Genomic DNA, 56160 nt, shown 5'->3' on the forward strand with positions numbered 1-56160 from the left:
ATGAAAAAGTCAATCCTATTTGTAAGCCTGCTTTCCCTGGGCCTGAGCCTGGCTTCCTGCGAGAAGTTTCTGGAAGAGGAGCCGTATTCCTTCCTGGCCAGTGAAAATTTCTATAAAACCGAAGGCGATGCCGTGGCCGGCCTCAACGGCGTGTTCAACGCCCTGCTGCCCCAAACCTACTTCGGCCGCACTGGCTGGCAAATCACCGAGCTACCCGCCGAGCTGATCCGCGTCGGCTCCAGCACCGACGAGCGGGCCCAGCTCTCGCGCTTCACCTTTACGCCCACCAACACCGAAATCAACAGCTGGTGGACCAACACCTACCGCATGATCAACCGGGCCAACGACGTCATCGAGAAGGTGCCGGGCATTGGCATGGACGAAATCCGCAAAAACAACATCATCGGCAATGCCCGCTTCTTGCGCGCTATGGGCTACTTCGACCTGGTGCGCTGCTTCGGCGACGTGCCGCTGGTGCTGGCCACGGTGAAAGGTCCCGACGACGACCTGCGCCCCACCCGCACCCCGCTGGCCCAGGTGTATGAGCAGATTATTGCCGACCTGAAGTTTGCCGAAGCCAATTGCTTTACCGAAGACAAGATTCCGGCCGGCGAGAAAGGTCGGGTAAGCAGCGGCGCCGCTACGGCCCTGCTGGCCAAGGTGTACGTGACGCGCGCCACCACCGCTGCGGCTCAGGGCAGCGACAACCAAAGCGGCCTGGATGCCTGCAACCGGGTTATCGACTCCAAGAAGTACCAGCTGCTGCCCGTGTACGGCGACGTATTCAACCCCGACAAGGAAAACGGCCCCGAGCATATCTTCTCCATTCAGTTCGATTTGCCCCCGAACACGGGCAGCATCATCGTGCGGCAGTTTTTGCCCTCGCAGCTGCAGGGTCTGGGCACCTTCACGGTGGAAGACAGCCTGGTGCGCTCCTACGCCACCACCGACGTGCGCCGGGCCTGGAACATCAGCAACCAGGCCGGCACTACCACCTTGCCCCGCTACTATTTCAACAAGTTTCGGGACGACAAGCGCATCGGCAACGACGCGCGCACCAACTACCTGATAACCCGCTATGCCGATATTCTGCTGCTTCAATCGGAGGCCCGCAACAACCTCAACGCTGGGGATGCCACCAAGTATCAGGGCATCAACGCGGTGCGCGTGCGGGCCGGGCTGGCCCCGATTCCGACTTCGAAAGTAACCAGCAAGGATGCCTTTGCCGACCTGCTGATTCGGGAGCGGGGCTGGGAGCTGGTGCAGGAAGGCCACCGCTGGTTTGATTTGATTCGCCTGGGCAAGCTCAAGCAGATTGAAGCCCGCGTCTTCAACCGCACCATCGACGACAAGTACCTGCTCTTCCCGATTCCGCAGCCCGAGCTGATTCTGAATCCGAACCTGAAGCAAAACCCGGGCTACAACTAATGCGCACCATCACAAACCCCTGGCCGGTATTGCTGGTGGCACTGGTACTCGCGGCACTAGCCGGGGCCGCGCAGGCGGCTCCGGCGACGCCCTTTCTGCTGCTCGACCCCGCCGCGCTGTCCCAATACCGCACGACGTATAAAAAGGGTGGCCCCGCCGAAGCTCAGCAGGTAAAAGCCCTGCTGACTAAAGCCGACCAGGCCCTACGCCACGGCCCCTACACCGTAACGAGCAAGCAGCGCATGCCGCCCAGCGGCGACAAGCACGACTACATTTCGCAGGCGCCCTACTGGTGGCCTGATCCCAGCAAGCCCGACGGCAAGCCTTACATCCAGAAAGACGGGCTGGTAAACCCCGAAACCGAACAGCTGCAGGACGACGAAAACCTGGCCGGCCTCTGCCGCGACGTGCGCGACCTGGCCCTGGGCTACTATTTCTCCGGCGACGAGAAGTATGCGGCCCACGCGGCCCGGCAGCTGCGCACGTTTTTCCTGGACCCGGCCACCCGCATGAATCCCAACCTGAACTTCGGGCAGGGCATTCCGGGCCTCAACGACGGGCGCAGCTTCGGCATCATTGAAAGCCGCCACTTGGTGTACATTCCCGATGCGCTGGCACTGCTCAGCGGCAGTAAAAGCCTCACGCCGGCCCTGGTGCGGGACCTCAAAGGCTGGTACGGGCAGTACGTGCAGTGGCTGACGACGAGCAAAATAGGGCAGGAGGAAGGTGCCAACAAAAACAACCACGGCACTTTTCACGACGTGCAGCTGGTCGACTTTGCCTTGTTCATCGGCAACCGGGAGCTGGCCCGCCAAACGCTCGAAAAACAAACCCTGCCGCGCCTGCCGGTGCAATTTGCCCCCGACGGCTCCCAGCCCCTGGAGCTGGCCCGCACCCGGCCCTGGAACTACGTGAGTATGAACCTGCAGGGCTGGCTGCAACTGGCCGTGCTGGCCCGCCACGCCGGCGTCGACTTGTGGCAGTATACCAGTCCGGAAGGTCGTAGCCTGGGGCAGGCCGTGGCGTGGTTTCGGCCCTACCTGCTGAAGGAAAAGCAGATGGAGCGTCCCGACGCGGTACCCGCCGGCAACACGGCTATCCTGACCATTTACAACCGGGCCGACCGCGAATACCCCGCCCTGGAAGCCAATAAGGTGTTTGCCCAGTACCCGGATTTCGTGCGCACGCCCTGGGCTATATAAAGCATTCGGCTGGAGGCTTAAACTACAATTCCAGGGCGCGCTTCGGCCGCGTCCATTTCCAACGAACATGAGTGAGAATTTTTCCCTGCAGGATAAGGTAATCGTCGTGACGGGCGGCACGGGTATTCTGGGCCAGTCCTTTATCGATGGTATCGTGGAGGCGGGCGGTGCAGTCGGTATTCTGGGCCGCAACGAGGCCGTGGCCCGGGAGCGGGCCGCCGCCATCAATGCCAGCGGCGGCCGGGCCCTGGCTCTAGTGGCCGACGTGCTGGCCGAAGACCAGCTGCGCGCCGCCTGCCAGGAAATGATGCAGGCTTTCGGCCGCATCGACGGGCTGGTAAACGCGGCCGGCGGCAACGGCGCCGACGGCGTGCTGGCCCCCGAAGAAGACGTGTTTAAGATGAACCTGGCCGGCATGAAGCGGGTGATGGAGCTCAACGTGTGGGGCGCCATCTTGCCCACCCAGGTGTTTGGTGCCGCCATTGCCGAATCGGCCGACAAGGGCAGCATCGTCAATATCTCGTCGATGAACTCGAAGCGGGCCATTACCAAAGTGCTGGGCTACAACATGGGCAAAGCCGCCCTGGACTGCTACAACCAATGGTTTGCCGTGGAAATGGCTGCTCGCTACGGCGACCGGCTGCGCATGAATGCCCTGGCCCCGGGCTTCTTCCTGACCGAGCAAAACCGCAGCCTGCTGACTACGCCCGACGGCGGCTTCACGGCCCGCGGCGAGCTGGTTATCCGGCAAACGCCCTTCAAGCGCTTCGGTCACCCCGACGAGCTCCAGGGCGCTCTGGTGTGGCTGCTCAGCGACGCTTCGCGCTTCGTTACGGGGTCCATGATTTGCGTGGACGGCGGCTTTTCCATTTTCGGCGGCGTCTGATTTGGCACCTGATGAAACAAAAACCGCACGATTTGCCGACCGCCACGCTGTGTAAGATGCTGCTGGCCCTGGCCTGGCTGGTGCTGCTGGCCTGTGCCCACCCGGCGCGGGCTCAGCGCCGGCAGCGGCTGATTACCGATTGGGAATTCGTCCGCCAGGATCTGGGGGGCGTGTGGGAAGCAGTGCGGCCGGTGGGGCCTGGAAACCCCGAGAGTGTGCCGCTTTGGGAGAGGGTGGCACTGCCGCACTGCTTTAACGCGCGCGACGCGGTAGACCCCGCCGTGAACTACTACCAGGGTCCCGGCTGGTACCGCACCCAGCTAGCGGTGCAAAATCCCTACGCCCAAGGCCGCACGCTGCTGCACTTCGAAGGTGCGGGCCAGAAAACCGATGTCTACATCTACACCACCAAAGTAGGCAGCCACGTAGGCGGCTACGACGAGTGGACCGTGGACATCACCGAGGCCGTGGCCAATTTCCAAAAGACCGAAGCCTACCAGAAGCAGTTCCAGGGCCGGGTTCCGCTCAGCATCCGCTGCGACAATTCCCGCGACCTGGAAATGATACCGTCCGACTTGTCGGATTTCAACGTGTACGGCGGCCTCTACCGCTACCTCAATCTGGAGTACCAGCCCGCCCTGGCACTGAGCCGGCTCAGCGCCAAAGCCGAAGTCGACAAGGCTGGCAAAGCGGGCACACTCACGCTGAAAGCCACTTTCTCCGAAACCATAGCTGCCGGCCCGGCCCCGTATTCAGTGCGCCTGCTCGACCCACGCGGCAAGCCGGTGGCGCAGTTTAAGGGCACCATAGCCACTCAGGCTGGCGAAATTAACCTGCACAAATTCACTGTGAAAAGCCCGCGGCTTTGGTCGCCCGATGTGCCCCAACTCTACACGGTGCAGGTCACGGTGGGCACGGGCGCGCAGGCGTATGAGCAGAGCGAAAAGGTCGGGTTTCGCCACATCGAGTTCGTGGAACGTGGGCCATTCATGCTCAACGGGCAGCGCCTGCTCTTGCGCGGTACCCACCGACACGAAGACCACGCCGGCGTGGCCGCGGCCATGACCGAACCGATGATTCGCCGGGAAATGACGATGATGAAGCAGATGGGCGTGAATTTCATCCGCCTGGGCCACTACCAACAGTCGCGCATCGTGCTGAATCTGTGCGACTCGCTGGGCATCACCGTGTGGGAGGAAATTCCCTGGTGCCGCGGCGGGTTGGGCGGGCCCGTGTACCAGGCGCAGGCCAAGCGGATGCTCCGCAATATGATAACCCAGCACTACAACCACCCCAGCATTATTATCTGGGGGCTGGGCAACGAAAACGACTGGCCCGGCGACTTTCCCGAGTTCGACAAGCAGAAGATTCGGGCCTTCATGACCGAGCTCAACGACCTCTCGCACCAGCTCGACGCCTCGCGCTACACTGCCATCCGCCGCTGCGACTTCTGCAAGGACATCGTGGACGTGTACTCGCCTTCCATCTGGGCCGGCTGGTACCGGGGCATCTACACCGAGTACAAGGAAGCCAGCCGCAAGGAATTCGAGGGCGTGAAGCGCTTTTTGCACGTGGAGTGGGGCGGCGACTCGCACGCGGGCCGGCACTCGGAAAACCCCGACAACGCCCTGGCCAAAATAACGGCCGGCAAAGGTGCCGACGAGCGGTCTGGCGACGCCTCGCTGTTCGGCGGCAGCGCCCGGGTTTCCAAGGACGGCGACTGGAGCGAAACCTACCTCTGCAACCTCGTGGACTGGCACCTGAAAGAGCAGGAAACCATGCCCTGGCTGAGCGGGGCGGCCTACTGGCCCTTCAAGGATTTCAGCACGCCCGTGCGCCCCGACAACCCCGTGCCCTACATGAACCAAAAGGGCGTAGTGGAGCGGGATTTCACCCCGAAAGAGGCCTATTACGTGTTTCAGTCGTACTGGACCGCGCAGCCCATGGCCCACATTTACGGCCACGGCTGGCCCGTGCGCTGGGGCGACGAAGGCGAGCTGAAAATGGTGAAGGTGTACTCCAACTGCCTTGAGGCCGAGCTGTTTGTCAACGGCAAAAGCTACGGGGTGAGGAAGCGCAACAGCCAGGATTTCCCCGCCGCCGGGCTGCACTGGAACGTGCCCTTCGTGGCGGGCCAGAACCAGGTGCGCGTGGTGGCTAAGCAGGGCAAGCAAACAGTGCAGGACGACATCAGCTTCCGCTACCAGACCCAGAAATGGGGCAAGCCCGCCAAGCTCACCCTGGAAAAAACCGCCGACGCCCAGGGCCTGACCACCGTAGAAGCCAAGCTCTACGATGCCCAGGGCGTGCAGTGCCTCGACGCGGCCAGCTGGCTGGAGTTCTCCCTGGCCGGCGCCGGTCAGCTCCTAGACGATTTGGGCACCAGCAGCGGCTCGCGCAAGGTGCAGGCCTACAACGGCCGGGCCATTATCCGCCTTCAGGCCACGCCGGGCCAAACCACGGTGGCGGTTCAGTCGCCGGGCCTGCCGGCGGTGCTGCTGGCGCTATGAAGACGTGCCGGCCCACGATTACTTACCTGTTCCAATGTTCAAACAACTGCTCAGCTGCCTGCTTCTAACGTTACTGCTGGCCCTGCCAGCCGCTGCGCAGCAGCGCATCATGCAATCCATCAACTCCAACTGGCTGTTTCGCAGGGATGAGCCGCAAAGCACCGTGGCTACGGCTGCCACGGCCACCAACTGGGAGAAGATCAGCCTGCCCCACACCTGGAATGCCCACGACGTGCTCGACGATGAGCCGGGCTACTACCGGGGCACCGGCTGGTACCAAAAGACGCTGCAGGTGCCGGCCAGCTGGCAGCAGCGGCGCGTGTACCTGTACTTCGAAGGCGCCAATCAGGAGGCCGAGGTGTACGTGAACGGGCAACTGGCGGGCCGACACGCGGGCGGCTACACGGCATTTAGCTTTCCGATCAGCCAGTATTTAAAGTTCGATGGCGAAAAACCCGCCGGAGCCGAAGTGCTGGTCAAGCTCACCAACCGCCACAACCCGGACATTCCCCCGCTGTCGGCCGACTTCACCTTCTTCGGCGGCATCTACCGCGACGTGTACCTGTTGGCCGCCAGCCCCGTGCATTTCGACCTAGATAACTACGCCTCCAGCGGCACGTTCGTCACCACGCCAGCCGTGTCGGCCGAGGCGGCCGAAGTGGTCGTAACCGGCGCCGTTAGCAACGAAGCGGGCCAGGCGCGCCGGCTGACAGTGCTGACCCAGGTGCTGGATGCAGCGGGTAAAACCGTGGCGCGGCAGCAGGCTTCGCTCACGCTCAAAGCCGGGGAGAAGCGTCCGTTTCGCCAGGCGTTGCCCCGGTTGAAGCAGCCCCACTTATGGTCGACGACTGACCCGTACCTGTACCGCGTGGTGTCGAGTATTTCGGAGGGTAAAACGCTGCTCGATGAAGTAACGAACCCGCTGGGGCTGCGCTGGTTTCGGTTTGATGCCGCCCGGGGCTTTTTCCTCAACGGGCAACCGCTCAAGCTCATCGGCACCAACCGCCACCAAGACTTCCCGGGCCTGGGCAATGCCCTGCCCAATGCCCTGCACGAGCAGGATGTGCTATTGCTCAAGCAGATGGGCGGTAATTTTCTGCGCGTGTCCCATTATCCCCAGGACCCCACCGTGCTCCAGGCCTGCGACCGGCTGGGTATTCTGACCTCGGTGGAAATTCCGGTCGTGAATGCCATTACCGACTCGGAAGGCTTTTTCCAGAACTGCCGCACCATGCAAACCGAGATGATCCGTCAGGGCTTCAACCATCCCTCGGTCATCATCTGGGCCTACATGAACGAGGTGCTGCTGCGCCTGCCCGAGGGCGTGAAGCGCGACAATGAGCCGGGCCGGGCCTACCTGAAAAAGGTGAATCAGCTGGCCCAGCAGCTCGACGACCTCACCCGGCGCGAAGACCCGGCCCGCTACACGATGTGCGTCAACCACGGCGCCTTTGAGCTGTATCAGGAAGCGGGCCTGACCAAAATCCCCCAGCTCGTGGGCTGGAACCTCTACCAGGGCTGGTACTCGGGTCAGCTGCAGGGCTTTGCCGACTACCTCGACCGGCACCACCGCGAATTGCCCGATAAGCCCCTGCTCGTCACCGAGTACGGCGCCGACTCCGACGAGCGGCTGCACAGCTTTCGGCCCCGGCGCTTCGACAAAACCACCGAGTATGCCAACGCCTACCACCAGTTTTACCTCAAAGCTATTCTGGATCGGCCTTTCGTAGCGGGCAGCATGGTCTGGAACCTGGCCGAGTTCAGCTCTGAAACCCGGCAGGAAGCCAACCCGCACATGAATACCAAGAGCCTGCTTACGGCCGACCGCCAGCCCAAGGACGCCTACTATTTCTACCAGGCGCACCTGCTCAAAACGCCGTTTCTGCGCATCGGCAGCCGCAGCTGGAATCTACGTAGCGGCCCCGCCGCCGGCCCCGATTCGCTGTTTTGCCGCCAGCCCGTGGAGGTGTACACTAACCAGCCTGCCGTGCGGCTGCAACTCAACGGCCGGGATTTGGGCACCAAAACCGCCGAGTTTGGCGTGGCTCGGTTCAGCGTGCCTTTTGGTAATGGCATGAACCAGCTCCGGGCCCAGGCTGCCGGCCAGCCCGGGGAAGATATGGCCGATATCGAGTTTCAGCTGCTGCCCGCCAACCTGAATTCCAGTAAGCTGCCTTTTACCGAGCTCAACGTGAGCCTGGGCGATGAGCGCACTTTTACTGACCCCCAGCTGCACCAGGTGTGGGTGCCCGAGCAGGCCTACGCGCCCGGCAGCTGGGGCTACGTGGGCGGCACGGTGTACAAGCTGCCCGGCGAGCGGCTGCCCTACGGCTCCGACCGCAACATCCTGGGCACCGACTACGACGCCCTCTACGAAACCCAGCGCGTGGGCCTTACCCAGTTTCGCCTCGATGTGCCCGATGGCGAGTATGAAGTAACCCTGCATTTCGCAGAATTGGAAGCCGCCCCGGCCGCTGAGCAGCTGGTTTATAATCTGGCGGGAAGCACTGCCGCCAGCGCTACTCCAGAAGCGCCGGGCCGCGCCTTTATAGTGCTGCTCAACGGGCAGGCCCTGCCCGAGCTGAGCACGGCCACCTCGCTGCGGCCCTTGCAGGCAGTCAGCACCACGGTGCCGGTGTCGGCGCGGGGGCAGCGGGGTATCATCATCGATTTTCAGGCCCGCACGGGGCAAGCTTGCCTCAATGCCATTCAGGTGAAACGGCGCTGGTAGCACCGGTCTTGAATTTGTAACTGCCTCATTATGAACCGAAGAACTTTTGTGCAGTTGCTGTTGGCCGGAGCTACGCTGGCCTGGGCGTGCCCCGCCGCGGGCACCGCCAAGCGGCAGCGGCGGCAGGTGGCGGCGGTACTCCGGCCGTTGGTGCTGGCGCAGGCCACCGAAGCCCTGCAACAACCGCCGCTCACCGTCACGGCCAGCACCTCGCCGCGCAGCGCCGGCGGCCCCCACGATTTCTTTTCCGAAGGCGACTATTGGTGGCCCGACCCCCAGGACCCCACCGGCCCCTACATCCAGCGCGACGGCCTCACCAATCCCGACAACTTCGTGGCCCACCGCCGCGCCATGATCCGCTTCAGTCAGCTGATCGGGACGCTGGCCTCGGCCTACCAGCTCACGGGTGATGAGCAGTACGTGCGCCACGCCCTAGTGCACCTGCGGGCCTGGTTTCTGGAGGAGGCCACGCGCATGAACCCTTCTTTGCAGTACGCCCAAGCTATTCAGGGCCGGTTTACGGGGCGCGGCATTGGCATCATCGATACCATTCAGCTGCTGGAAGTGGCCCAGGGCGTGCTGGTGATGCAGTCGGCCAAGAGCTTCGGCCGCGCCGAGCGGGCGGGCATCCACGACTGGTTTGCCCAGTACCTGACCTGGCTGACCACGCACCCCTACGCCCAGGACGAGATGAAAGCCGCCAACAACCACGGCACCTGCTGGGTGCTGCAGGTAGCCGCCTTTGCCCGCCTGACCGGCAACGAGGAACTGCTCAGCCGCTGCCGGGAACGGTACAAAACGGTGCTACTGCCCACCCAGATGGCCGCCGACGGCTCGTTTCCGCTGGAAACCAAGCGTACCAAGCCCTACGGCTATTCGCTCTTCAACCTGGATGCCATGACGATGATCTGCCAGATGCTAAGTTCTCCGCGCGACAACCTCTGGACCTACCAGACGCCCGACGGCCGCGGCATCCGACGGGGTATCGAATTCCTGTATCCCTACGTGGCCGACAAATCCCGCTGGCCCTTTCCCAAAGACGTGATGTACTGGGACAACTGGCCCGTGGCCCAGCCTTTTCTGGTGCTGGGCGCCGTGCAGTTTGCCCACCAGCCCTGGCTCGATACCTGGCAGCGCCTCGACCATGCGCCCCAGACGGAAGAGGTTGTCCGCAATCTGCCCGTGCGCAATCCGCTTATCTGGCTCGGGTAAGCCAAGCTATTGCAGAATGGCAGCGGCGAAGGGCGCGGCGGCCAGCAGAATTTAGCATGTAATGCACTGTAATGATATGAAAAACCTCATTTTAGGAATAGGGCTCGGGCTGGCGCTGTGGGCCGCGCCCGTGCTGGGCCAGGGCGTAGTGCCGCGCAAAACCCTGCGGCTGGCTGAAACCCAGGCCGCGCTGCTGCTAACCCAAACCGAGCAGACGATTCGGCAGCAGTCCGTCGTGGCGGGCAAGCCGGGGCCCGTGTCGCCGCGCACCCTCACGCCGGCCGGCGGGCTGGTCGTGGTGCCCTCCCGCGACTGGACCAGCGGCTTTTTCCCGGGCTACCTCTGGCTGCTGAGCGAGGCTACCGGCCAGGAAAAGTGGCGCACCGCCGCCCGCACCTACACGGCCCGCATCGAGGCCGAGAAAACCAACGGCACCACCCACGACATGGGCTTCAAGGTGTACTGCAGCTTCGGCAACGGCTACCGCCTCACCCAGGACGCGGCCTACCGGGAGGTGCTGGTGCAGGCGGCCCGCACGCTCAGCACGCGGTTTAGCCCCACGGTAGGGGCCCTGCGCTCCTGGGACCACCACCGCGAAACCTGGTCCTACCCGGTTATTATCGACAACATGCTGAACCTGGAGCTGCTCTTCGCCGCCACCCGCCTCACCGGCGACTCCTCGTTCTACCGCATTGCCGTGGCCCACGCCAATACCACCCTCCGCAACCACTTCCGGCCCGACTACAGCACCTACCACGTCGTCGATTATGACACGCTCACGGGCCAGGTTATCAAGAAAACCACCCACCAGGGCTATGCCAACGAGTCGGCGTGGGCGCGGGGGCAGGGCTGGGCGCTGTATGGCTATACCATGTGCTACCGCGAAACCCGCAACCCGGCCTACCTCGCGCAAGCCGAAAAGGTGGCCGCCTTCATCCTGAACCACCCCAACCTGCCGCCCGACCTGATTCCCTACTGGGATTTCAACGCACCCGACATTCCGAACGCGCCGCGGGATGCCTCGGCCGGGGCCGTCATTGCCTCGGCTCTGTACGAGCTGAGTACGTACAGCCCGCTGCAGGCCACTTCGTACCGCCAGAAGGCCGATAAGATGCTGGGCAATCTGGCGCGGCACTACGCGGCCCGGCCTGGCGGCAGCCGGGGCTTTTTGCTGCTGCACAGCACCGGCCACCAGCCCGCCAACAGTGAGGTAGACGGCCCTTTGATTTACGCCGATTACTACTTTCTGGAGGCCCTGCTGCGGCAGCGGAACCTGGCGGCGGGCAAAGGCTGGGCCGGGCGCTAGGAGGGAACACAGGGGCGGATTTTCTGCCGAATCGGAGCTTGGCGCCGAAATCGTTTACGCAAATAAAGGCCTCGGGCTAAGGTGGTTTCCTCGGGAAAAGACCTCACTTTTCAGGGCCTGATCAGCGCTGGAGTCTCCGTTCCTTGTTCCCCACTAACCCCACCAACTCACTATGAAACTCGTCTCAACCCGTTCCCGCCGCTCCTGCCTGAGCCTGGCCGCCGTGCTGCTCTTCACCGCCGGCTGCCAGAAGCAGGAGGCTGCCGTGCCCGCCGCCGCTACCGCCACTGCCGACTCCACCATTACCACCTTCCGTCACCCCGGCGTGGTCAACAGCAAGGCCAGCCTGGATTTGGTAGCGGCCCAGGCCAACGCCGGCGACGCGACCCGCACGGCCGGCTACAACAAGGTGGTCGACTACATGAATCAGTACGCGGTGCCCACTTCCTTTCCCAGCGTGGTGTACGTGGTAGGCAGCGGCGGCAGCCCCACCGAAGACCAGATCCGGCGCGACGCTATTTTGGCTTACGCCTGCGCCCTGCGCTGGGTGAAAACCGGCAACGCCACCTACGCCAACCAGTCCAAGCAGATCCTGAACGGCTACGCCTACAACTTCCAGCGCTACAGCACCTCGCCCAAGCCCGACGGCAGCCCTACCGAGTTTCGGCAAACCTACCTGGAAGCCGCCTGGGTGGCCCCGTCCTTCGTGGCGGCCGGCGAAATTATCCGCTACTACCAGGTAAACGGCACCGGCGCGGGCTGGTCGGCCACCGACGTAAGTAAGTTCTCCGACTTTCTTAACAACCTGAAAAACAACTACGTCAACAACGTGCCCGGCGCCATCAACGACATCAACAACTGGCAGGCTTCCTACGCCTACGCCAAGATGGCCCTGGGCGTGTGGTTCAACAGCACCGCCGTCTACGACTCGGGCTACGACTACCTGTTCCAGATTCTGCCCCAGCTGTTCTATTCCGATGGGGCCGTGAAGGAGCAGCGCGACCGGGACTGTGTGCATCCCCAATATACGCTCACGGCTCTGACCTACGCCGCCGAAACGGCCCGAATTCAGGGTAATACGGCTATCTACGAAGCCAACGGCCAGCAGATTAAGAATGGCTGGAACCGGTACGAGGATGCCGCCGCCGGCAACTACACCCGCAACTGCAGCGGCAGCCAGATTTTCCCCGGCATCGAAACGGCCTACAACTATTACGGTACCAGCAAGCTGGCCTCCCTGCGCGACCGGCAGGACCCCTACGGCGTGTCGGGCGACAAAACCTTCCTGGGCTTCACCTCCTTCACCCACCGCAGCATCGGCCGGTAAAACGGCCCGCTTTTCCGCTGTACTCTCCGGAGCCCCGTCTCATTGCTGAGGCGGGGCTCCGCTTTTGAATGGTTTATCCTAGTTGGATGCTTTGGTAAATGCCTGTTAAATAGTTGGTTTGGCAAATGCAAATGGCGCGCAGCAGCAAGCCGGTCCAGCTGAAGCATAACCAAACCCCCGTTCCCAAGTATAGCCTAGCAGAGCCAGCCATCCAGCTACGCGGTGGCTACACCAGCATTATCCAGTTTGCCATGAGTACTTCCCATCCTGATCCGGCCGCCAACAACACCCAGCTCGTGCGCTACAGCCTGCAGCTTCCCACGATGACGGAGCCCGACGGCGTCGTCGCGGTCCGGGAAGTATTGCAGCAGCACCACCTGATAGTGGACCGCGTGGCGGCGGCCGAAGCCATTGTCACCTCGGCCACCGGCACCGAGCCCGATTGGGTGACCATCAAAAAAGCGTTGCAGGTAGCCGGCTACCCGGTTGCGCACACCGCTACCGTGGAGGAGTAAGCCGCTCCAAAAGACCCGCCTACCAAAGGTTCGGCCCGCGCGGGCTCGGCCAATAGTCGTTTAAATTCGGTTGTAGCTATTGTTGTGAATGATACTGGTAAACGTCGGTAAAACAGATTTTTATAAAATGAAATTGAGCTGCGTGTAGTTGGGCTGACCGGCCCGGTAGTGCGGCCGGTTAAAACATAAGCCCTCCTGGCTCGTCTACCGGCTCATGAAGATCAAAGCAATACTGACCGGGGCAACCGGCATGGTGGGAGAAGGCGTACTGCTCGAAGTTCTGAGCCACTCCGAGGTGGAGCAGGTGCTGTCCGTGAGCCGCCGGCCCAGCGGCATCACCCACCCCAAACTGCGCGAAATTATCCACTCCGACTTCTACGATTTATCGCCCATCCAGGACCAGCTCACGGGCTACAACGCCTGCTATTTCTGCCTGGGCGTGTCGTCGGTGGGCATGAAGGAACCCGAGTACCGCCGCCTTACCCACGACCTGACCCTGCACTTTGCCCAAACGCTGCTGCCCCACAATCCGGGCCTCACGTTCTGCTACGTGTCGGGCGCCGGCACCGACGGCACCCTGCAAAGCGGCCAGATGTGGGCCCGGGTAAAAGGCCAGACCGAAAACGAGCTGCTCCAGCTGGGCTTCAAGGATGCGTATATGTTCCGACCGGGATTTTTGCGTCCCACGGCGGGGCAACGCCACGTGTTGTCGTACTATAACTACTTCGGCTGGCTCTACCCCGTGCTACGCCGGCTCACGCCCAAGTTCGTATCCACGCTGACCGAGCTCGGCCAGGCCATGCTGCAGGTAACGCAGCGCGGCACCGCGAAAAAGGTGCTGGAAGTGCCCGACATTGTAGCCCTGGCAAAGCAGTAGGCTACCGCCTGCTGCTTACACGATAGGTTTGCGCCGGTGCAAAAACCGCTGCTTGAGCCACACAAACGGTACGCCCAACGCCACGATAAAGCCCCAGTCGGCCCCAAACCGCTCCAGGCCTTCCAGGGTCAGGGTCAGGTTGCCCACGGCCAGCCCGGCCCCGATAAGCGCGGCAGCCGGAATAAAGGCCGTGGCAATCAGCGGTCCGGCCTGAAAGCTGCGCCGAAAAGCCGCCAGCATCACGATACCCGCCAGCGCCCCGGCTGCCGAGAGCAGCAGCTCCATCAGGCCGGGGTGTGCCAGGTTATTTACCTCCGAGTTTCCGGCCAGCGCCGCCGCCGTCGTTTCCCCGGTGGCTACCAGCAGATACATCGTCAGGGCAGCCGTGCCAATGAGCACGGCATAGCCAGCCAGGGCCGACTGAATGCCCCGCCAGGTCACAATCCAGCGGCGCAAGGCCAGGCCTACCGGTACTTTCGTCATGGGGTCGAAGCCAGGCGCGATAATGGCGGAAGCGGTGAAGGCCACCGCCTGCGGCACCGGCTCCGATACCAGCCCGATGGCGCACACCAGGCCGCCCAGGGCCATGAGCAGCAGGTAGTTGACGGTAATGGCGCCCTGGTGGCGCAGGCCACTTTCCATTTCCTCCCAAATGGCCTCGTCTTTATCGTCAACAATAGTTTTGTGTGCCGCCGGGGCAATAAAGCTGGCTGCTTCACTCGTCACCACGCTCAGGTCGTTGTCATTGGGCACCGCGGCCCGGGCGCGGCGCAGCACTTCGTCGGCTCCCCGGTTGAGCACGTGCACAATCAGCACGTCGCCGGCGGGCTTGCGGGAAGCGCCGGGCTGCACACTCAGTCCCACTACTTCCTCTAGGGCAGTAAGCTGCGCACATAAATGCTCGGTTACGGCCGGCGGCACGGTAATTTCCAGAGTTCGATGCATAGGGGCACAATAAAGAACCGGCGTGTGAGCCGGTTAGCAGTTGATTAGCAAATAGAAAGGGGATAAGCTAAACTACGCGCCCTCCCGGCTAAAGTTCTGCCGGCCCGTGGCCGCGGGCCTGGGTGGTAAGTAATGCTGGCTACGGGTTTGCTACCTTTTTGCTCTATCCCGCGCTGCACCAGTTTACGCCCAGGTTCGTATCCACGCTGGCCGAAGTGGTCAAGACATGCTGCAGGTAACTCAGCGCGACGGGCGCGGCGAAAATGTGCGGGAAGTGCCTGATATTGTGGCCTTGGCGCAGTAGCAACGCTAAGGCTACAGATGAAGAAAAAGCAGGAAAGAGAAGTCAAAAGGGGATTCTGGTACTATGACAGCGTACTTCTTCAGGGCGTCATCGTGCTGGCCATCAATTACGATTATTGGTATGAAATTGAAAAGGAAGACGGATTCGACATGACGGGTGAAGTGCCTGAGCTCAATGACAAGGGCGAAATGTATCTTCTTGTCTGGACTGATGCAGAATTTGGTAAAACTCAGCGCCATTCAGTAGGAACGTTGGAATTGGAATCGACTGTGGCTCTGGCGGAAAAAGTGGTGAACCAGCCAATAGAATGGATATGAGTTCAATTGGTCCCATCTTTCCCGCATGATTCGCACCGTTATCTTCGATATGGACGGCGTGCTCGTTGATACCGAGCCGCTTCACCACGACGCTTTCTTCCGCCATTTTGCCGAGCTGGGCATTGCCATGACGCGCGAGGAATACGCCACCTTTCTGGGCTCTTCCACCCGCAACGTGTACCAGCAGCTCAAAGCGCAGTTTGGCCTACGGGAAGAAGTCGAAACCCTAATCCACCGTAAGCGGGAGCTGTTCGGCACCTCCTTCGACGCCTCCACCGAGCTGGATTTGCTGCCCGGCGCCCGTCCGCTCATCGAAGACCTGCACCGCGCCGGCGTGCCGCTGCAGCTGGCCTCCTCGGCTTCCAAGGAAACCATTGCCCGCGTGTTCACTCGCTTCGAACTCTACCCGTACTTCGATAACCTGGTCAGTGGCGAGGATTTCCCCCAGTCGAAGCCAAACCCCGCCATTTTCCTGCACGCGGCCCAGCTGGCCGGTATTCCGCCCCACGAGTGCCTCGTCATCGAAGACTCGGCCAACGGTGTCACGGCGGCCAAAGCGGCCGGCATGTACTGCGTGGGCTATAGCAGTGAGCATTCCGAAGGCCAGGATCTGCACCACGCCGACCAGGTCGTGTCGCACCTCAGCCAACTCAGCGCGGCGCAGATTTTGGCGCTGGAATAGCCAAACGGCCTGCTGGCTGGCTGGCTGGCTGGCTACTGCAAAAAGGAGCTTACTTGCAGCCGTCCTTGCGGCGCGTGTCGATGATGTGCACGATGCGCCAGCCCTCAGCCAGCTTCACCAGCTGAAACGAGTTGTAGCCGCAATGGCTGAACTTGGGGCCGACGTAAAACTGGTAGGGTGTCCAGACGCTGGCCAGGTTGGCATCTATCAGCACCTGCTCAAAGCTGATGCGCTCATCATACACTTCCTTGTGCGGCGTACCCACAGCTTTCAGAAACTCCGCAACTTTTTCGGTGCCCAGCTGCACGCCCGTGCGGGTATTGATGGTGTGCAGCACCGCACCGGGCGCCAGCGTGCCGCGCACCATCGTACTGTCGCCCCGCCGCATGCCGTCGAAAAACGTGGTAATCGTCTTTTTGACGGCGGCCGTTTCACTGGCGCTGGTCTGGGCCGCGGCGGCGGTGCTGCCAGCGGTGAGCAGAAGCAGGAGGGAGAGTACAGTCTTTTTCATGGGGAAGATAAGAGGCCAGGGCTGAGGCACTAACGACACGGGCGCCGGCCGGGGAGTTGCAAAGCCAACTTTCGTAGTAGCTTGCCGCCCCCGAATCCGCTGTTTATATGCTCTCCCATGCATAGCTGCCTCCAGCCGCAGCACCAGTGCCCGCAGCCGGCGCGTATTGCACCTGGAGTTTTCGGGGCAGGAGCTACCGGCGGGGCTACAGTGGCGGGAAAAACGGCTGCTGTAGCCCGAGCGTTGCGCAGTGCTGGTCGGTGGCGTTGCCTTGGGGTTCAACGAATCTATTTACCTTGCCGGCAAATCATTCCGCCCCGTTGGGTGTTCTCAAAACGTACCCAAAAACAACTCTTATGGAAGGCCGCAATCTGTTTAACTTCGGTCCCGCGCTCGGCTATTTCTTTCGCAAGAATGACCCCGACCGCAAAACCAACTTCAACCTGCGCACCATGCACTTTATCAATAAGCTGAGCATGGCCATGTTCCTGGTCGGCCTCTGCGTAGTGCTCTATCGGCTATTTACGCGGTAGCTGTTGCTCAGAAACAATACAATAGAACGTCATGCCCAGCCTAACGCAGCATGACGTTCTGGTAAATGATCTGTTCGCATGAACATCGAAGAATTTCGCGACTACTGCCTGCTCAAGGCTGGCGTGACCGAAGAAACGCCCTTCGGCCCCGAAACGCTGGTGTTTAAGGTCGGTGGTAAAGTGTTTGCCCTCACCGACATCGACACCTTCGGCAGCATCAACCTGAAGTGCGACCCGGAGCGCGCCGTGGACCTGCGCGAGCAGCACGACTACGTACTGCCCGGCTACCACATGAACAAGAAGCACTGGAACACGGTGCTCGTCGGCACCGGCATTCCCGGCAACCAGCTGCGCGAGCTAATCGACCATTCCTACGACCTGGTACGGGCCTCACTGCCCAAAAAGCTGCGCGAGGAGCTTACCGAAGTCGAGCAGCTGGAAGAATAAACCTTTGCTAACCAAACAGCAGGAGCGGAGCCGCCGGGGCGGCTCCGCTTTTCTTTTGAATCTTTTTGTAACTATCGTGGTTACACTGCTATCTTTGCAGCGTAGGAAAACTACCGGCGCCGCCGTTCGGTCACTTTCCCTAAGTTAATATGCAGATCAGCAGCCGCTTTTCCGTCGCCGTTCACGTCCTTTCCCTGCTGGCTTTGCAGCAGGAAGACGACGTGCTGCTGACCTCGGAGCGCATGGCGGGCAGCGTGAACACCAATCCCGTTGTGATTCGACGCATTCTGGGCCAGCTCAAAAAGGCGGGTCTGGTGGAAGTGCGGCCGGCCTCGGGCGGCACGTTTCTCACCCGCCGCCCCGCCGATATTTCCCTGCTGGCCGTGTACCGCGCCGTGGAAGTAGTGGCGGAAGGCCACCTGTTTAGCGTCCATGACAAGCCCAACCCGGCCTGCCCTGTAGGCCGTAACATCCAGGCGGCCCTCGACGATACCCTGCAACGGGCCCAGACGGCCATGGAGCAGGTGCTGGCCGGGGCCACGCTTCAGCACGTCACCACCGATATTCTGGCCAAAACCGCCGCCACCGGCTGACGCATTTTTTTTGCCTTGTATTGTAACAATAATGGTTACAATGAGTTTTGTTTTTTCTTCACCTTACCCTCTTACCCCATGAAAATTGCCCTCATCGGTGCCACCGGATTCGTTGGTTCCAAACTGCTTCACGAAGCCCTGACCCGCGGCCACCACGTAACGGCCATCGTGCGCGACCCCGCCAAGCTCACCGAGCAGCACGCCAATCTGACCGTCGTAACCGGCGACGCGAATAAGGTAGACGAACTGGCCGCCCAACTGGCCGGCCACGACGTTGTTATCAACTCCTTCAACGCCGGCTGGGCCAACCCCAACCTGTACCACGACTTCCTGCAGGGCAGCAAAGACATCGAGGCGGCCACCGAAAAGTCGGGCGTAAAGCGCCTGATTGCCATCGGCGGGGCCGGCAGCCTCTACATCGGCGGGCACCAGCTCGTGGATGGCCCGCAGTTTCCCGAGGAGTACAAGGCCGGTGCTACCGCCGCCCGCGACTACCTCAACTTGCTGAAGCAGAACAACTCTCTCGACTGGACGTTCGTCAGCCCCGCCATCGAAATGCACCAGGGCATCGACACGGGCCGCACCGGTCACTACCGCCTCGGCCTCGAAAACCCGGTCTTCAACGAGGAAGGCCGCAGCATCCTCTCCGGTGAAGACCTGGCCGTGGTGATTCTGGATGAGGTAGAGCAGCCCAAGCACATCCGCCAGCGCTTCACGGCCGCGTATTAACTATCCGTGTCATTGCGAGGCACGAAGCAATCCGTCCTCTGAAATGCGCCGAGCTTCCTTCCCTAACAAGCCCTAACGGATGGACGATGTACCGCGAAGTTCCACTTCGCGAGACGTTGAACGACCATCATTGCTACGGCGCGGGCGACTCGCGAAGTGGAACTTCCCGGTACAAGCAAAAGCCCTTTACTACCGCGGTAGTAAAGGGCTTTCTGGTAAAAGGACGTTTATCACCAGCAGAGGACGGATTGCTTCGTGCCTCGCAATGACAGAGTAGAACCAAACCTGACTACACTACCACGTTTACCATGCGGCCGGGCACGACGATAAACTTCCTGGCGTCCTTGCCTTCGGCAAAGCGCGCCAGGAAGCCGGATTCGCGGACGGCGGCTTCAATGTCGGCAGCGGTGGCGGTGGCGGGGAATTGCTGGGTTTCGCGCACTTTGCCGTTGATGGCCACGGGGTAGTTTACGGTGTCTTCCACTAGGAATTCCTCGCGGAACTCGGGGTAGGCGGCGCTGCTGATGCTGCCCGCCGCGTGGCCCAGCTTCACCCACAGCTCCTCGGCCAGGTGGGGCGCGTAGGGCGAGATGAGCACTACCAGCGGCTCCAGAATGGCGCGTTTGTGCGAGTCGAGGGCCGTCAGCTCGTTCACCGTAATCATCAGGGCGCTGACGGTGGTGTTGAAGCTGAACCGCTCAATGTCCTCTTCCACCTTCTTGATGGCCTTGTGCAACGCCTTCAGCTCGCCGGGCGTGGCGGCCTCGTCGGTGACGGCAAAGTCGCCATCCTGGGGGTGGTAGAGGCGCCAGAGCTTCTTGAGGAAGCCCGCCACGCCACTCATACCGTTGGTGTTCCAGGGCTTGTACTGCTCCAGTGGCCCGAGGAACATTTCGTACAGCCGCAGCGCGTCAGCTCCGTACTGATTGACCAGCACATCGGGGCTCACTACGTTGAACTTGGCTTTCGACATCTTCTCGACCTCCCAGCCGCTTACGTAGCGACCATCGTCTTCGAGAATAAATTCGGCTGAAGCATAATCCGGCCGCCACTTCTTGAAGGCTTCCGTATCCAGAACGTCGTTGTTGACAATGTTCACGTCAACGTGTAGGGCGGTGGTTTCGTGCTGGTCCTTCTTGCCCAGCGTCACGAACGTATTGGTGCCGTTGATGCGGTACACGAAGTTCGAGCGGCCCAGAATCATGCCTTGGTTGATAAGCTTCTGGAAGGGCTCATTGGCCGTTACCAAACCCAGGTCTTTCAGGAACAGGTGCCAGAAGCGGGAGTAGAGCAGGTGGCCCGTAGCGTGTTCTGCGCCACCGAGATATAAGTCCACATTCTGCCAGTATTGCTCGGCCTCCGCGCCCACGAAACGCTCAGCGTTGTGCGGGTCCATGTAGCGCAGGTAGTACCACGAGGAGCCGGCCCAGCCGGGCATGGTGCTCAGCTCGTAGTCGTAGAGACCTTTGTACTTCCAGTCTTTGGCGCGGCCCAGGGGCGGCTCACCGGTTTCGGTGGGCTTGTACTCGTCGATTTCGGGCAGCACCAGGGGCAGGTCGGCTTCGGCCACGCCGTAGGCCACGCCTTCCTTGTAGTAAATCGGGATGGGCTCACCCCAGTAGCGCTGCCGGCCGAAGATGGCGTCGCGGATGCGGAAGTTGGTTTTGCCCTTGCCGATGCCGCGGGTTTCAAGCTCTTGAATCAGCTTGGCGGTTGCCTCTTTGTAGGTGAAGCCTTCGATGAGGCCGTGCAGGTAGGTGCCTTCTTTAGTCGGGTCGGCCTGCTCCTCAATCTGCTGCTGATCTACGACCTGCACGATGGGCAAGTTGAAATGCTTAGCAAACACATAGTCGCGCTGGTCGCCCGAGGGCACGGCCATGACGGCGCCGGTACCGTAGCCGGCCAGCACGTAGTCGGCAATCCAGATCTGGATAGGCTCGTTGCTAAACGGGTTAAGCGCGTAGGAGCCGGTGAAGGCACCCGACACGGTTTTGGTATCGGCCATCCGGTCACGCTCCGAGCGGCGCTTGGTAGCGTCGATATAGTCCTGGATGTGCTCCTTTTGTTCGGGCGTCGTCAGCTCAGCTACTAGCTCGTGCTCGGGGGCCAGCACCAGAAAGGTAGCGCCGTAGATGGTATCGACGCGGGTGGTATACACCTTGATCTGAGCCTGCTCGTGGTCTTTTACCGAGAAAGTAACCTCGGCGCCGATGCTCTTGCCAATCCAGTTGCGCTGCATTTCCTTGACGGCATCGGGCCAGTCGAGCGTGTCGAGGCCCTGCAGGAGCCGGTCGGCGTAGGCGGTGATGCGCAGGTTCCACTGGGGCATCAGGCGACGCTCCACGGGAAAGCCGCCCCGCTCGGAGAGGCCGTCTTTCACCTCGTCATTCGACAAAACCGTGCCCAGGCCGGGGCACCAGTTGACGTAGGTATCCTGCTGGTAGGCCAGGCGGTAGGGGTGCACGGCCTGTAGCTTCTGCTTCTCGCTGAACGACTGCCACTGCCCGCTGGTGAAGCTGTGGCGCTCTTCTTCGTCGCCGGCCGCCCGGATTCCCTCACTGCCGTTCTGCTCGAACTTGGCAAAGAGCGTTTTGAGCGGTTCGGCCTGGTTGGTGTCGAGGTTGTACCAGGAGTTGAAGAGCTTGAGGAAAATCCACTGCGTCCACTTGTAGTAGGCCGGGTCGGAGGTGCGGACCTCGCGGCTCCAGTCGTAGCTGAAGCCCAGGCTGCTGAGCTGGCGGATGTAGGTATTGATGTTCTGCTCGGTGGTGAGGGCCGGGTGCTGGCCGGTCTGGATGGCGTACTGCTCGGCGGGGAGGCCGAACGAGTCGAAACCCATGGGATGCAGCACGTTGTAGCCGCGCAGGCGCTTGTAGCGCGACACGATATCGGAGGCAATGTAGCCCAGGGGGTGCCCTACGTGCAGACCCGCCCCGCTGGGGTACGGGAACATGTCGAGCACGTAGTATTTGGGCTTGGCCGAGGCGTTGTCGGCCTTGAAAGTGCTATTGTTTTTCCAGTGGGCTTGCCACTTTTTCTCAATATCCTGGGGATGGTAGCCGGGCATGGGATTCTGCTGCGTGTGAAAGGGCGAAATTAAGCGGAAATGCCGGGAAAGCGCCTCACCTCCGGGGCTGCCCGTCGAAAAAGGAAAGCAGGAGCCTATGGTTTGGAAGGTGTTTTGCTTTGCTCGCGGGGTGTTTTGCTTTGCTCACGAGGTGTTTTGTTTCAGTCGAATAGTGTTTTGCTTCAGGCGAAGGGTGTTTTGCTTGAGTCGGAATATGTTTTCAGACAAAAGCGGAGTGCGGGGCCGCTGCGTGAACCAGCGGAACTTAGCCCGACGAGTAGGCTGACAGGAGTAGAGTGAGTTTAAATAATATTTATTATATATATATTGTAATATGGATTTGGCGCCACGGGCGCGTGAGCCAATAGGTGGGCCCAACGAGGGAAAGGTCGTTGGACAGGGGAATAGGTTAGGGGTTGAGGCAAGGCTAGGGAGTAGGCAAGAAGTGGCCATCGGGTAGTGCTATGCTTTATGCACCCGTGAAAAACGCGGGCTTCCGTTGCACTTCTCTTCACCTAACCCCCTTGCTGTATGAATATTCTGGTGTTGAACTCAAGCGGCCGGACCGAGCTGTCGGTGAGCCGCAAGCTGGTGGCCGAGCTGGTCACGGAGTTGCTGGCGCAATCGGCCGAAGCGCGCATTACCTACCGCGACGTAGCGGCGGGGGTACCCTGCGTCGACGATCTGCTGATCAGTGGCTTATACATTCCACAGGAGCAGCGCACGGCAGAGCAGCGGCAGGCCCTGGCTTTTTCCGACGAGCTGGTGGCCGAAGTGCAGGCCGCCGATGTACTCGTCATTGGTACTCCTATCTACAATTTCGGCATTCCGGCTGCCCTCAAGGCCTGGCTCGACCAGATCGTGCGGGCGGGCGTCACGTTTGCCTTCGCTGAAAACGGCTACGAGGGCCTGCTGACCGGCAAGAAGGCGTACCTGGTCGTCACGTCCGGAGCCGTGGAAGCGGGCAGCAGCCTGGACCACGCCACGCCGTATCTGCGCCTTATTCTGGGCTTTATCGGTATTACCGATGTGGAAATAATCAGTGCCTGCCAGCTGAGTATGCTGGGTGAGCAGCCCATCAGCGCGGCAATGGACGCTATTCATCACCTGCAGACTGTGGGCTGAAAATCGGGCCGAAAGCGGGTGGGGAAAGACAGGCGCTTCACCCGCTTTGGTGTCACGGTTGTTGCTGCCAGGCCCGCGCTGGCCGAAACAACCGCCCCGGGCCGGCGGTTGTTAGGTCTTTAATAAGTAGAAGACAATGCCCACTACCAGCGTACCCGTATCCGTTTTAGATCTGGCGGCTATTCTCGAAGGCTATACTGCCGCCGACACGTTTCGCCACAGTCTGGAGCTGGCCCGCCGTGCCGAAGAGTGGGGCTACGGGCGCTACTGGCTGGCCGAGCACCACAATATGGCCAGCATTGCCAGCTCGGCCACGGCCGTGCTCATCGGGCACATTGCGGGCGGCACTTCCACCATCCGGGTAGGCTCGGGGGGTGTAATGCTGCCCAACCACGCGCCGCTTATCATTGCCGAGCAGTTTGGCACTCTGGCCACACTTTATCCGGGCCGCATCGACCTGGGCCTGGGCCGCGCGCCGGGCACCGACCCGCTGACGGCCCGGGCCCTGCGCCGCGATGCGCAGAGCGCCGTGAATGACTTCCCGCAGCAGGTGCAGGAATTGCAGGCGTATCTGTCGGCCGACAACCGCACGAGCAAGGTGCGGGCCATGCCGGGCGAAGGACTCGATATTCCGATCTGGCTGCTGGGCTCCAGCACCTACAGCGCGCAGCTGGCGGGGTATCTGGGGCTGCCGTTTGCGTTTGCCAGTCATTTTGCGCCTACCCACCTGCAGGCTGCGTTGCAGCTTTACCGCAGCTCTTTCCGGCCTTCCGAGCACCTGGCGGCTCCCTACGCGGCGGCCTGCGTCAACGTTATTGCCGCCGATACCGACGAGCAGGCCCAGCGCCTGGCTACTTCCTTCGACCAGTTTGCCCTCAACATCATCCGGGGCACCTCCAGGCCGCTACAGCCCCCGGTCGACAGTATGCAGGGTGTGTGGAGCGAGCTGGAAGAGGAAGCCGTGGGGCAGATGATGGCCTACTCGTTTGTGGGCGGCCCGGCCACGGTGGCGCGGCAGCTCCAGGCGTTTCTGAAGGCAACGCAAGTAGATGAGCTGATAGCCGTGTCGCACATCTACGACCCGGCGGCCCGGCTGCGCTCCTACGAGCTGCTGGCGGAGGTGGTAAAAGGGTAGCAGGGTATAAGGGGTGTGAGGGGTAAAAAAGAACGTTCTTTTTTACCCTTATAGTAAGCCGGCCAGCGGGTTTTTGCCATCCAGGGTGCCCTCGGCGCTCAGCACCCGAAAACGGGCAAACAGTTCCTCCCCATACCATTGCTCCTGGCGCGTGAGGCGAATCACTTCCCGGTGCTGCTCGCTCCGGTAGGCATACTGCTGCATGGCCCCGGCCGATTCCCAGAGGCTGAACGTAGCCTGTCGCACTACTGGTAATTCGCCCAGCCCAATGGCGGCCAGTACCCCCGACGCGTGGGCCACGGTGGCGCTGGTAGGAGCCACATAACGCCAGAAGCGGGGCGTTTTCCACCACCGGATAGAGGCCCGGGTCAGGACCGCCACGGGCGCGTCGGCGGCGGCCGCTTCAGTGGCGTAGTCGAACGGATTCACGCCGTCCCAGAGTCCGTGCGCCTTCAGCGGGGCCAGGTGGGCCGTCCAGATTTCGGCTGCCCGCCGCTGGTATTCCAGCCACAGCGGATGCTCCGTGAAGAAAGCCGCAGCCGTTGCTTCCGACTCCCACACCGCCATAAAGCCGTAGCGCCGCAGGTTGGGCAGGGCCCCGAAGCCGCCGGCCCCGCTGCCCAGCAGTTTCTGAAAGCGCAGTCCCGGCACCCGTTGCAGCGGACGTTGAGCCGTGCCCATCTGGGCCAGCGCCCAGCGCGCATGACCGGGCGAGAGGGTAATGATGGAGAGGGTAGTGAGTGGCAAGGCGGTAGGAAGCTAAGCTAAAGAGCTAGTGCCTCTCCTCAGATGAGGAGAGGCAAGGAGTGGTTGAAACGGTAAAACGACTGCTAGAGCTGATGTTAATAGATGTTCAACGCGCTGGTCAACCACCCCTAACCCCTCCTCATCTGAGGAGAGCAACTAGCTTCTGGCTTCTAGCCCTAAAACAACAAAAAAGGGCCGGAACTGCTTCCGGCCCTTTTCAATTTTTGCAAAGCAAAATTTACTTCACGTTCACTTTGGCGTGCTCGTTCACGTCGTCGGAAGTGGCCCGCTCGCCGGTGGCCAGCGCTTTTACGTAGGCAGCGGCTTGGGTCAGCATGCTGCTGGGCGTGTCCCAGTATTCGCCCTTGTCGATTTCGACTTTCAGGATGTAGATGTTCGGGTCGTCTTTGCCTTTGGCAAACCAGGCGCGCATCGGCTCACTCCAGAGCTTGTCGATTTCGGCCTGGTCGCGGTAGGCGTTGGCCCGGCCCGAAACCGATACGTACACGTTGTCTTCGGGCTTGCCGTAGCTCAGGTTGACGTGGCTGTCCTTTTTTACTTCGTAGACTTTGGCCGAATCCTTATCGGTGAGGAAAACCAGGGCGCTGCTGCCGTCGGGCTTCTGGGTATACATCGGGCGGCTGCGCAGGCTGCCGTCCTCATCCTGGGTGGTGAGCATGGCAATGCGCACATCCTTGATTTTATCGAGCAGCTTGGACAGGTCGTTGGTAACGGGCGATTTATCGGACATCGGTAGGAGTGTTTTGGGGATGGGAAAGAGTAGCGGGCCGCCGAAAGGGACGGTGGCCTGTTTGTCTGTACGGTTTGGGGGCCCGCTGGGTTGAGCCTGGCGTGGCACTCCGGGCCGAATTTGTCCTGCTTTTTCTGGGCTGTTTGGCTTGGGCGCGTCAGCGGGGCGCGATGGGGCGACGCAGCAGCAGCAAGCCCAGGCCAAACAAAGCAGCCACGCTCAACAGCAGCGTTGGCAGGCCGCGCCGGGCCGTAGCTACCTCGGCCAGACTGGTAAAGCTATGCCGTGGCTCGCGGGCGTAGTCGGCGTGGGTGAACTCGGCTTGGCGAAAGAGGAACGGGTAGTAAAACGCCCGTAGTGAGTCGTGGTAGTGCGTGGCGCTGCGCTGGAAGGCCAAGTGCGTGGGTAGATCGGAGCCGGCCAGAGCGTTGAAGCTGCTTTGGGCGTTGATGGCCGGGGAAAGCCAGTTGAGCCGCTCCACCAAGTCGTAGCGGGCCTGCAGACCGTGGGCGTAAGCGGCGGCCAACGGGGCTACGGCCTGGTCGCCGAGGTGCTGGAAGGCATAGTACCAGCGCCACACAAACCGCTCCCGGATGGTGGCCGTGTCGCGCCACTGCGGGTAAAGGGCGAAAAATCGGTTCATGGTTTCCGTTTTGGGCCGGTCCCAGCCGCCGTGGATTTCCTCACGCTGCCGGATAGTCAGCTCCAGGCCCTGGGGCACGGGGCGGGCAGCGGCTACGCCCAGGTTCAGCAAACTGGGTACCAGCACTACCAGCAGCAGCCACACGCCCAGCAAAGCCACGGCATTCACCGCCGAAGTACGCTGCCAGGCCGTGATGACCAGCACAACGCCAAACCAGAACAGGCAGTAGAGCACCGTCAGGGCCAGCCAGGTAGCCACGCGGCCATCGAGTGGCAACCGGGCCCACAGCATGCCGAGTAGTGAGAGCAGGCCGGCCAGCCCCAGTACCAGCGTGAGGCGAAAGGCCAGCTTGGCGCCCACCACCGTAGTAGCCCCAATTGGCTGGGCCAGCAGCAACGGCAGGATTCCTTCTTCGCGCTCCGCCGACAACAAGTTGAAGCCCAGGGCGATGATGAGCAGCGGCACCAGGTATACCAGCACAAAAGCCAGGTCGAAGTTACCGCTAAGCAGCTTCAGGGGGTTGGCATTGTCGGTGGCGTAGAGCTGGTTGTGCAGGCCCAGCAGACGCAGCTTCACGTAGCTTGGGTTCACGTCGCGCAGGCCCAGCGAGAGGGCGGCCCAGGCATCGGGGTGGTGTACGGCGAAGGTGGAATGGTAGTAGCCGATGTCGCCGGCGTCGGCGGGGCCGGGGAATTTTACCTTCAGCTCGTCCACGTTGCGGCGCGTGAGTTCGGGCAAGGCCGCCAGCTGCTGGCGCTGCCGGGCGATTTCGGTGGTGCCATAATATATACCGTAGACGCCGGTGGCCAGCAGCAGACCGCAGAGCAGCACCAGGCCCCGGGCAGTACGAAAATGCCGCCACTCGGCCGCAAACAAAATCCAGAATACGCGCATCGGTCTATAGGTCAGTGAAGTTGGAAATCAGGCGCAACCCCAGCCAGCATAGGCCGGCGGCCCAGAGCAGCAGAGCCGCTACCGGCAATAGCAGGCGCGGCCGCGCCCAGCCCAGCGACGGGGCCTGGTAGCTGAAAACCGGTAGCTCGCGCCAGGTGTGGGCATCGAGGCGGCGTTCCTTGTCGCCGTAGCCCATGCCGGCCTGCAGGCCGTTGAGGCGCTGCACTAGGCCGTAGCGGTAAGCCTCGGCCGCTTGCTGGAAATGCACGTAGTGGGCAAAGTCGGAGCCGGCCAGGCCCATCGACAGCGACCGGATGGCCTGGTAGGGATTCAGCAGGCCGGCCCAGTCGGAGAGGCGGTTTTGGCGTTCGTAGGTGGCATTCAGGGCCGCGAAGTGCTGCTGGTAAACCTTGGCAGAATACTCCTCGCCAGCCGCCATCTGCACCCCGGCCAAACTCACGGGCAGCTTGTCTTCGGAATCGACGCCGTACTTTTTCAGGAGGCCGGCTTTCAGGGCTGCGGCGCGCTGGTCGTGCGGGTCGTGACCATTGATGCCGTGCTGGGCCTGCTCGTGTACGTCGGCATCGAGTTGGGCCTTGGTGACGGTGGGGTAGAGCGTGGCGCCCAGGTTGGCCGTGGCTTTGGGCAAAATAATGCCGCCCACAATCCAGAGGCCAAGCAGCGTGACCAGGGCCGCGCGGGAGCTGGCCTGCGTGGCTGACACGACCACCGAGCCGACCACAAACAGGAAGAAGTACACCGCGTAGCTGAGCCCAAACAGCGCCAGCCGCGCCACCAGGTCGGTATTCGAGGCAAATTCCTCACCCGTAAACAGCAGGGCGGCCGCCAGTGCCAGGGCCGGCGCTACCACCAGCGCCACGGCCTGGCTGTAGCCCACAATCTTGCCCCAGGCCACCTGCCGTAGCGTAATTCCCTGGCTGAGCAGTAGGCGTAGCGTGCCGGTTTCGCGCTCCTGAGTGAAGGCCCCGAAGCACAGAAAAATGATGAGCAGCGGCACCAGCAGCTGGAGTACGAAGGCCACGGTCATTTCCCCGAACCGAATTAGGGAGCCCGACTGCTGGGCCTGGCTGAAGTTGACGCTGTTTTGCTGGTGGGCTTCCAAATACACGGCGCTGCCGGTAAACGAGTCCACGCCGCCGTCGAGCAAACTCAGGCCCGACTTGGGGCGGAAGGCAAACGAGCCGTAGTGGGCCACCCGGTGCGGGTGCCGGGCCGGCTGGTTGCGGAACTGGTCATTGACGGTCGTTTGGGCCAGCTGCCGTTCCTGCTGCAGCGTGCGGAAACTGGCGCGACCCACCAGCGTGGCGACCAGCAGCAGCACGAGCACCAGGGCGCTAAGCCCCGCAAAGCGCCGGTCGCGCCGGATGCTGACGAATTCTTTTTGGGCAATGCTTCGGATCATCGGTTAGTGCATGTAGGTGAGGTAGAGCTGCTCCAGCTCCCGGGCGTTGAGGGCGGTGGTGGGGCGCACGTCAACCAGCTCACCCTCGCGCATAATGCCCACGCGGGTGCCCACTTCCTTGGCCCGGAAGATGTCGTGGGTGGCCATAAGCACGGCTGTACCCTGCCCGCTCAGCCGCCGTAGCAGCTCCGAAAACTCGTTGCTGGCTTTGGGGTCGAGGCCGGAAGTGGGCTCGTCGAGCAGCAGTACCTTGGCGTGTTTGGCCACGGCAATGGCAATGCCCACTTTCTGGCGCATACCCTTGGAGTAGGTGCCCACCCGCCGCCCCGCCGCCTCGGCCGGCAAGCCCGCGTCGGTGAGGTAGTCGAGCAGCGCGGGAGCCGGGTACTTGAAGCCCGCCAGACTGCTGAACAAGGCCAGGTTTTCCAGGCCCGTCAGGTGGGGGTAGAGCATTACGTTTTCGGGGATGTACGCCAGGTGCTTCTTGATTTCGAGCGGATGAACGGCCACTTCCAGCCCATTCACGAAGGCCGCGCCCGAGGTGGGCTGCACAAACCCCAGAAACAGGTTGATGGTCGTGGATTTGCCCGCGCCGTTCTGGCCCAGCAAACAAAATATTTCGCCCGGTGCAATCTGCAGATTTAGCTCGCGCAGGGCCAGCTTATCGGCGTACTGCTTGCGCAGGGACCGGGCTTCGAGGAGGTAAGTCATGTATTTGAAAAAGAGGGCTATGAGTTGCTAAAGGGTGGCCATGCTTCGACTTCACAGACGACAGATCAAGCATGACGTTCTGTTGAAGTGTCACGCTCGTTCTGCCGGCCTAAAACGTGTAGCCCAGTGTGGCCATGAAGTTGCGGGGCGCCCCCGGGCTGGCCCGGAAGAAGTCGTAGCCGCCCACGAAGTAGTAGGTGTCGAGCAGGTTGCTCACGTTCAGGTGGAAGTTGAACTTGCCAGTAGTGTAGAACAGGGCCGCGTCGAGGGTGGTGTAGCTGGGCCAGTAGGCCCAGTAGTTTTCGCCGGTGCTGGTGTTCTGTACCTGGTTCTCGGTGCGTCGTTGGTCCACGTAATTACTGCCCACAGCCACGCCCAGCCCGCGCAGCGCGGGCGTCACGAAGGTGTACTTGGTCCAGAAGCCGGCCGAGTGGCGGGGTGCGTTGGCCAGCGGCTGGCCTTCCTCCACGGGCAGGGCCGCATCCAGCACTTCGGAATGGTTGAAGGCGTAGCTGGCGTTCAGGTTTAGGTTCGGCAGCAGGTTGCCGGTCAGCTCCAGCTCGGCCCCGCGCGAGCGGACCAGGTCGTTCTGCCGGTACACCGTCGTGCCGTCGGGCATCAGCGCGTTGGTGGGCACCAGCTGGTTACGCTTCACAATCTGGTAGGCGGCCACGGTGGCCAGCAACCCCTGGTTGAAAAACTCGCCTTTCAGACCAGTTTCCAACTGGTAGCTGGTTTCGGTATCGAAGGGTGTGCTACGGCCGTAGCGTTCCGGAAGCCGTAGAAACTCCGGCTTGAGCGGCCGGAAACCAGCGCTGTAGGAGGCAAAGTAGTTCAGATTGTCGCGCAGGGCATACGTGAGGCCGGCGCGGGGCAGCAGGCGGCGCTGCGGAATGGTTTCCTTCCCGTTGCCGTAGTCCCGCTCATCGGCAAACAGCTCGTAGCGGGCTCCCAGCAGCACATTCAGGCGCGGCGTCACGGCAATCTGGTCCTGCACATAGAGGCCGGTAGTGCGGTAGACGGAGTTGAGGTAATCCACAAAAAACTGCGGCAGCGGCCGGCGCACGTACTTTGTGGGGTCCTGAATTTCGTAGAGCGGCTTTTTCAAATCGAAGGTCAGCGGCTTTTCCACGTCATCCACCAGCTTGCGCCGGGCTTCAAACATGGTGCTCTGCGGGTCGGTGGTGAAGCGGATGTAGTCTACGCCTGTCACCACTTTGTGCTGAAGCGAGCCGGTGGCTCCGGTTAGCACGAAGTAGGCGGCTAGGTTCTTGGTGTATTCCTCGGCCCGCCGGTCGAAATAGCGCAGGTTCATCACCGTGTTGGCTGGCGCGTCGGCGTAGGTGTTCAGAGTGCGGTGCTCACTCAGATCTTCGCGGTAAGTGAAGTCGAGGTAGGAGGCGTTGAACGAGAGCCAGTCGGTGAAGCGGTGGTTGAGCGAGGCGTTCAGGTAGTAGGTGCTGGTGCGGAAATAGTCGCTCGGCTGACTCAGGGTAAACGAGCGGGGCAGTGCGTACAGCTCCCCGCCCCGGATGGGCAGGCCCCGGTCGAGGTAGCCGTCGATGTGGGTGAAGACCAACTCGGCGTTGATGGTGGTTTTGTCGGTGGGCAGAAACGTGACGGTGGGCGCCACCATCAACGAGCGGGTGTCGTTCACGCTGCGGAAGGTGTTGGTTTTCTCGAAGCCCGTATTGAAGCGGTAAAGCACGTTTTTCTGCTCATTCAGCGGGCCCGTCAGGTCGGCCGTGGCCCGCATGGCGTTGAAGCTACCGGTGGAAAACGTGAGAGCCTGCCGGGCCACGTCGAGCGGCTTTTTGGTTACCATGTTCACCGTGCCGCCAGGGTTGATGTCGCCGTACAGGGCCGCGCCGGGACCTTTTAGCACTTCCACCCGCTCCAGGTTCACCGTCAGTGGAGCCTGGGTAAAGGAGTTGCCGTAGCTGAAGCCTGAGCGTAGGCCGTTGAGCAGCCGAAAGCCGCTTTCGTAGCCGTTGCGGAAGCCCCGAATCGTGAGGTCGTCGTAGTGCGAATACTGCGTGACGCCGGCCACGTTCTTCACCACGTCGGTTAGGCGCAGGGCCTGCCGGTCGGCCATCAGCTCCTTAGTCACCGTCGAAATGGACTGCGGCACGTCGATGGGCCGGGTGGCTGTTTTGGTGCCCACAAAGCTGTAGTCGCTCTTGTAAGTGGTTTCCTTGCGGCCCAGCACTTCCACTTCCTGCAAGGCCGTAGTAGTAGGTTGCAGGCTGAAATCCACGGTCAGGGTAGGGGTTTCGGCCGTCAGCACCACGGTGCGGCGCTGCTCCTGGTAGCTCAGGCTGCGCGTTACGAGGGTGTATTCGCCCAGCGGCAGCGTCAGGGAAAAATGTCCATCGGCCCCGCTGAGCGCCGCAAACCGACCGGCCGTTTCCAGGATAGAAACTCCATCCAACCCGTGCCCACCCGGCCCGGTCACGTGGCCGTCGATATGGCCCGACGGCAATTGGCCCGCGGCCAGCAACGGCCAGCACAACATGAAAAACAAGAAAAGTCGTGGCATACAGAAATAAGCACGCCCGGCCCGAAGCCTGAGGTAGGTCAGCCGGGTTGAAGTCAGAAAAAAGGAGAGGGATACCGCACCACGGCCCGGGCTGCGGGCGGTAGTAGCAGGTCAGCAGGGGCTGATCAGGGCGGTAAAAAGATAGTAAATGGCGCCCTGTAAAATCATGGCCGTCAGTAACCTGGCAGGCAACTTGGCAGTGCTAGTAACTGGCCGGTGCCAACGACGGCAACAGCAGGTCAAGCCACCAAGGCTAGGCCAAGGCATCACCAGCCAGGCATACGAATACCCGGAACTGTAGTCAGGAAAGGGGGGAGGCGCTAGGCGCGGCGGACGGGTGGCCCCCGCAGGGAAGCGCCGTCCAGCAGGTGGGAGGCCCGGCATACGGGGGCCTTGGGCCGGTAGGTGGCATAGCGCAGCTGCTGCAGCGGAGCCGGCACGGCTACCGGTACGGCGGGCTGAAACGGCGCATCATAAAGCTGCTCGATGTGGCAGTGCTGGTGCTTGGCCGAAAGCTCGGCCTGCGCCTCCGGTTTGGCCGTGGCGCTGGTGCGGGGCTTGTCTGCCGTGTGCTCGTGTAAGTGCATTCGCAGCAGGGCGGCCTCGGGCGTCAGCACCCGCAGCAGCAGCACCAACAGCCACCATGCTCCTATCCTACGACCTACTGAATGCACCTATGCTACTGCCTTGATGAAGCACAAAGGTAGACGCAAATTCCTTTTTGCAGCAATGATGCAAAAAGGAATTTGCGGACTCAGGCCACCGGAGCCTGCCCGTGAGTAGCGTGGACTTGGTAGTTCGCGCGCCAGAACGATACACACGAACGATTGTCGTTCATTTACGCAAACTGCAACCAAAGGTCAGCGTAGCGACAGGTCGCGCTACCTTCACGGAGCTGCTTCCGGCCTAAATCAACCACCTATCCTAAAGCAGACTTGCTGTAGCTTCTCTCGCCTGCTTGTCGCTCTGCCCTTCCCGCATGAACTTCCTCGCCCACCTGCTGCTTTCCGGCACTCCCGCCACCACGCCCGACTATGCCGATATCGTATTCGGCAACTTCGCAGCTGAGGCTGTGCGGGGCCGCGCCGCCCTGGAGGCCTATCCTGCCGCCGTGCAGCGCGGCATCCGGCTGCACCGCTTCATTGATTCCTTCACCGACTCGCACCCCGTGGTGCGCCGCAGCACCGCCCGCCTGCGCGAAGCGGGCCTGGGCAAGTGGGCCGGCGTGGTATCCGACATGGGCTACGACCACCTATTGGCCCGCGACTTCGCCCAGTTTCACCCCGCCGAGCCGCTGCCCGCCTTTGCCCAGCGCCAGTACGCGCTGTTGCAGGCCCGCCGCCAGGAGCTACCCGAGCGGCTGCAGCACATGTTCCAGTACATGCGCCGCGACGACTGGCTAACCGGCTACGCGAAGCCAGAAGGGTTGGAGCGGGCATTGCATGGCCTGAGCCGCCGCGTGCCCGCCGCCGGAGTGCTGGCTACCGGGGCCGCCGCGTTTCTGGCGGAAGCGGAGGCGTATGAGGCGGATTTCCGGGAGTTCTGGCCGGAGCTGCGGGCGGCGGTGGCGGAAAGATTATTCACCGAATAATGCTCAGTCTATAAATCCGCTAAAATATGCTTTACTGGTACACTACCTGTCCCTTCTGTACTCATCAGGGGCGGCTTTTTATCTTCAGGAACGTTACTATCAATCAGCTATACCTTCATTGTGAGGAGTGCGAGAGAGGATATCATGATCCTGAGAACATCAATTCGGCCAGCAGTTTTCTAACACTGCTTATGGATTATAAAGCCCAGCCCTTATAGAAGAAATCCTGGAACGTGGTTGGGGTAAGTTTGCACTGCATTCTATAGCTGAATGACAACAAAAAAACGGGGCCGCTAAGCCCCGTTTTCCTTATCAGCAAATTGCTAAAGCCTAGTGATGGTGGCCACCTGCGCCGTGGACGTGGCCGTGGTCCAGTTCTTCTTTCGTGGCTTCGCGCACGTCGGCTACTTTGCCGTCGAAGTGCATCACCATGCCGGCCAGGGGATGGTTGAAGTCCATCTTCACGGTGTCGGCACCGATCTGGACGATTTTACCCTGCATGTGGTTGCCCTGGTTGTCGGACATGGGCAGGAAGTTGCCTTCCTGCAGCATTTCCTCGTCGATTTTGCCATCGACTTCGAACACGTTTTTCGGGATATCCACTACGGCCTGCTGGTCGTAGTCGCCGTAGGCCTGCTCGGGGGTGAGGCTGAACTTGAACTCGTCGCCGGCAGATTTGCCATTGAGCTGGCTTTCAAACTCTTCGGGCAGGCCGCTCTGGCCAAACAGGAAGACCATCGGCGCATCGGCCTCGGCCGATTCAACGAGTACTTTCTCCTGGTTTTCGTCGGTCACGCTCAGGTCGTAGGTGATGGTGACGACTTTATTGGGGCTGATCTGGGCCATAATCGGGGTGGACTCCGAGGTCCGGGGCTTGGGTGAAAAATGGGTTTGGGCCGGCTAGTTACGGAAAATGACCCGTAAATCTGAGCGGGCCGCTTCGTTACAGATACTCTAAGCGGCCGGGCAGGGTTTTGTTGTCTGTCATTGCGAGCAGCGCGAAGCAATCCGTCCGCTGCGCAGGTAGTCACGCTCTTTTACCACAAAGCCCTCAACCGTAAGCAACGATTGAGGGCTTTTCACTTCGGGGTAATCAGCACATTTCAGAGGACGGATTGCTTCGCGCTGCTCGCAATGACGCGTTTCTCCTTTTCTTACTGCATTTCCCAGGCCGTGCGGTAGGCCCCGATGCTTTCCACGTAGTCGAGAAAAGCTTTGTAGAAGGGGTGGGAGCCCAGGGTGCTGGAGTCGCCAACGATGAGCAGCTTCTTGCGGGCCCGGGTCATGCCCACGTTCATGCGGCGAATGTCGGAGAGGAAGCCAATTTCGCTCTGAGCGTTGCTGCGTGTGAGGCTGATGGCAATAATATCCCGCTCCTGGCCCTGGAACGAGTCGACGGTGCCGATGCTGAGCATGCGGTGCTCCATGAGGCCCACGAGTTCGTCGTTGTCTTCCACCGCGTCTTTGAGGTAGTTGATCTGGGCGCGGTAGGGAGCAATGACGCCGATGGTGAGCAAGTCGTCGGTGTGGTCGGCCGGGTCGTACACCTCCAGCAGCTGGGAAAGGCGGCGCAGCAGCAGGTCGGCTTCCTCGGGGTTGGCAATAGAGCGGCTTTCCTCGATGCCCAACTCCTGAAAGCCGAAGCCGGCCGTATCCAGGAATTCCACCGGCAAATCAGGAGTGAAGCGCACGTCGTAGGCGGGCAAATCGGCGTGGGCCACGCTGGGCGCGGCTTTCAGGCGGCCTTCGTAGAACTGCTCGGAGCTGAATTCCATGATCTGCTCGTGCATGCGGTACTGCACTTCCAGCATGCGGGCCGAGTCGGGCTGGCGCTTGATGCACTTCTCGAACAGGGTTTCCCGCAGTCCGTCGCGGGCGGCCTGCTCACTTTTCACGGTGGGCGGCAGCTGCTGATGGTCGCCGGCCAGCACCACGCGGCTGCCCTTGGTTATCGGAATCCAGCAGCCAGGCTCCAGGGCCTGGGCGGCCTCATCGATAAAGACGGTTTCGTAGGTGAGGTGGCGAATGGCGCGGTTGGAAGCACCCACGAGGGTACAGGTAATGACCTGCACCTTGTCGAGCAAATCCTCGGTGATGTAGCGCTCCAGATTGTCGGAATCCTGCAGCATCTGGTGGGCCATTTCCTTGAGCAGGCGGCGCTGCTCGCGCTCCTCCCAGCCGAAATGGCGCTTAAACTTGCCGGCCTGCTCGCGGTACTGCTCGGCGGTCTGGCGCATGCTTTTCAGCTCCCCGTAGCTCTTGTGCTCCATAATCTGGGCGTCGAGCGTGTGGTGCAAGAGCAAATCTGACACGCGCGAGGGGTTGCCCATGCGAATCACGTTCACGCCGCGCTCGGCCAGCTTTTCGGTCAGCAAATCCACGGCCGTATTCGAGGGCGCGCACACCAGCACCCGCCGCTCGCGCCGGATGGTTTCCAGAATGGCTTGCACCAGCGTAGTGGTTTTGCCGGTGCCGGGCGGGCCGTGAATGATGGCCACGTCCTTGGCCGCCAGCACGTGGCGCACCGCCGCCAGCTGCGACTCATTCAGGGGCGAAGGGTAGTAGAGCGTGGCCTCGGCCTCGTCGCGGTAGCGGGCGGGCTTGGCGCCCAGCAGCACGTCGCGCAGCTCGGCCAGGCGGTTTTCGTAGGCGCCCATCACCTTGCCCAGGGCAAATTCCATTTCCCGGTAGCTTACCTCGTCGAAGGTCAGGTCCACGCCCAGCTTGCCGCCCTCATCCACCCAGTCGGGCAGGTCTTCCTTGTTGGTAGCCAGCAGGATCTTGTTGCGCTTCACGCTGGTAATCACGCCCGAAAGGGTGGGCCGGTCGGTGGCGGCGCGGCCGGGAATGTTGCCAAACAAGGCCGCGTTTTTGCCCACCTGAAACAGGTGCAACCCGTTCTGGCCGGCGGGCCGCTCAATTTCGAGCACCAGCTTGCCGCCGAAGCCGATTTCTTCCTTGGTGATTTTGACCGGGTACCAGGTCAGGCCGCGCTTCTGCCGCTCGGCAATGGTGGCCTGGGCACTCTTGATTTTGAATTGTTCGAGGTCCTCTTTCTGCTCAAGCTTCGTGAGGGCCTGCACCTTGCGCAGCTCTTTCTCGATGGCGTAAGGGTCGGTATAAGTGGGTTGTTCAGACAAAAGGGTAGTCGTTTATGAAGTCCGTTGTAACAACGGAAACGGCAAATTGGTGGCCGAAGGTCGGGGAGAATTTTGAAAGGAGAAGCGGATCAGCATACTGCCGGAAACGACTGAACGTATTTTTTCTGCTCATCGTAGATTGTCACTTCCAGCTTTGGATACATAATGATGATGCCCAATGCCAAGTTCACTGCTCTTGATAGTGAATCAACTTTGATATAGGGCACTTCCATTGCGCCAGTAAAATTCAGAAAACGGGTCTGTCCATCTGGGTTCATCACGATACCAGTGGCCACTTCACAAAGCATCAGGTAGTGTGGTGATGCTACTTGATTATTCGCACTTCCCGTCTTCATAGTGATAATGCTCCTGGCTGGCGCTGGTAAAGCGTTGAATGAACCCTGTAGAATATTGCTCCGGCTTGGTTGGCTGGAAGATTCCTTGCTGCTGTGCCCAATCATAGGCACTAATTCCTAAAGGGTATTTAGTTAGAATGCCGCTGAGCTGGTACTGACTGATAAACTCCTCAGCTTGTGGTCGGGAGGTGAATACGCCGCTGGTAAAACGGCTGCCGGCACCGTGAAAAACCCAAACGTCAGTTTCGGTCATACCCTCTAATTATAGTTTATCACCTGTGTGTAATACCGCTGCACCTTGCCATCGGCCCCGAAGAACAGCAGGTAGCGCACCGTTTTGTTGAACGCTGACAGCACGTCCCGCAGCCGGGCCCCGCCTTCCTGATTGGTGCTTACTTCGGCCAGCAGCATGTTCTTGCTCAGCCGGGAGAAGACGATGACGCTGCACCCTTTCTGGGCGCCGGTAGCAGCAGTGAGCTTAGCGGCCAGCGGCGAATAGAGTGGCTTGTGCGACGTGTGCTCATCCATCCGAAACAGGGAATCGAGCAGCTGCACCTGCGGGTAGGTCTGGGGGAAGCGCAGCTCGGTGCGCAGCGGCTCGCTGAACGTAACCAGGTCCTGGAACACGAGGCTGTCGAAGACGGCCACGCAGGGCTGGCGGTACTCCTCAAACTCGGGGCTGCGCAGAATATGCTGGTAGGCCGTCTGGTAGTACTGGGCCGGCGCGGCCACCGGGGCCGGCGCCGTAGTACGCACTTTGGCCCGGCTCCGGGCCCGGCGCCGCGACTGGGCATCACTATGAAAAGGCAGGAGAAGCAGACTTACCCCCAGCATCCAGGCAAAAACTTTCATTGACTTCGGGCGGGCAACCGGTGGTACTGAGTGGGCCGGCCCGGTGCCAAGATAGACGCTTTCCGGCAAGCTCCGGCTATACCACGCTCTATTCGGGTGCCTGGGCCGCCAGCAGCCGGGCCAACTCTTCAGCTTCTTCTCGGAGCAGCCGCTCACGCAGCACCAGGTGGGCGCGGGCCAGCGGGCCGGGGCGCTTTACCGCATCGGTATCGGCTTCGAGGCGGGCGAGCCACTTTTCGGCTTCGGCCGGCATAAAGGCCTCGTCGAAGACGGAGCCGGGCGTGGCCAGGGCCTTGCGCAGGATAGCGTGCCCCTGGCGGCGGCGTAGCAGGGCCGCATCCTGCAAGGCTATGTTTTCGAGCTCGTAGCGCAGCTGGTAGGCCAGGTGCTGGCAGCGCCGCTGCCGCTGGTGCAGTTCCCGAGCTTCGTCGGTTAGCTGATAGGCGGGCACTGGCGGTGGGGGCAGCGGCGGCGGTAGAATAACGGGAGCAGGCAGGCTGGTAGTCAGCCACATATCCGACAGTTGGCTGAGGCGGCGCTCCACGGCGGGCGAAAACTGGCGACGGCCGGCTTCCACGGCCTCTACGTGGCGGGCGGTTACCTGGAGCCACCTCGCCAACTCGACCTGCGTCAGGGCAAACTTCTCGCGCACATAGGCAGCACTACTGACAGATAAGGAAGTTGGCGGCGTGATACGGCCCATAGCAGATGGAGTACCTTTTAAGATTAAAAATAAAAGGTACTCCACATTTGGCGTACCTTCTAAAAATAAAAGCAATAGGTACTACTATTTGTGGCTGCTGTAGCTTTGCGGCTAATTACTCCAGCACAACGCCGCGCAATGAAGCTGATCAAGTTTGTGGAGGCCATCCAGATTGCCCGCCCGCCCGCGCAGGTATTCGACTACACCCAGGACTACAGCCAGCGCCTGGTCTGGGACACGTTTCTGCGCGAGGCCGTGCTGCTCGACGGGGCCACCGAGGCCGGTAAGGGTGTGAAGTCGTGGTGCGTGTCGAAGCACGGTATCGGACTCGAAACCGAGTACGTGTCGTTCAACCGGCCCACCGTGGCGGCCATTAAGCTCACGCGGCCCATGGGTATGTTCAGCGCCTTTGCCGGCTCCTGGCGCTTCGAAGAGCTCGGGCCCGAGCTCACCCACACCGTCTTCACCTACTCCTTTGCCCTGCGCTTTCCGCTGGCGCTGTTTGGCCCGCTGGTACGGGTAGTACTGGCCGCCAACGTGCGCGGCCGGCTCCAGGATTTGAAAGCCAAGTTGGAAGCGCAGTAGCTGTTGGGTTTAGGCTGTCAGACGGCAAAAGATAACAAGTGAAAAGGCGGCTAAGCGAAAAAGTCGCTCGAATCGGTTTGGCTGAAGTACTTGTTGAGGCTGCCCAGATCGGCGAAGATGGGCAGGATGATGCGCAGCACGGCCTGCACGGTGGCCTCCGAATCGGCGTAGAGCAGCAGGCGGGCATCGGTGGAGAAATCCTGCAGATGCTCCAGCAGCTCGGGCGCTTCCTCTTCCAGAATGGTGCTGATGTGCTCTTCCCACGACGGCCCGCCGCCGCCGAAGCCGTACTTCTCGAACAGGTAGAAATAGCCTTCCAGCGCCGGATCGGCTTCTACGTTGGCCGTAATGCCAAACCGGGCATCGTCGATGCGCAGATGCTCGGGCAGGGCGATAATCTGGAAGGGAAAGGTGTTTTGCATGAGAATAAGCAAAGGCGGAACGCCGCAAAGTTACGCCCAATAAAACCGGTGCCCTGCGTTTTCACTAACCCGGGAAGGTGCGGAACGTATGCACCAGCCACAATTACCCTTCCGAAAAACCGTGTGGCGACTTCCACCGCTGCCCAAACCGACTTCCCGTATGGCACTGCACTACACCCGGCGCGGCACTGGCCCGTCTCTGCTACTGGTTCACGGCATCGGCGGCAGCTGGCGCTCCTGGAATACCATTTTCGACACGCTGGCCGCCGCGCACGACGTTATTGCCGTGGACCTGCCCGGCCACGGCGCGTCGCCGAAGCTGCCGGGCGAGCATACCATCGGCACGCTGGCCGATGCCCTTACCGCGTTTCTGACCGAGCACAACCTGCTGGGTATTGATGCGGTGGGCAGCTCGATGGGCGCCCGGCTGGTACTGGAGCTGGCGCGGCGCGGCGGCGTGCTCGGGGCCGTTGTTTCCCTCGACCCCGGCGGGTTCTGGGAAGGCTGGGAGGTGCCGTTTTTCTATCATTCCGTGGCCGCATCGCAGAAGCTGGTGACGGCGTTGCAGCCCGTAATGCCCGCTTTGATGCAGTCGGCGGTGGGCCGCACGGCGCTGCTGCCGCAGTTCTCGGCCCGCCCCTGGGCCGTGGATGGCGACCAGGCCCAGGACGAGATGTACAGCTTTGCCCACACGCCCGTGTTTGGCGAGCTGCTCGACGCGCTAGCCCATGGTGAGGTGCAGCAGCCCGCGCCGGCCGGCAGCATTACGGCGCCGCTGGTTATCGGCTGGGGCCGCCACGACCGGGTGTGCCTGCCCGACCAGTCCCGCCGCGCCCTGGCCAAATTCCCGGATGCCCGCCTCTACTGGTTTGACCACTGCGGCCACTTTCCGCAGTGGGACCAACCCGCCGAAGCCGCCCGCCTGATTCTGGCCACCCTGCGCCGCCAGCCCTTCCGCGACCAGGATATTGCCCAAAAGTCCGCCCCGCAGCTGCGCCCGGCCGTGCCGAAAGCAGCCGTAGCGGCAGCACTGGTGCTGGGCCTGGTGGGCGGGTGGCTGCTAATGAAGCGCAGTAAATAACCGCCAACTCGAAAGCTGCGTGGGTAGTTAAACGGTACGCGCAACGCTACAGCGCTAGGCCAGGCGGCACGGCCGTCCGCAACGCCTCGTGCGCAGCGGTGTTTCGCGTTACTGCCCACTATCCAACAGCCCAGTTTCATCCTTCATGGCCACGCCTGAAAGCTGCCGCCGCAGGGCCTCTTGCAGTAATAAAAACAGCTTGTCGGCCGCCGCCGCGTAGCCCAGGCCCTCGGGCCGGATGTTGGACACGCAGTTGCGGGCCTCGTCGGTGAGGCCGGGGCGGGGCGCGTAGGTGAAGTAGGCGCCCAGGCTGTCGGGGGCACTCAGACCGGGCCTTTCGCCGAGCATAATCAGGGCTAGCCGGGCGTGTAGCGCCACCCCGATTTCGTCGCTGAGGGCCACACGGGCGTGCTCGGCCAACACCAGCGGCGCCAGCCGAAAACCCGCCGCCTGCAGCTTCGGCAGCAGCTTTTGCAGCAGGGGCAGCGCGTGCTGGTTGAGGGCAGTGGCGGAAAGGCCGTCGGCCAGAATCAGGGCAATATCGGCGGCCTCCGGCGCAATTTCGGTTAGGGTGCGGCGGGAATCTTCGTGCAGGCGGCGGCCCAGATCAGGCCGCTGCAGGTAGTGCGGGCGGTTTTCGGCCTGACTGCGCACCAGGCACACAGGCAGCCCGAACGCCTGCAGCTCGGCCAGCAGCCGCTCGGTTTCCAACTCCGAGTATACCGCGTCGCGGGCGTCGGCGTGGGCCAGGCGGAAGGCCAGCGCCTCACGCAGAGGCACGCTGGTACCGGTGCGGCCGAGGGCAATGCGGGCGGCGGTAAAGGATTTGAGCCCCGCCCACGAGTCGGCGGGTGGCTCGGGCGGGGGCAGAGCGGGGCTGGGTTTGGGCATGGCGGGTAGGGGATGTAGAGACGCGTATTCGCGTCTCAATCGTTGCTGACGATGCTTCGTTCCGTTCTAAACTGTTCAACGACGAGACGCAACTATGCGTCTTGTCATCGTTCAAGTAGTACGATGTCCCTACTTCTACCCGAGCAGCTGCAGCGTTTTCTGGTCTTTAGCGCCCTTGAAGAACTTATCCAGCACTTGCTGAAATACAGGGTCGGCCTTATCCAGCGCGGCGAAAAGCGTCATCGACGACTGGAGCTTTATATCATCGGGACTGCCCATAATGCGGTAGGCATCGGTGCTTTCCAGGGTTAAGAGCGCCTGACTGATTTCTACCAGCCGGGGCCCCAGCACAGGGTGTTGGATATAAGCCTGCGCCTCCTGCTGGTCCCGGATGGCGTAGAACTTCGATGTTTCACTAAAGCCCAACCCCTGAATCTGGGGGAAGATGTACCACATCCAGTGGCTGGTTTTGCGGCCCCGCTTGATTTCGGCCAGGGCCGTGGCGTAGTCGTTTTCCTGGGCGCTGAGGAAGCGCTGTAAATCGGGGACCTGGGACATGGCGAGGGTGTTTTTTGGAGTAATACCAGCTTTCTTCTTACGGAATCCGGCGCCGGTCGGCAGGAACTACGGCTTCGTAAACTGCTCGATAAGGCTTGTCAGGTGCGGAAATTCGGCGCTCAGCGCCCCGCGTTGGGCCAGCTCGAAATCGGCAAAGTCGAAGCCTGGGGCCACGGTGCAACTCACCAATGCAAAGCCGGAACTCTGCCGCAGCCGGGCCCCAAACCAAGCATTGGCCGGAACAATGGCCTGCGGAACTTCGCCTCGGGCAAAGTCGCTGCCCAGCACGATGGTGGTAGGCTGGCCATCGGTCAGCACGACGATTTCCAGCGCCTGGCCCTGGTGGAAAAACCACAGCTCGTCGGACTTGATACGGTGAAAGTGGGACTTGTCGTCGTTTTCCAGCAAGTAGTAAATGGCGGTACTCACGCTGCGGCTTTGCCCGGAATCCGTAGTCAGGTGCTCCGGCGAGCGGTAGGTTTCGCGGTAGTAGCCGCCCTCGGGGTGGGGTAGCAGGTGCAAGTGCTGAATGATATCGGTGGCAGTCATGGAGTCTGAAAGTGAGGAAGATGCCGGCACTGTGGCTGCTTACCGGAGTAGGCCGGAAGCCAGCAGCCGGTGCCCGGCGGGGGCCGGCAGCAGCTGGCCCTGGTCGTCAAAGATACCCTGCTGCCGCAACCAGGCCGCAAACTCGGGCGCGGGCCGCAACCCCAGCACCCGACGCACATACAGCGCATCGTGAAAGGACGTGGACTGGTAGCCGAGCATGATATCGTCGGCGCCGGGAATGCCCATGATGAAGGTGCAGCCGGCCACGCCCAGCAGCGTCAGCAGCGTATCCATATCGTCCTGGTCGGCCTCGGCGTGGTTGGTGTAGCATACGTCCACGCCCATGGGCAGGCCCAGCAGCTTGCCGCAGAAGTGGTCTTCCAGCGCCGCCCGGATGATCTGCTTGCCGTCGTAGAGGTATTCGGGCCCGATAAAGCCCACGACGGAGTTGACCAGCAGCGGTCGGAAGTGGCGGGCCACGGCGTAGGCCCGCGCCTCGCAGGTTTGCTGGTCGAGGCCGTGGTGGGCATTGGCCGAAAGGGCGCTGCCCTGGCCGGTTTCGAAGTATATAACGTGCTGGCCCAGCGTGCCCCGGTCCAGACTCAGGGTAGCTTCATGGGCTTCCCGCAGTAAGCTCAGACTCACTCCGAAGCTGGCATTGGTAGCCTCCGTGCCGCCGACAGACTGAAACGCCAGATCCACCGGCGCGCCCTGCTCGATGAGCCGCAAGGTGGTGGTAATGTGGCTGAGTACGCAGGTCTGAGTGGGAATCTGGTATTGCTCGCGCACCGTGTCGAGCATTTCCAGCAGGTGGCGCACCACGCGCGGGTTGTCGGTGGCCGGGTTGATGCCCAGCACCGCGTCGCCGCTGCCGTAGAGTAGGCCATCGACGAGGCTGGCGGCAATGCCCCGGGCATCGTCGGTGGGGTGGTTGGGCTGTAGGCGGGTAGCCAGGTGGCCGCGCAAGCCCAGCGTGTTACGGAAGCGGGTAACGACTTCGACTTTGCGGGCCACGCCAATCAGCTCCTGGTTGCGCATGAGCTTGCTTACGGCCGCCACCATTTCCGGCGTCAGGCCGGGGGCCAACGCGTGCAGCGCCGCCGCGTCGGCCGCGTCGGAGAGCAGCCAGTCGCGCAGCTGGCCCACGGTGAAGTGGCCGATGGGCGCGAAGGCCGCCGCGTCGTGGGTGTCCAGAATCAGGCGCGTTACTTCATCCTGCTCGTAGGGCACCAGAGCTTCGTGGAGGAAGTTGCGCAGCGGCACATCGGCCAGGGCATACTGGGCGGCTACGCGCTCCTCGTAAGTGCTGGCGGCCAGGCCGGCCAGCACGTCGCCCGAGCGCAGGGGTGAGGCTTTGGCAAGCAAGTCTTTGAGGTCGGGGAATTTATAGACCCGCTGGCGAATGGTGTGCTGGTACGACATGGAGGGCGGATTTTGGGAACGGGGTTCTAGCTCTAGTCGCTTCACCCCAACCCCTCTCCGAAGAGGAGAGGGGCTCTAGCTGTAATTTCTGATTTTTAGCTTATGATGTAACTATCCACTGCTATGCTCTGTGCTTCATGAAGACGCGGGATATGACAAATTATTCCGCCTGCAACAGCGCGTCGTCCGGCAGGGGGCGGCGGTGGCGGCCGAGCAGCACGTAGATGCCCAACGCCACGCCCAAGCCCGCGAAGAAGAGCAGGCTCAGCAGCCAGTTGTAGTAGATAATGGCCGCCAGGCTCAGCAGCGTAAGAGCCAGCGCCAGCAGAGGAAAATACGGGTAAAACGGCGCAGTAAAGGGTCGTTCCAACCCCGGCTCCCGGCGGCGCAGAGCAAATAAGCTGAGCAGGCTGATGGCGTACATCACCACCGCGCCCAGCACCGAAAGCGTGATTACCTGGGCCGTAGTGCCAGTGAGCAAAGCGGCCGCGCCTACCACGCCGCCCGCCACCAGGGCCCAATGCGGAGTGCGAAACCGGGGATGCACGCGGGCCAGTATGCCGGGCAGGTAGCCGCTGCGGGCCAGGGCAAACACCTGCCGCGAGTAGCCGATGATGGTGCCGTGAAACGAAGCCACCAGCCCAAACAGCCCGATACTGGCGAAAAGCTGCGTGAGGCGGCTGTGCCGGCCCAGCACCACGCCCAGCGCCTCGGGCAGCGGGTAGTCGATGCGGCTGAGCGTGCGCCAGTCGGTGATGCCGCCCGTGAGGACCATCACGCCCAGGGCCAGCACGACCAGCGTACCCAGTCCGTAGAGGTAGCCTTTCGGAATAGTTTGCTTCGGGTTTTCGACTTCCTCGGCTACCATCGCCACGCCTTCAATAGCGAGGTAAAACCAGATGGCAAACGGCAGCGCGGCAAATACGCCCGCCGCGCCCAGCGGCACGGGATGCGCCAGAAAGTTGCTGACTTTGAAATGCGGCGCGACCAGGCCCATGTACAGCACCAGCTCGGCTACGGCCAGTAGCGTAACTACCAACGAAAACCACGCCGACTCCTTGATGCCCAGCAGGTTGATGCCGATAAAAACCACGTAGCACGCCAGGGCCGTGCCCAGCACCGGCACCTGGGGCGAAAGAAAGTGCCCGTAGCTGCCCAGGGCCAGGGCAATGGCGGGCGGCGCAAACAGAAACTCGACGAGCGTGGCGTAGCCGGCTACCAGTCCGCCCAGCGGCCCAAAGGCGCGGTAGGAGTAGGCAAACGGCCCACCCGCGTGCGGAATGGCCGTCGTCAGCTCGGTGAAGCTGAAAATGAACGTGACGTAAAGCACTGTTACCAGCAGCGTGGCCACCAGAAAGCCTACCGGCCCGGCCACCGACCAGCCGTAGTTCCAGCCGAAATATTCGCCCGAAATGACCAACCCCACCGCAATGGCCCACAGGTGCAGGGGCCGCAGCACTTTTTTCAGGGCGGGGGCAGCAGGAGCAGCGGGCGTGTTCATCGGCGGCGGTAGAGGGTCCGGAGCCTAATGTAGGGTATAAACGCCGCCAAACAAGTGCGTTACCAGCCCAGTACCGCCGCACCCGTATTCTCGTCCACCGCCCGCGTTAGGCGCTGCGGGTGCACGACCACGGTAATTTCCACGGAGCCGGTGCTGACTTCCAGGGCCAGAATGTGGCCGCCGTAGGCCGCGAAGCTTTTGTCCGTCACCACGCCGTGCAGGTGCAGAGCGGGCTTGCCATCCTGCCAGGCAATGCTGCCGGTGAGGCTGGCCAGTTCCGTGTCGCGGAACGCTTTGGGGTCGTAGGTTTTGGTTTGCTTATTCCAGAAGCCGAAGGTGGGATGCACGAAGCCCAGGCCGGTAAGGCTGGCCCCCGGAATCTTTTCGCGCACGGCCAGCTGCTCCAGCTCCAGCAGTACATTGTCGCCGGGGCGCAGCACCAGCAGAAAGCCAGTGGGTGTTTTAGTGTAGTTCAGCGGCGGCGTGGGTTGCGCCACGGCCGAAAAGTGGGCCAGCAGGCCCGAAAGCAGCGTGATGCCGAGCGTAAGCAGATGGTTCATAAGCACAAGAATTGCGGGTAGACGATAAGGCGGGGCTTTTACCACAAAACCCGGCTCGTACGAAGTACTGGGTAGTACTCCGTACGAGCCGGGTTTAGGGTTGGGTTGTGCCGGAAAGCTTAGCCGCCCAGGTTTTCCAGCGCGGCCATATCCTCGGCCGAAAGCTGAATGTCGGCGGCTTTCACGTTTTCCTCCAGGTGCTTCACTTTCGAGGTACCCGGAATCAGCAGGATGTTGGGGGAGCGGTGCAGCAGCCAGCTCAGGGCAATCTGCTGGGTGCTGGCGCCGTATTTCTGACCAATCTGGGTGAGCTTGCTCAGGGCCTGCTCGTTGCCGCCGGCCAGCGGGTACCACGGAATAAAGGCCAGGTCATGCTGCTCACAGAACTCCAGCTCGGCTTCCCACTTGCGGTTGTCCACGCTGTACATATTCTGCACCGAAACTATGGGCACATACTGCTGAGCCTTTTCGATCTGCTCCACCGTCACTTCCGACAGGCCAATGTGCTTGATGAGGCCCTCTTCCTGGGCTTGCTGCAGAAACTCCAGCGTTTTTTCAAACGGTACTTCCGGGTCCACGCGGTGCAGCTGGTAGAGGTCAATTTGGTCCAGCTTGAGGCGCTGCAGGCTGCCTTGCAGGGCTTCCTTGAGGTGTTCGGGGCTGGCATCGATGGGCCACTGGTTGGGCCCGGTGCGCAGCAGGCCGCCCTTAGTCCCGATAATCAGTCCTTTAGCATACGGGTGCAGGGCCTCGGCAATCAGCTCCTCCGACACGTTGGGGCCGTAGCTGTCGGCCGTGTCGATGAAGTTGATGCCCAGCTCCACGGCCCGCTGCAGCACCCGGATGGATTCGGCGTGGTCCTGAGGCGGGCCCCAGATACCCTCGCCGGTGATGCGCATGGCACCGTAGCCCATGCGGTTGACGGTCAGTTCGCCGCCAAGGGCGAAGGTTTTAGCGGGGGAGGTGGTGTGGTTGGTCATAAACAGCGAATAGAGGTTGAAAACGGAATACGTTCTAAGCCGGCAGACGAACGGCCCGGCGTTTTACGGTAAATACTAACCGCTGAAAGCCGCAAAAGTCCCGCGGAGCAAACCACGGAATGTTAGCGGTTATCAGTGAGTTATTGATAAGCAGTGTATTACGCGGCGAATTTACGGCCGCAGCCGGCGCACCGGTAGAGCGTGGTGCCGGCGTAAAACAGCCGTTGCCACCACGTCGGGTGCGGTACCGGGGCGGTGTCGGGGCTGCCGCAGCGGGGGCAGCGGATGACGGCCACGGTGGCGCGCCGGGCTTCGAAGTCGGCCACGATGTCGTGGGCCGCTTCGGCCTCGGTTTCCTCGATGAGCAACTGGTACCAGATACCGTCGCCGAAAGGAAAGGAGGGCGGCCCGCAGGTTTTTACCAACGCGCTGATGTCCGCGTCCAGTAGCTCGTTATACAGCTGCACCGCCTCCGCGTAGGTTAGGTAGTGGGCGGCGGGAATGAGCATTATGGGAGGGTGAGGGGAAGAAACGCCTACCGCCGGGCGGGGCGGCGGGCGGGGCGCACCTGTCCGCGCAGCTTAGCAATATACCACAGCAGCCCGATGCTAAGCACGGCCAGGGCGGCGGCAATCAGCTCCCGACTGGTGCGGGCCTCGGTGGCTTCCTGGGCCGTGGCTTGGGCATCCTGCAGCTTCTTTTCGCGCTGCTTGTCCCGGGTTTGCAGGTTCTGAATCTGGTTTTCCAGGTCGTAAAACCGCTCCCGCGTCACCGACTGGTCGCCCTGGGCCACGGAGGCCTGCCGCTCGGCCTGGGTTTTCTCGGCCACGATGGTGGCCGTGCGCCGAATCGTGGACTCCTTCAGGGCTTTCACAATCTCGGTGTCTTTGCGAATAATGCCCTTCAGCGCATCCACCACTTCCTGCAGGTCCTTTTTAGAGGGCTTATCGGCCAGAAAAGCATTGCGCTGGGCGCTAGCTTCTTCGTACTGCCGGATCAGGGCTTCCCGCTCCTTTATCAGGGGCGTGATTGGGTCGGCAGCCGGTGCGGTGGTATCCTGGGCGAAGCCAGTCGGGCCCAGGCTCAGCAGGGCGAGCAGCAGTAGCGCCCGGCGCAGAAAATTAAAACTATACTGTAGTCGGAAGTCAACCGAAAATCGATTCATTGGAAGCAGAAAAGTGAACAAGTGTATCTATTTCAAAAGCATGAAACGAATATTATATCCCCTGAGTCTAGGCGTACTGCTGAGCGGGGCCGCGTGCAAGTCTACTAAAACGGTATCGGGCACAGACGCCAACCCGCGAATTTCGGCCTCTACCAGTGTTCCGCAAGGCTACTATGAAAACGCCCGGCGCACCGTAGCACCCGCCACAGGCCTGAGCGTCAGCGCCGACCCCGAGTATGGCGTTACCCAGAAAAAGCCGGTATGCGTAGGCGGTTCCCACGAGGCCGGGGCACGCAGCCAGCAAAGCTACCTTAATGCACTGCGTGGCCCCAACGGCGAGGAAATTACCTACCGCCGCCAGGGTAGCTGCTGCGCTTTTAAAACGCCTAATGGCCTGATAAACAACATGGGCCTGCTCGATGTCTACGAACTGACCTGGGCTGGTAACGCCAAACCCCTGATTGTCTACCTGAACTTCTACGACAAAGGTCCGCTGCTGGCTCCCAGCGGGCTGACTGTCGTTCAGCCGTAGCAGCGCAGTACGCGTTGGCCTCCTAACGTGAAAAGCCCTTTCCTGCTTGTGCGGGAAAGGGCTTTTCACTTAAGTACGCTCGGCCCATTTCAGCGGATGGATGGCCGCGCTTTGCTCGCAATGACGCGGTTTTAGCACAGTCAACCACCTGCGCACAATACAAAACTATTCCGTGAGCAGCGGCACGGGCTGGCGGATTTCCTTGGGCTTGTGCTTGTAGAAGTACAGAATCAGGATGGGCAGCAGCGTCAGCTCGGCGACTACGCCGAAGAGCAGGGTGAGGCCGATGAGCAGGCCCACGTAGAACGTGCCGTCGAAGGAGGAGAAGATGAGCGTGCTGAAGCCGCCGACCAGAATCAGGGACGTGACGATAACCGCTTTGCCGGCCATCAGGTAGGTTTTGCGCACGGCTTTAAACAGGCTCCGCTCGTGGAGCAAGGTCAGCTTGAGCTTGCTGATAAAGTGAATCGTGTCGTCGACGGCAATACCGAAGGCAATGGTGAAAATGATGCTGGTGCTCACCTTCATACTCACGCCCGCCAGGCCCATCACGCCGGCCACAATCAGAATCGGCACCAGGTTGGGAATGAGCACCACGATGGTCATGCGCAGGCTGCGGAAGAGGAAGAGCACGATGAGCGTGACCATCACGATGTCGATGCTCATGCCCGTAATCATGTTCAGGGTCAGATTTTCGTTGTTTTTGTCGATGAGGTTGGCCGAGCCGGTCAGCCGCGTCGTCAGCACGTTGGGGTCGGTGCGCTGCTGCAAAAACTGCCGTAGCCCGTCGTTCAGCGCATCGGCCCGGATGCTGCCCACGTCGGGCATGCGGCCGGTGAGGCGGCCAGCGGAGGCATCGGGCAGCACCAGGGCCCGGAACTCGGCCTTCTTGCGAAACAGCTTCACCCGACGCACCAGCTGGCTAAGCTCAGCCTCGGAATCGGGGAGGCGGTATTCCTCCAGCAGCCCGCCGTTCAGGGCCTTACGCACCGATTTGATGATGGTAACGGGCGAGGCCACGAAGTTCAGGCCATAGGATTTTTGTAGATACAACTCAATTTCCTCGGTTTCGCGCAGCACCTGCAAATCGTACATGCTCCGGCCGCCGGCCGGCTGCAGGGCCAGTTCGAAGGGCCGCACGCCGGCGAAGTTCTTTTCGAAAAACACGAAATCCAGCTTCACCGGGTCGTTTTTCGACAGATCATCGAGCAACGACGAGTTGATGCGGATGCGCGAGGCCGAGGCCACCGAGCCAATCAGAATAAGGGCTGAAAGGCCCACCACCAGCCGCCGGTGGGCCAGCACCGTGCGAAACATGCGGCCCAAAACCCCGTCCCAGCTGTGGCCCTCGGCCTTCGGGATGCGCAGCTGGGGCTTGGGCAGGAGCATGAGCATGGCCGGCAGCAGCGTAAACGACAGCGCGAAGGTGAGCAGCACGGCAATGCCGGTGAAGAGCCCGAAGTTGTAAATCGGCCGGATGGTGCTGGTCATCAGCGTGAAAAAGCCGATGCTGGTCGTCAGGGCCGACAAGCCCGAGCCGAAGCCCGATTCCTTGAGCGTGATGAGCAGGGCCGCCTTTTTGCCCGTGCCGTAGCCCAACTCGGTGCTGTAGCGCGTGATGATGTGGATGGTATCGGACATGCCCACCACGAAGAGCATAATGGGCAGCAAAGCCGTCATCAAATCGATGCTGACCCCGCAGGCACTCATCAGCCCTAGGCCCCACAAAATGGCCCCCAGCACTACCACCAGCGGCAGCACCACGCCCCACCACGTCCGGAACGTGAACCAGAGCAGCACCGTGACCAGCACCACCGACAAGCTCATAAACACGACCAGCTCCCACTGCAGCCGATCCACGAACACCGACTGGGCCACCATCTTGCCGGCCATGTGGTACTCGTTTTCGGCAATGCCCTGCCGGGCCAGCTCGGTGCGCACGGCCGCCAGCAGCGAGTCGCCGGGCGGCTTGCTCAGGTTGGGCGCGGTCTGAAACAGGATGGTCACGGCCCGGGCGTCGCGGGCTATGAGGTTGCCCACCATCCCCGGCGTGCGGTAGAGCAGCGTCGAGTCCTGGGCGCGCCTTGCGGGCTCCTGCGGGTGCAGATACGGCACGTTGAACACCCCGAAGCCTTCCACGACGGGGTTGGTGGCGTTGGTGAGCGAGGTGACCTGCACCACGTAGCGGCGCTGCTGGATAAAGCGCGTCAGCGAATCGACCTTGGTCAGAAACCGGGGCTCAAACACCGAGTGGCCGGCCGGCGCTTCCAGGCCCAGCAGCACGTAGTCGTTGTCGTTGCCGTAGCGGGCCGAATACTGCTGGTAGTAGTCGAGGTCCGGGTCGCCGGCGGGGTAGAAGTCGTTGAAATTGTAGTTGAAGCGCAGCTGGGCCACGAAATACAGGCTCACGGCCGAAACTAGGGCCAGGGCGAGCAGGGTGAGGTAACTGAGTTTGCGAAGCGGCATTCGGGGAGCTAGGGCCACTGCGGGCGGGCCGCGGCGGCATCAGGAAAAAGCTGCCTCCGCCGGCGTCGAACTTTGCCGCCGCTTTTGTACTTTAGAGGCACCGGGAAGCCAACCAAGCCCCGCCGCGTTTTGTTTCCTCACTTCTTAGATATCTGTCCCATGAAAAACGTCCTGCTCGCCCTCACCCTGCTGGCCTTCGCCGGCACCGCCTCCGCCCACGATGGCAAAGACGAAAAGAAAGGCAAGAAAGCCTCGAAATCGTGCTCGATGGCCGAGAAAGGCACGGCCAGCTGCTGCATGAAGAAAGGCGCGAAAACCGCCTCGGTAAAGCCCGCTGAAACTACCCCGGCCGCCGCGACGCCCGTGAGCAAGTCGCTGTAGACAAGCTGTAAAAAAATATAATCTGAGTAAAAAAGCCGCCCCACGGGCGGCTTTTTTACTGTCTTTTCAAGTAAATGATGCGTACGATACAGTTGACTTTCTTTCTGATTCTGCTATTGCTTGCAAACCAGCCAGGCGCCCACGCGCAGGAGCAACAATGGCAAAAAGTCAAGCTCAACGGGTCAACAACGGTTGCGTTTCCGGAGCCTGCTGAGAAAAAGGAAGTGCAGGGGCAGCAGACGTACAACGTCAGAAGTGGGAACAACACGTACATAGTAACGGCGCAGAAGGATGCCTTTGACTCTGACCCCGAATTGGCAGACCAGCAGAAATTCTATGATAGTGTGCTAGAAGGAGCCATGAGCCAGTTGGCGGATGCGCAGCTGGTGGCAAAGCGGCCATTCGAGAAGAATGGCTTTGTTGGTCTAGAAGCGCAGTTCAACACCGCACTTCAGACGGATATTCCCCAAACGCTGTTTATGCGTATTATTCTGGTGGATGGCACTCTGTTTATTCAAAATTTTGTCACGAGTGTAAACGTTGACCAAGCAGCAGTGGCAGACCAGGACCGTTTTTTCAACTCCTTTCAGACCAGTGCTCGAAAAACGGCCTATGCCGAGCCCGGAACGCATGGGCCAGCTTATGCAATAGGGAAATTAATGGGCCGCTTGGTTGTTTATGGGGGGCTGCTGGCACTTGTTATCTTCCTGATTCGACGATTCTCCAAGTCTAAAAAAGAAGCTAAAGTATAGCGTCAGCTATTTTGCAAGCTCATTACTGCTCATCACCACGAATTACGGTATGGTTACTTCCCGGCAAAAATCAAGGTTGATAACGGGCCTCGTGGTGCTGTTCGGCCTGGCTACGGCCTATTGCTTTCTGGCCGCGCTGGATGTACTGGTTAGCCTGAAATACGAAACGGATGGCCCGAACGAGTGCATTTCCACGATTACCGGCCACGATTTATGCCTGCGGCTGACAATCTATAAAGTAGCGGCCCCGGTCTGCCTTTTCCTGGCCCTGGCGCTGGCCGTGGCCAAAGACGCGCTGCTGGGAAAAGCTGAAAAGTAGCAATCCAAGTTTCTTGAGCAATGCCTATTTAAAAAGCCACCGTTACGGGTGGCTTTTTGTGTTATAGTCTGGAATAGAAGATTACATTTAGAGAATGCAAAATCCTCTTACCCAATTACAAAACGTCTATGGATCTTATTGATCAGCTTACCAATCTGGCGTCAAGGGCGCAAAAGCAAATTTCTCACATCCAGACGGAGGAGGCTACGAAAAACGCGCTGGTTATGCCGTTTATCAATGCCCTTGGCTACAACGTGTTCGACCCCACGGAAGTAGTGCCGGAATTTGTCTCGGATATCGGCACCAAGAAAGGGGAGAAGATTGATTATGCCATTGTGCGGGATGGAAAACCGATTATTCTGATTGAGTGTAAGCACGTGGGCGGCGACCTGAATATCAACCATGCCAGTCAGCTGTTTCGCTACTTTCACGTGACCGAAGCCCGGATTGCTATTCTGACCAACGGTATTAGCTACAAGCTGTTTACCGACCTGGAGCAGCCGAACAAGATGGATGAGCGGCCCTTCATGGAATTTGATTTATTCAATTTCCACGAGAACGATGTGGCGGAAATCAAGAAGCTCAGCAAGCTCACGTTTAACATCGATGATATGCTGTTTGCGGCCTACAACCTGAAATACATGCGGGCCTTCAAAAAGTATTTCGACGAACAATTCGCCCATCCCTCGTCGGATTTTATCCATTTCGTATCGAAGCAGATTTATGATGGCATGTTGACCCCAAAGCTGAAAGAGCAGTTCAGCATTCTGGTACATCGGTCGTTTCAACAGTTTCTAAACGATAAAATAGCCATGCGCCTGCGGTCGGCAATGGTTGATACGAGCGGACAAGGACCATTGGTAAATGATTTACCGCCAATGCCAGTCACCGAGCCCACCGTTGGTCTGGACGCAGACACAAAGGACAAAGACATCGAAACGACCGTAGAGGAAACGGAAGGCTTTATGATTGTGCGGGCAATTCTGCGTAAAACTGTCGCCGTCAACCGCGTCATAATGCGGGATGTACAATCGTACTGCGGAATTCTGTTGGATGACAATAACCGCAAGCCCATCTGCCGACTCCATTTCAACGGCAGCAAAAAGTACATTACCCTGTTTGATGTCGAAGGTGGCGAAAGAGTTGACATCACCTCGTTGGATGATCTGTACGGCTTCGCTCCCCGAATAAGAGCCGCCGTGCAGCGCCACGAAACTAAAACGGTAGAAGCACCGGCTGCTTAAGTTTCGTGCAAATCTGGGACAGAAAAGGCCGCCTATACAGGCGGCTTTTTCGTTGTTATTTCGTTTGCCACTCTGAGCATTATGTAAATTGAACGGCGAAAGCACGGTTTCTCTGCCGTGGACAAAGCTGCCCGAACTGCAAAACCCAGTGCCTTTCGTCTGGCTCCCCCTCTCTTTTTCGGAGAGGGGGCCGGGGGGTGAGGCGCCCACCAGAACGAACCCCCATGCGCACCATCAGCTTCCTTCTGCTTAGTTTCCTGCTGCCACTTGCTGCCGAGGCCCAGCGCCCCACGCCCCGGCCGCCCGACCCCAAAGTGGCCCAGAAGCTGCTGCAACTGGAGCGGCGCTGGAACGAGGCCATCGTGCGCCGCGACACGGCCTTTATCAGCGGCCTGCTCGCCCCCGATTTCCTCTACATTGCCGCCGACGGCAGCGTGAATGACCGCAAAACCATGCTGCTGGCCGTTGCCAACCCCAACTCGGTTGTCAATCCGTTCCAGAGCGAGGACGTGCGGGTGCGGCAATACGGCAAGGACACGGCCATTCTCACCGGCTGGTTTCTACAAACCGGCACCTGGCTGGGCCAGCCCTTCGCCGTGCGCCTGCGCTACTCCGACGTGTACGTGCGGGTGAAGGGCCGCTGGCAGGCCGTGCAGGCCCAGGCCGCCGTGCTGCCCGCGCCGCGCAAATCCTGACGCGTTTCCGGCCAGGTTCGTACTTTCGCGCCATGCAGCAGTATCTCGACCTCGTTAGCCACATTCTCGACCACGGCACCCAGAAAACCGACCGCACCGGCACCGGCACGCTCAGCATTTTCGGCCACCAGATGCGCTTCGATCTGCAGCAGGGCTTCCCGCTGGTGACCACCAAGAAAATCCACCTCAAAAGCATCATCCACGAGCTGCTGTGGTTTTTGCAGGGCGACACCAACATTCAGTACCTCAAGGAAAACGGCGTGCGCATCTGGGACGAGTGGGCCGACGAAAACGGCGACCTAGGGCCCGTCTACGGCAAGCAGTGGCGCAACTGGCCCCGCCCCGACGGCTCCCACATCGACCAGATTGCCGAAGTCGTGCGCCAACTCACCACCTCGCCTGACTCGCGCCGTATCCTTGTGTCAGCCTGGAATGTGGCCGAGCTGGACCAGATGCACCTGATGCCCTGCCACGCCCTGTTTCAGTTCTACGTGGCCGATGGCAAGCTTAGCTGCCAGCTCTACCAGCGCTCCGCCGACGTCTTTCTGGGCGTGCCCTTCAATATTGCCAGCTACGCCCTGCTCACGCTCATGATGGCCCAGGTAACCGGCCTGCAGCCCGGCGAGTTTATCTGGACCGGCGGTGATACGCACCTGTATTCCAACCACCTCGAGCAGGCTCGTCTGCAGCTCACCCGCGAGCCGCGTCCCTTGCCCCAGATGCGCCTCAACCCCGAGGTAAAAGACATCTTCAGCTTCCACTACGAGGACTTCCAGCTGGAAAACTACGACCCGCACCCCGCCATAAAAGCCCCGGTAGCGGTGTAGCTCATGCTGGAATTCCTGGCGGAAATGGTGGGTGAAGCCCTGGTAAACGCACTATTGGGCATGCTGGGCTGGCTCGTGAAAATGATTTTCTACGGCCCGTTGCTCGCCCTGGGGCTGGTGTGTCTGTGGTGGGCGGGGCGCTTGCAGGCTGGTTTTAAGCAGGTGTGGCAGCGGCACCCGCTGGCCGTTATCCATCAAGCTGGCTGGCAGGCCACAGTGCTGTTCATGCAATACGCCACGGCCGTAGTGCTGGTGCTTCCATTGCTGGCCCTGGCCGTCTGGCTTTTCACGCGCTACGCACTGTAGCAAGCGCAGTCTGTCTTTTAGTCAATCGGACGTTGTATTTATATTTTTGGATTTATTCATTCCAGTGCTTCCGTTTGAAAAAATAAATTTCCAGGATACTGGCTGTGTTATTGACGCTATGACCTGATTTCAATGAATTTCAACTGCCGACATATCAAGTTTTTGTGGTCTTAACTTGATAGATTTAGCAAA

Annotated in this window: 56 protein-coding genes; 29 read left to right on the top strand and 27 right to left on the bottom strand. The window is 61.0% G+C overall.

Annotation, left to right across the window (positions count from 1 at the left end):
* From LGH74_RS21115 to LGH74_RS21160, 10 genes are all read left to right on the top strand, one after another.
* Window positions 1-1428, top strand: a complete 1428-nt coding sequence (locus LGH74_RS21115; protein WP_226179483.1) for a RagB/SusD family nutrient uptake outer membrane protein — start codon at window positions 1-3, stop codon at window positions 1426-1428.
* The gene (locus LGH74_RS21120) at window positions 1428-2630 is read left to right on the top strand and encodes an alginate lyase family protein (protein ID WP_226179485.1); all 1203 of its coding nucleotides are present in this window, start codon (window positions 1428-1430) and stop codon (window positions 2628-2630) included. The genes LGH74_RS21115 and LGH74_RS21120 overlap by 1 nt, the downstream gene beginning before the upstream one ends.
* Window positions 2631-2697: 67 nt before the next feature.
* Entirely contained in the window at window positions 2698-3516 is an 819-nt protein-coding gene (locus tag LGH74_RS21125; protein ID WP_226179487.1) for an SDR family oxidoreductase, read from the top strand.
* An 11-nt stretch (window positions 3517-3527) separates the two neighbouring features.
* Window positions 3528-6026, top strand: coding sequence for a glycoside hydrolase family 2 TIM barrel-domain containing protein (locus LGH74_RS21130; protein WP_226179489.1), 2499 nt, complete (start codon window positions 3528-3530; stop codon window positions 6024-6026).
* Between the two features lie 34 nt (window positions 6027-6060).
* Window positions 6061-8757 carry a glycoside hydrolase family 2 TIM barrel-domain containing protein gene (locus LGH74_RS21135; RefSeq protein ID WP_226179491.1) on the top strand — a complete coding sequence of 899 codons (2697 nt, stop codon included), beginning with the start codon at window positions 6061-6063 and terminating at the stop codon, window positions 8755-8757.
* Between the two features lie 30 nt (window positions 8758-8787).
* Window positions 8788-9969 (top strand): alginate lyase family protein, encoded by a 1182-nt coding sequence (locus LGH74_RS21140; RefSeq protein ID WP_226179493.1) that lies wholly within the window; start codon window positions 8788-8790, stop codon window positions 9967-9969.
* Window positions 9970-10045: 76 nt separating this feature from the next.
* Window positions 10046-11275 (top strand): glycoside hydrolase family 88 protein, encoded by a 1230-nt coding sequence (locus LGH74_RS21145; protein WP_226179495.1) that lies wholly within the window; start codon window positions 10046-10048, stop codon window positions 11273-11275.
* A gap of 172 nt (window positions 11276-11447) precedes the next feature.
* The gene (locus tag LGH74_RS21150) at window positions 11448-12602 is read left to right on the top strand and encodes an alginate lyase family protein (RefSeq protein ID WP_226179497.1); all 1155 of its coding nucleotides are present in this window, start codon (window positions 11448-11450) and stop codon (window positions 12600-12602) included.
* Window positions 12603-12853: 251 nt separating this feature from the next.
* A complete protein-coding gene (locus LGH74_RS21155) occupies window positions 12854-13117 on the top strand; it encodes a hypothetical protein (protein ID WP_226179499.1) in 264 nt (87 codons plus the stop codon).
* A 214-nt stretch (window positions 13118-13331) separates the two neighbouring features.
* Window positions 13332-13994 (top strand): Rossmann-fold NAD(P)-binding domain-containing protein, encoded by a 663-nt coding sequence (locus LGH74_RS21160; RefSeq protein WP_226179501.1) that lies wholly within the window; start codon window positions 13332-13334, stop codon window positions 13992-13994.
* 15 nt (window positions 13995-14009) lie between these two features.
* On the opposite strand, the gene LGH74_RS21165 is transcribed toward LGH74_RS21160, so the two are convergent.
* A complete protein-coding gene (locus LGH74_RS21165; RefSeq protein WP_226179503.1) occupies window positions 14010-14939 on the bottom strand; it encodes a DUF389 domain-containing protein in 930 nt (309 codons plus the stop codon).
* 321 nt (window positions 14940-15260) lie between these two features.
* Here LGH74_RS21165 and LGH74_RS21170 point away from each other — a divergent pair, with 321 nt between their 5' ends.
* A complete protein-coding gene (locus LGH74_RS21170) occupies window positions 15261-15560 on the top strand; it encodes a hypothetical protein (protein WP_226179505.1) in 300 nt (99 codons plus the stop codon).
* A 25-nt stretch (window positions 15561-15585) separates the two neighbouring features.
* Entirely contained in the window at window positions 15586-16242 is a 657-nt protein-coding gene (locus tag LGH74_RS21175) for an HAD family hydrolase (protein ID WP_226179507.1), read from the top strand.
* Window positions 16243-16291: 49 nt separating this feature from the next.
* Here the strand turns inward: LGH74_RS21175 and LGH74_RS21180 are convergent, their stop codons facing one another.
* The gene (locus LGH74_RS21180) at window positions 16292-16753 is read right to left on the bottom strand and encodes a nuclear transport factor 2 family protein (RefSeq protein WP_226179509.1); all 462 of its coding nucleotides are present in this window, start codon (window positions 16751-16753) and stop codon (window positions 16292-16294) included.
* 356 nt (window positions 16754-17109) lie between these two features.
* Here LGH74_RS21180 and LGH74_RS21185 point away from each other — a divergent pair, with 356 nt between their 5' ends.
* The 4 genes from LGH74_RS21185 to LGH74_RS21200 all read left to right on the top strand — a co-directional run bounded on the left by LGH74_RS21185 (window position 17110) and on the right by LGH74_RS21200 (window position 19055).
* Window positions 17110-17286: a DUF6728 family protein gene (locus LGH74_RS21185; protein WP_226179511.1), complete on the top strand. Its 177-nt coding sequence runs from the start codon at window positions 17110-17112 to the stop codon at window positions 17284-17286.
* Window positions 17287-17364: 78 nt separating this feature from the next.
* Window positions 17365-17733 carry an MmcQ/YjbR family DNA-binding protein gene (locus LGH74_RS21190; RefSeq protein ID WP_226179513.1) on the top strand — a complete coding sequence of 123 codons (369 nt, stop codon included), beginning with the start codon at window positions 17365-17367 and terminating at the stop codon, window positions 17731-17733.
* Between the two features lie 149 nt (window positions 17734-17882).
* On the top strand, window positions 17883-18326 hold the full coding sequence (locus LGH74_RS21195; RefSeq protein ID WP_226179515.1) for an Rrf2 family transcriptional regulator: 444 nt from the start codon (window positions 17883-17885) through the stop codon (window positions 18324-18326).
* Between the two features lie 78 nt (window positions 18327-18404).
* Window positions 18405-19055 (top strand): NAD(P)-dependent oxidoreductase, encoded by a 651-nt coding sequence (locus LGH74_RS21200; protein WP_226179517.1) that lies wholly within the window; start codon window positions 18405-18407, stop codon window positions 19053-19055.
* A gap of 289 nt (window positions 19056-19344) precedes the next feature.
* Here the strand turns inward: LGH74_RS21200 and leuS are convergent, their stop codons facing one another.
* Window positions 19345-22122 (bottom strand): leucine--tRNA ligase, encoded by a 2778-nt coding sequence (leuS, locus tag LGH74_RS21205; RefSeq protein WP_226179519.1) that lies wholly within the window; start codon window positions 22120-22122, stop codon window positions 19345-19347.
* Window positions 22123-22653: 531 nt separating this feature from the next.
* Between leuS and LGH74_RS21210 the strand changes: the two genes are divergently transcribed.
* Together LGH74_RS21210 and LGH74_RS21215 are read left to right on the top strand one after the other, a co-directional pair.
* Window positions 22654-23247: an FMN-dependent NADH-azoreductase gene (locus LGH74_RS21210; protein ID WP_226179521.1), complete on the top strand. Its 594-nt coding sequence runs from the start codon at window positions 22654-22656 to the stop codon at window positions 23245-23247.
* A 136-nt stretch (window positions 23248-23383) separates the two neighbouring features.
* Window positions 23384-24382, top strand: coding sequence for an LLM class flavin-dependent oxidoreductase (locus LGH74_RS21215; RefSeq protein WP_226179523.1), 999 nt, complete (start codon window positions 23384-23386; stop codon window positions 24380-24382).
* A 48-nt stretch (window positions 24383-24430) separates the two neighbouring features.
* Here the strand turns inward: LGH74_RS21215 and LGH74_RS21220 are convergent, their stop codons facing one another.
* From LGH74_RS21220 to LGH74_RS21250, 7 genes are all read right to left on the bottom strand, one after another.
* On the bottom strand, window positions 24431-25129 hold the full coding sequence (locus tag LGH74_RS21220; RefSeq protein ID WP_226179524.1) for a spheroidene monooxygenase: 699 nt from the start codon (window positions 25127-25129) through the stop codon (window positions 24431-24433).
* Window positions 25130-25367: 238 nt separating this feature from the next.
* Window positions 25368-25880, bottom strand: coding sequence for a pyridoxamine 5'-phosphate oxidase family protein (locus tag LGH74_RS21225; RefSeq protein ID WP_129919627.1), 513 nt, complete (start codon window positions 25878-25880; stop codon window positions 25368-25370).
* Between the two features lie 157 nt (window positions 25881-26037).
* Complete coding sequence (locus LGH74_RS21230) at window positions 26038-27417, bottom strand: ABC transporter permease (RefSeq protein WP_226179525.1); 1380 nt, start codon at window positions 27415-27417, stop codon at window positions 26038-26040.
* A gap of 4 nt (window positions 27418-27421) precedes the next feature.
* A complete protein-coding gene (locus tag LGH74_RS21235; RefSeq protein ID WP_226179526.1) occupies window positions 27422-28840 on the bottom strand; it encodes an ABC transporter permease in 1419 nt (472 codons plus the stop codon).
* Window positions 28841-28843: 3 nt separating this feature from the next.
* Entirely contained in the window at window positions 28844-29551 is a 708-nt protein-coding gene (locus LGH74_RS21240) for an ABC transporter ATP-binding protein (RefSeq protein WP_226179527.1), read from the bottom strand.
* 109 nt (window positions 29552-29660) lie between these two features.
* Window positions 29661-32090, bottom strand: coding sequence for a TonB-dependent receptor (locus tag LGH74_RS21245; RefSeq protein WP_226179528.1), 2430 nt, complete (start codon window positions 32088-32090; stop codon window positions 29661-29663).
* A 320-nt stretch (window positions 32091-32410) separates the two neighbouring features.
* Complete coding sequence (locus LGH74_RS21250; RefSeq protein WP_226179529.1) at window positions 32411-32722, bottom strand: hypothetical protein; 312 nt, start codon at window positions 32720-32722, stop codon at window positions 32411-32413.
* A gap of 347 nt (window positions 32723-33069) precedes the next feature.
* Here LGH74_RS21250 and LGH74_RS21255 point away from each other — a divergent pair, with 347 nt between their 5' ends.
* The gene (locus LGH74_RS21255) at window positions 33070-33681 is read left to right on the top strand and encodes an acyl carrier protein phosphodiesterase (RefSeq protein ID WP_226179530.1); all 612 of its coding nucleotides are present in this window, start codon (window positions 33070-33072) and stop codon (window positions 33679-33681) included.
* A gap of 330 nt (window positions 33682-34011) precedes the next feature.
* Here the strand turns inward: LGH74_RS21255 and LGH74_RS21260 are convergent, their stop codons facing one another.
* From LGH74_RS21260 to LGH74_RS21285, 6 genes are all read right to left on the bottom strand, one after another.
* Window positions 34012-34527 carry an FKBP-type peptidyl-prolyl cis-trans isomerase gene (locus tag LGH74_RS21260; protein ID WP_226179531.1) on the bottom strand — a complete coding sequence of 172 codons (516 nt, stop codon included), beginning with the start codon at window positions 34525-34527 and terminating at the stop codon, window positions 34012-34014.
* 308 nt (window positions 34528-34835) lie between these two features.
* Window positions 34836-36821 (bottom strand): AAA domain-containing protein, encoded by a 1986-nt coding sequence (locus tag LGH74_RS21265; RefSeq protein WP_226179532.1) that lies wholly within the window; start codon window positions 36819-36821, stop codon window positions 34836-34838.
* Window positions 36822-36910: 89 nt separating this feature from the next.
* A complete protein-coding gene (locus LGH74_RS21270; protein ID WP_226179533.1) occupies window positions 36911-37177 on the bottom strand; it encodes a hypothetical protein in 267 nt (88 codons plus the stop codon).
* Window positions 37155-37430: a DUF7710 domain-containing protein gene (locus LGH74_RS21275; RefSeq protein ID WP_226179534.1), complete on the bottom strand. Its 276-nt coding sequence runs from the start codon at window positions 37428-37430 to the stop codon at window positions 37155-37157. The genes LGH74_RS21270 and LGH74_RS21275 overlap by 23 nt, the downstream gene beginning before the upstream one ends.
* Before the next feature lie 5 nt (window positions 37431-37435).
* Window positions 37436-38029, bottom strand: a complete 594-nt coding sequence (locus LGH74_RS21280) for a hypothetical protein (protein ID WP_226179535.1) — start codon at window positions 38027-38029, stop codon at window positions 37436-37438.
* 88 nt (window positions 38030-38117) lie between these two features.
* Window positions 38118-38732 (bottom strand): helix-turn-helix domain-containing protein, encoded by a 615-nt coding sequence (locus tag LGH74_RS21285; RefSeq protein ID WP_226179536.1) that lies wholly within the window; start codon window positions 38730-38732, stop codon window positions 38118-38120.
* 138 nt (window positions 38733-38870) lie between these two features.
* On the opposite strand from LGH74_RS21285, the gene LGH74_RS21290 reads away from it, so the two are divergent.
* A complete protein-coding gene (locus LGH74_RS21290; protein ID WP_226179537.1) occupies window positions 38871-39317 on the top strand; it encodes an SRPBCC family protein in 447 nt (148 codons plus the stop codon).
* A gap of 50 nt (window positions 39318-39367) precedes the next feature.
* On the opposite strand, the gene LGH74_RS21295 is transcribed toward LGH74_RS21290, so the two are convergent.
* On the bottom strand, window positions 39368-39739 hold the full coding sequence (locus LGH74_RS21295) for a hypothetical protein (RefSeq protein ID WP_226179539.1): 372 nt from the start codon (window positions 39737-39739) through the stop codon (window positions 39368-39370).
* A 160-nt stretch (window positions 39740-39899) separates the two neighbouring features.
* On the opposite strand from LGH74_RS21295, the gene LGH74_RS21300 reads away from it, so the two are divergent.
* On the top strand, window positions 39900-40820 hold the full coding sequence (locus tag LGH74_RS21300) for an alpha/beta fold hydrolase (protein ID WP_226179541.1): 921 nt from the start codon (window positions 39900-39902) through the stop codon (window positions 40818-40820).
* Window positions 40821-40928: 108 nt separating this feature from the next.
* Here the strand turns inward: LGH74_RS21300 and eutC are convergent, their stop codons facing one another.
* The 9 genes from eutC to LGH74_RS21345 form a co-directional block, all read right to left on the bottom strand.
* On the bottom strand, window positions 40929-41711 hold the full coding sequence (gene eutC / locus LGH74_RS21305; protein WP_226179543.1) for an ethanolamine ammonia-lyase subunit EutC: 783 nt from the start codon (window positions 41709-41711) through the stop codon (window positions 40929-40931).
* Window positions 41712-41846: 135 nt separating this feature from the next.
* Window positions 41847-42269, bottom strand: coding sequence for a DUF1810 domain-containing protein (locus LGH74_RS21310; protein ID WP_226179545.1), 423 nt, complete (start codon window positions 42267-42269; stop codon window positions 41847-41849).
* Between the two features lie 66 nt (window positions 42270-42335).
* Window positions 42336-42818 (bottom strand): cupin domain-containing protein, encoded by a 483-nt coding sequence (locus LGH74_RS21315; RefSeq protein WP_226179547.1) that lies wholly within the window; start codon window positions 42816-42818, stop codon window positions 42336-42338.
* Between the two features lie 39 nt (window positions 42819-42857).
* Window positions 42858-44240, bottom strand: a complete 1383-nt coding sequence (locus tag LGH74_RS21320; RefSeq protein WP_226179549.1) for an ethanolamine ammonia-lyase subunit EutB — start codon at window positions 44238-44240, stop codon at window positions 42858-42860.
* Window positions 44241-44400: 160 nt separating this feature from the next.
* Window positions 44401-45741, bottom strand: coding sequence for an ethanolamine permease (gene eat, locus LGH74_RS21325; RefSeq protein WP_226179550.1), 1341 nt, complete (start codon window positions 45739-45741; stop codon window positions 44401-44403).
* Window positions 45742-45800: 59 nt separating this feature from the next.
* Complete coding sequence (locus tag LGH74_RS21330; protein ID WP_226179552.1) at window positions 45801-46301, bottom strand: PPC domain-containing DNA-binding protein; 501 nt, start codon at window positions 46299-46301, stop codon at window positions 45801-45803.
* 119 nt (window positions 46302-46420) lie between these two features.
* Window positions 46421-47281: an aldo/keto reductase gene (locus tag LGH74_RS21335; RefSeq protein ID WP_226179554.1), complete on the bottom strand. Its 861-nt coding sequence runs from the start codon at window positions 47279-47281 to the stop codon at window positions 46421-46423.
* A gap of 158 nt (window positions 47282-47439) precedes the next feature.
* On the bottom strand, window positions 47440-47790 hold the full coding sequence (locus LGH74_RS21340; protein ID WP_226179556.1) for a hypothetical protein: 351 nt from the start codon (window positions 47788-47790) through the stop codon (window positions 47440-47442).
* Window positions 47791-47816: 26 nt separating this feature from the next.
* Window positions 47817-48446 carry a hypothetical protein gene (locus LGH74_RS21345; RefSeq protein ID WP_226179558.1) on the bottom strand — a complete coding sequence of 210 codons (630 nt, stop codon included), beginning with the start codon at window positions 48444-48446 and terminating at the stop codon, window positions 47817-47819.
* Between the two features lie 40 nt (window positions 48447-48486).
* Here LGH74_RS21345 and LGH74_RS21350 point away from each other — a divergent pair, with 40 nt between their 5' ends.
* Window positions 48487-48978, top strand: coding sequence for a hypothetical protein (locus tag LGH74_RS21350; RefSeq protein WP_226179560.1), 492 nt, complete (start codon window positions 48487-48489; stop codon window positions 48976-48978).
* Between the two features lie 165 nt (window positions 48979-49143).
* On the opposite strand, the gene LGH74_RS21355 is transcribed toward LGH74_RS21350, so the two are convergent.
* A complete protein-coding gene (locus tag LGH74_RS21355) occupies window positions 49144-51444 on the bottom strand; it encodes an efflux RND transporter permease subunit (RefSeq protein ID WP_226179562.1) in 2301 nt (766 codons plus the stop codon).
* A 159-nt stretch (window positions 51445-51603) separates the two neighbouring features.
* On the opposite strand from LGH74_RS21355, the gene LGH74_RS21360 reads away from it, so the two are divergent.
* The 7 genes from LGH74_RS21360 to LGH74_RS21390 all read left to right on the top strand — a co-directional run bounded on the left by LGH74_RS21360 (window position 51604) and on the right by LGH74_RS21390 (window position 55968).
* Window positions 51604-51825, top strand: a complete 222-nt coding sequence (locus LGH74_RS21360) for a hypothetical protein (RefSeq protein ID WP_226179564.1) — start codon at window positions 51604-51606, stop codon at window positions 51823-51825.
* A gap of 74 nt (window positions 51826-51899) precedes the next feature.
* On the top strand, window positions 51900-52577 hold the full coding sequence (locus LGH74_RS21365) for a hypothetical protein (protein ID WP_226179566.1): 678 nt from the start codon (window positions 51900-51902) through the stop codon (window positions 52575-52577).
* Window positions 52578-52626: 49 nt separating this feature from the next.
* Window positions 52627-52896 carry a hypothetical protein gene (locus tag LGH74_RS21370; RefSeq protein WP_226179568.1) on the top strand — a complete coding sequence of 90 codons (270 nt, stop codon included), beginning with the start codon at window positions 52627-52629 and terminating at the stop codon, window positions 52894-52896.
* 128 nt (window positions 52897-53024) lie between these two features.
* Window positions 53025-54140 carry a type I restriction endonuclease gene (locus tag LGH74_RS21375; protein WP_226179570.1) on the top strand — a complete coding sequence of 372 codons (1116 nt, stop codon included), beginning with the start codon at window positions 53025-53027 and terminating at the stop codon, window positions 54138-54140.
* Window positions 54141-54364: 224 nt separating this feature from the next.
* Window positions 54365-54835 (top strand): nuclear transport factor 2 family protein, encoded by a 471-nt coding sequence (locus LGH74_RS21380; RefSeq protein ID WP_226179572.1) that lies wholly within the window; start codon window positions 54365-54367, stop codon window positions 54833-54835.
* Between the two features lie 32 nt (window positions 54836-54867).
* A complete protein-coding gene (locus tag LGH74_RS21385; protein WP_226179574.1) occupies window positions 54868-55662 on the top strand; it encodes a thymidylate synthase in 795 nt (264 codons plus the stop codon).
* A 3-nt stretch (window positions 55663-55665) separates the two neighbouring features.
* Window positions 55666-55968: a hypothetical protein gene (locus tag LGH74_RS21390; RefSeq protein ID WP_226179576.1), complete on the top strand. Its 303-nt coding sequence runs from the start codon at window positions 55666-55668 to the stop codon at window positions 55966-55968.
* The last annotated feature ends 192 nt before the right edge of the window (window positions 55969-56160 follow it).

The sequence above is a fragment of the Hymenobacter lucidus genome, from assembly GCF_020447265.1.
Lineage (GTDB): Bacteria > Bacteroidota > Bacteroidia > Cytophagales > Hymenobacteraceae > Hymenobacter > Hymenobacter lucidus.

Coding starts and splice junctions, on each gene's coding strand:
- LGH74_RS21115 (WP_226179483.1), top strand. CDS start 1: ATGAAAAAGTCAATCCTATTTGTAAGCCTGCTTTCCCTGGGCCTGAGC.
- LGH74_RS21120 (WP_226179485.1), top strand. CDS start 1,428: ATGCGCACCATCACAAACCCCTGGCCGGTATTGCTGGTGGCACTGGTA.
- LGH74_RS21125 (WP_226179487.1), top strand. CDS start 2,698: ATGAGTGAGAATTTTTCCCTGCAGGATAAGGTAATCGTCGTGACGGGC.
- LGH74_RS21130 (WP_226179489.1), top strand. CDS start 3,528: ATGAAACAAAAACCGCACGATTTGCCGACCGCCACGCTGTGTAAGATG.
- LGH74_RS21135 (WP_226179491.1), top strand. CDS start 6,061: ATGTTCAAACAACTGCTCAGCTGCCTGCTTCTAACGTTACTGCTGGCC.
- LGH74_RS21140 (WP_226179493.1), top strand. CDS start 8,788: ATGAACCGAAGAACTTTTGTGCAGTTGCTGTTGGCCGGAGCTACGCTG.
- LGH74_RS21145 (WP_226179495.1), top strand. CDS start 10,046: ATGAAAAACCTCATTTTAGGAATAGGGCTCGGGCTGGCGCTGTGGGCC.
- LGH74_RS21150 (WP_226179497.1), top strand. CDS start 11,448: ATGAAACTCGTCTCAACCCGTTCCCGCCGCTCCTGCCTGAGCCTGGCC.
- LGH74_RS21155 (WP_226179499.1), top strand. CDS start 12,854: ATGAGTACTTCCCATCCTGATCCGGCCGCCAACAACACCCAGCTCGTG.
- LGH74_RS21160 (WP_226179501.1), top strand. CDS start 13,332: ATGAAGATCAAAGCAATACTGACCGGGGCAACCGGCATGGTGGGAGAA.
- LGH74_RS21165 (WP_226179503.1), bottom strand. CDS start 14,939: ATGCATCGAACTCTGGAAATTACCGTGCCGCCGGCCGTAACCGAGCAT.
- LGH74_RS21170 (WP_226179505.1), top strand. CDS start 15,261: ATGAAGAAAAAGCAGGAAAGAGAAGTCAAAAGGGGATTCTGGTACTAT.
- LGH74_RS21175 (WP_226179507.1), top strand. CDS start 15,586: ATGATTCGCACCGTTATCTTCGATATGGACGGCGTGCTCGTTGATACC.
- LGH74_RS21180 (WP_226179509.1), bottom strand. CDS start 16,753: ATGAAAAAGACTGTACTCTCCCTCCTGCTTCTGCTCACCGCTGGCAGC.
- LGH74_RS21185 (WP_226179511.1), top strand. CDS start 17,110: ATGGAAGGCCGCAATCTGTTTAACTTCGGTCCCGCGCTCGGCTATTTC.
- LGH74_RS21190 (WP_226179513.1), top strand. CDS start 17,365: ATGAACATCGAAGAATTTCGCGACTACTGCCTGCTCAAGGCTGGCGTG.
- LGH74_RS21195 (WP_226179515.1), top strand. CDS start 17,883: ATGCAGATCAGCAGCCGCTTTTCCGTCGCCGTTCACGTCCTTTCCCTG.
- LGH74_RS21200 (WP_226179517.1), top strand. CDS start 18,405: ATGAAAATTGCCCTCATCGGTGCCACCGGATTCGTTGGTTCCAAACTG.
- leuS (WP_226179519.1), bottom strand. CDS start 22,122: ATGCCCGGCTACCATCCCCAGGATATTGAGAAAAAGTGGCAAGCCCAC.
- LGH74_RS21210 (WP_226179521.1), top strand. CDS start 22,654: ATGAATATTCTGGTGTTGAACTCAAGCGGCCGGACCGAGCTGTCGGTG.
- LGH74_RS21215 (WP_226179523.1), top strand. CDS start 23,384: ATGCCCACTACCAGCGTACCCGTATCCGTTTTAGATCTGGCGGCTATT.
- LGH74_RS21225 (WP_129919627.1), bottom strand. CDS start 25,880: ATGTCCGATAAATCGCCCGTTACCAACGACCTGTCCAAGCTGCTCGAT.
- LGH74_RS21230 (WP_226179525.1), bottom strand. CDS start 27,417: ATGCGCGTATTCTGGATTTTGTTTGCGGCCGAGTGGCGGCATTTTCGT.
- LGH74_RS21235 (WP_226179526.1), bottom strand. CDS start 28,840: ATGATCCGAAGCATTGCCCAAAAAGAATTCGTCAGCATCCGGCGCGAC.
- LGH74_RS21240 (WP_226179527.1), bottom strand. CDS start 29,551: ATGACTTACCTCCTCGAAGCCCGGTCCCTGCGCAAGCAGTACGCCGAT.
- LGH74_RS21245 (WP_226179528.1), bottom strand. CDS start 32,090: ATGCCACGACTTTTCTTGTTTTTCATGTTGTGCTGGCCGTTGCTGGCC.
- LGH74_RS21255 (WP_226179530.1), top strand. CDS start 33,070: ATGAACTTCCTCGCCCACCTGCTGCTTTCCGGCACTCCCGCCACCACG.
- LGH74_RS21260 (WP_226179531.1), bottom strand. CDS start 34,527: ATGGCCCAGATCAGCCCCAATAAAGTCGTCACCATCACCTACGACCTG.
- LGH74_RS21270 (WP_226179533.1), bottom strand. CDS start 37,177: ATGAAGACGGGAAGTGCGAATAATCAAGTAGCATCACCACACTACCTG.
- LGH74_RS21275 (WP_226179534.1), bottom strand. CDS start 37,430: ATGACCGAAACTGACGTTTGGGTTTTTCACGGTGCCGGCAGCCGTTTT.
- LGH74_RS21280 (WP_226179535.1), bottom strand. CDS start 38,029: ATGAAAGTTTTTGCCTGGATGCTGGGGGTAAGTCTGCTTCTCCTGCCT.
- LGH74_RS21285 (WP_226179536.1), bottom strand. CDS start 38,732: ATGGGCCGTATCACGCCGCCAACTTCCTTATCTGTCAGTAGTGCTGCC.
- LGH74_RS21290 (WP_226179537.1), top strand. CDS start 38,871: ATGAAGCTGATCAAGTTTGTGGAGGCCATCCAGATTGCCCGCCCGCCC.
- LGH74_RS21295 (WP_226179539.1), bottom strand. CDS start 39,739: ATGCAAAACACCTTTCCCTTCCAGATTATCGCCCTGCCCGAGCATCTG.
- LGH74_RS21300 (WP_226179541.1), top strand. CDS start 39,900: ATGGCACTGCACTACACCCGGCGCGGCACTGGCCCGTCTCTGCTACTG.
- eutC (WP_226179543.1), bottom strand. CDS start 41,711: ATGCCCAAACCCAGCCCCGCTCTGCCCCCGCCCGAGCCACCCGCCGAC.
- LGH74_RS21310 (WP_226179545.1), bottom strand. CDS start 42,269: ATGTCCCAGGTCCCCGATTTACAGCGCTTCCTCAGCGCCCAGGAAAAC.
- LGH74_RS21315 (WP_226179547.1), bottom strand. CDS start 42,818: ATGACTGCCACCGATATCATTCAGCACTTGCACCTGCTACCCCACCCC.
- LGH74_RS21320 (WP_226179549.1), bottom strand. CDS start 44,240: ATGTCGTACCAGCACACCATTCGCCAGCGGGTCTATAAATTCCCCGAC.
- eat (WP_226179550.1), bottom strand. CDS start 45,741: ATGAACACGCCCGCTGCTCCTGCTGCCCCCGCCCTGAAAAAAGTGCTG.
- LGH74_RS21330 (WP_226179552.1), bottom strand. CDS start 46,301: ATGAACCATCTGCTTACGCTCGGCATCACGCTGCTTTCGGGCCTGCTG.
- LGH74_RS21335 (WP_226179554.1), bottom strand. CDS start 47,281: ATGACCAACCACACCACCTCCCCCGCTAAAACCTTCGCCCTTGGCGGC.
- LGH74_RS21340 (WP_226179556.1), bottom strand. CDS start 47,790: ATGCTCATTCCCGCCGCCCACTACCTAACCTACGCGGAGGCGGTGCAG.
- LGH74_RS21345 (WP_226179558.1), bottom strand. CDS start 48,446: ATGAATCGATTTTCGGTTGACTTCCGACTACAGTATAGTTTTAATTTT.
- LGH74_RS21350 (WP_226179560.1), top strand. CDS start 48,487: ATGAAACGAATATTATATCCCCTGAGTCTAGGCGTACTGCTGAGCGGG.
- LGH74_RS21355 (WP_226179562.1), bottom strand. CDS start 51,444: ATGCCGCTTCGCAAACTCAGTTACCTCACCCTGCTCGCCCTGGCCCTA.
- LGH74_RS21360 (WP_226179564.1), top strand. CDS start 51,604: ATGAAAAACGTCCTGCTCGCCCTCACCCTGCTGGCCTTCGCCGGCACC.
- LGH74_RS21365 (WP_226179566.1), top strand. CDS start 51,900: ATGATGCGTACGATACAGTTGACTTTCTTTCTGATTCTGCTATTGCTT.
- LGH74_RS21370 (WP_226179568.1), top strand. CDS start 52,627: ATGGTTACTTCCCGGCAAAAATCAAGGTTGATAACGGGCCTCGTGGTG.
- LGH74_RS21375 (WP_226179570.1), top strand. CDS start 53,025: ATGGATCTTATTGATCAGCTTACCAATCTGGCGTCAAGGGCGCAAAAG.
- LGH74_RS21380 (WP_226179572.1), top strand. CDS start 54,365: ATGCGCACCATCAGCTTCCTTCTGCTTAGTTTCCTGCTGCCACTTGCT.
- LGH74_RS21385 (WP_226179574.1), top strand. CDS start 54,868: ATGCAGCAGTATCTCGACCTCGTTAGCCACATTCTCGACCACGGCACC.
- LGH74_RS21390 (WP_226179576.1), top strand. CDS start 55,666: ATGCTGGAATTCCTGGCGGAAATGGTGGGTGAAGCCCTGGTAAACGCA.